The 57671-nt window shown below is 39.1% G+C and carries 47 protein-coding genes (1 of these 47 running past the window's edge); 26 read left to right on the top strand and 21 right to left on the bottom strand.

What is annotated here, in order from left to right; translation table 11 throughout:
* The 10 genes from EAX61_RS00230 to EAX61_RS16360 form a co-directional block, all read right to left on the bottom strand.
* Positions 1 to 3052, bottom strand: the 5' portion of a protein-coding gene (locus tag EAX61_RS00230) for a M14 family zinc carboxypeptidase (RefSeq protein ID WP_121915648.1). 1793 nt of this gene lie to the left of the window's left edge; only the first 3052 of its 4845 coding nucleotides appear in the window; it begins with the start codon at positions 3050 to 3052; its stop codon lies off the left edge, out of view.
* Positions 3053 to 3324: 272 nt separating this feature from the next.
* Positions 3325 to 3912: a Maf-like protein gene (locus EAX61_RS00225; RefSeq protein ID WP_121915647.1), complete on the bottom strand. Its 588-nt coding sequence runs from the start codon at positions 3910 to 3912 to the stop codon at positions 3325 to 3327.
* Positions 3899 to 4819, bottom strand: coding sequence for a geranylgeranylglycerol-phosphate geranylgeranyltransferase (locus tag EAX61_RS00220; RefSeq protein ID WP_147448310.1), 921 nt, complete (start codon positions 4817 to 4819; stop codon positions 3899 to 3901). Before EAX61_RS00220 ends, EAX61_RS00225 begins: the two co-directional genes overlap by 14 nt.
* A gap of 65 nt (positions 4820 to 4884) precedes the next feature.
* Positions 4885 to 6555: a hypothetical protein gene (locus EAX61_RS00215; protein WP_201739393.1), complete on the bottom strand. Its 1671-nt coding sequence runs from the start codon at positions 6553 to 6555 to the stop codon at positions 4885 to 4887.
* A 78-nt stretch (positions 6556 to 6633) separates the two neighbouring features.
* Positions 6634 to 7158: a hypothetical protein gene (locus EAX61_RS00210; RefSeq protein WP_121915645.1), complete on the bottom strand. Its 525-nt coding sequence runs from the start codon at positions 7156 to 7158 to the stop codon at positions 6634 to 6636.
* Between the two features lie 103 nt (positions 7159 to 7261).
* The gene (locus EAX61_RS00205) at positions 7262 to 8530 is read right to left on the bottom strand and encodes a DUF6638 family protein (protein ID WP_121915978.1); all 1269 of its coding nucleotides are present in this window, start codon (positions 8528 to 8530) and stop codon (positions 7262 to 7264) included.
* 190 nt (positions 8531 to 8720) lie between these two features.
* Positions 8721 to 10676 (bottom strand): AAA family ATPase, encoded by a 1956-nt coding sequence (locus tag EAX61_RS00200; RefSeq protein WP_121915644.1) that lies wholly within the window; start codon positions 10674 to 10676, stop codon positions 8721 to 8723.
* A 29-nt stretch (positions 10677 to 10705) separates the two neighbouring features.
* Positions 10706 to 11758 (bottom strand): hypothetical protein, encoded by a 1053-nt coding sequence (locus EAX61_RS00195; protein ID WP_121915643.1) that lies wholly within the window; start codon positions 11756 to 11758, stop codon positions 10706 to 10708.
* 117 nt (positions 11759 to 11875) lie between these two features.
* Positions 11876 to 13225 (bottom strand): coiled-coil domain-containing protein, encoded by a 1350-nt coding sequence (locus EAX61_RS00190; RefSeq protein ID WP_121915642.1) that lies wholly within the window; start codon positions 13223 to 13225, stop codon positions 11876 to 11878.
* A 125-nt stretch (positions 13226 to 13350) separates the two neighbouring features.
* Complete coding sequence (locus tag EAX61_RS16360; protein WP_161555135.1) at positions 13351 to 13518, bottom strand: hypothetical protein; 168 nt, start codon at positions 13516 to 13518, stop codon at positions 13351 to 13353.
* Positions 13519 to 13552: 34 nt separating this feature from the next.
* On the opposite strand from EAX61_RS16360, the gene EAX61_RS00185 reads away from it, so the two are divergent.
* Together EAX61_RS00185 and EAX61_RS00180 are read left to right on the top strand one after the other, a co-directional pair.
* Entirely contained in the window at positions 13553 to 14119 is a 567-nt protein-coding gene (locus tag EAX61_RS00185) for a DUF4126 domain-containing protein (protein ID WP_121915641.1), read from the top strand.
* A gap of 156 nt (positions 14120 to 14275) precedes the next feature.
* A complete protein-coding gene (locus EAX61_RS00180; protein ID WP_121915640.1) occupies positions 14276 to 14827 on the top strand; it encodes a 1-acyl-sn-glycerol-3-phosphate acyltransferase in 552 nt (183 codons plus the stop codon).
* 30 nt (positions 14828 to 14857) lie between these two features.
* On the opposite strand, the gene EAX61_RS00175 is transcribed toward EAX61_RS00180, so the two are convergent.
* The 3 genes from EAX61_RS00175 to EAX61_RS00165 are packed head-to-tail and all read right to left on the bottom strand — an operon-like array spanning position 14858 to position 16781.
* A complete protein-coding gene (locus tag EAX61_RS00175) occupies positions 14858 to 15361 on the bottom strand; it encodes a hypothetical protein (protein WP_121915639.1) in 504 nt (167 codons plus the stop codon).
* A gap of 53 nt (positions 15362 to 15414) precedes the next feature.
* Positions 15415 to 16290: a hypothetical protein gene (locus tag EAX61_RS00170; RefSeq protein ID WP_121915638.1), complete on the bottom strand. Its 876-nt coding sequence runs from the start codon at positions 16288 to 16290 to the stop codon at positions 15415 to 15417.
* The gene (locus EAX61_RS00165; RefSeq protein ID WP_121915637.1) at positions 16290 to 16781 is read right to left on the bottom strand and encodes a Dps family protein; all 492 of its coding nucleotides are present in this window, start codon (positions 16779 to 16781) and stop codon (positions 16290 to 16292) included. The genes EAX61_RS00170 and EAX61_RS00165 overlap by 1 nt, the downstream gene beginning before the upstream one ends.
* A 203-nt stretch (positions 16782 to 16984) precedes the next feature.
* Here EAX61_RS00165 and EAX61_RS00160 point away from each other — a divergent pair, with 203 nt between their 5' ends.
* The 16 genes from EAX61_RS00160 (at position 16985) to EAX61_RS00085 (ending at position 37016) form a co-directional block, all read left to right on the top strand.
* On the top strand, positions 16985 to 17983 hold the full coding sequence (locus EAX61_RS00160) for an SDR family oxidoreductase (protein WP_121915636.1): 999 nt from the start codon (positions 16985 to 16987) through the stop codon (positions 17981 to 17983).
* 55 nt (positions 17984 to 18038) lie between these two features.
* The gene (locus EAX61_RS00155) at positions 18039 to 19319 is read left to right on the top strand and encodes a nucleotide sugar dehydrogenase (RefSeq protein ID WP_121915635.1); all 1281 of its coding nucleotides are present in this window, start codon (positions 18039 to 18041) and stop codon (positions 19317 to 19319) included.
* A 2-nt stretch (positions 19320 to 19321) separates the two neighbouring features.
* Positions 19322 to 20158 (top strand): 3'(2'),5'-bisphosphate nucleotidase CysQ, encoded by an 837-nt coding sequence (gene cysQ / locus EAX61_RS00150; RefSeq protein WP_236641957.1) that lies wholly within the window; start codon positions 19322 to 19324, stop codon positions 20156 to 20158.
* A complete protein-coding gene (locus tag EAX61_RS00145; protein ID WP_121915634.1) occupies positions 20155 to 21495 on the top strand; it encodes an oligosaccharide flippase family protein in 1341 nt (446 codons plus the stop codon). The genes cysQ and EAX61_RS00145 overlap by 4 nt, the downstream gene beginning before the upstream one ends.
* 9 nt (positions 21496 to 21504) lie before the next feature.
* Positions 21505 to 23211, top strand: a complete 1707-nt coding sequence (locus tag EAX61_RS00140) for an asparagine synthase C-terminal domain-containing protein (RefSeq protein WP_121915633.1) — start codon at positions 21505 to 21507, stop codon at positions 23209 to 23211.
* Between the two features lie 5 nt (positions 23212 to 23216).
* Positions 23217 to 24335 (top strand): TDP-N-acetylfucosamine:lipid II N-acetylfucosaminyltransferase family protein, encoded by a 1119-nt coding sequence (locus EAX61_RS00135; RefSeq protein WP_161555132.1) that lies wholly within the window; start codon positions 23217 to 23219, stop codon positions 24333 to 24335.
* Positions 24336 to 24356: 21 nt separating this feature from the next.
* Positions 24357 to 25652 carry a glycosyltransferase family protein gene (locus tag EAX61_RS00130; protein ID WP_121915631.1) on the top strand — a complete coding sequence of 432 codons (1296 nt, stop codon included), beginning with the start codon at positions 24357 to 24359 and terminating at the stop codon, positions 25650 to 25652.
* A complete protein-coding gene (locus EAX61_RS00125) occupies positions 25627 to 26898 on the top strand; it encodes an O-antigen ligase family protein (RefSeq protein WP_147448309.1) in 1272 nt (423 codons plus the stop codon). Before EAX61_RS00130 ends, EAX61_RS00125 begins: the two co-directional genes overlap by 26 nt.
* Positions 26876 to 28255 carry a phenylacetate--CoA ligase family protein gene (locus tag EAX61_RS00120; RefSeq protein WP_121915629.1) on the top strand — a complete coding sequence of 460 codons (1380 nt, stop codon included), beginning with the start codon at positions 26876 to 26878 and terminating at the stop codon, positions 28253 to 28255. Before EAX61_RS00125 ends, EAX61_RS00120 begins: the two co-directional genes overlap by 23 nt.
* 1 nt (position 28256) lies before the next feature.
* Positions 28257 to 29417 carry a glycosyltransferase family 4 protein gene (locus EAX61_RS00115; RefSeq protein WP_121915628.1) on the top strand — a complete coding sequence of 387 codons (1161 nt, stop codon included), beginning with the start codon at positions 28257 to 28259 and terminating at the stop codon, positions 29415 to 29417.
* Between the two features lie 25 nt (positions 29418 to 29442).
* Positions 29443 to 30048 carry a sugar transferase gene (locus EAX61_RS00110; RefSeq protein WP_121915627.1) on the top strand — a complete coding sequence of 202 codons (606 nt, stop codon included), beginning with the start codon at positions 29443 to 29445 and terminating at the stop codon, positions 30046 to 30048.
* 3 nt (positions 30049 to 30051) lie between these two features.
* Positions 30052 to 30660, top strand: a complete 609-nt coding sequence (locus EAX61_RS00105; protein ID WP_121915626.1) for an acetyltransferase — start codon at positions 30052 to 30054, stop codon at positions 30658 to 30660.
* A complete protein-coding gene (locus EAX61_RS00100; RefSeq protein WP_121915625.1) occupies positions 30647 to 31789 on the top strand; it encodes a DegT/DnrJ/EryC1/StrS family aminotransferase in 1143 nt (380 codons plus the stop codon). The genes EAX61_RS00105 and EAX61_RS00100 overlap by 14 nt, the downstream gene beginning before the upstream one ends.
* 183 nt (positions 31790 to 31972) lie before the next feature.
* The gene (locus tag EAX61_RS00095) at positions 31973 to 33808 is read left to right on the top strand and encodes a polysaccharide biosynthesis protein (RefSeq protein WP_236641956.1); all 1836 of its coding nucleotides are present in this window, start codon (positions 31973 to 31975) and stop codon (positions 33806 to 33808) included.
* A gap of 50 nt (positions 33809 to 33858) precedes the next feature.
* On the top strand, positions 33859 to 34629 hold the full coding sequence (locus tag EAX61_RS00090; protein ID WP_121915624.1) for a polysaccharide biosynthesis/export family protein: 771 nt from the start codon (positions 33859 to 33861) through the stop codon (positions 34627 to 34629).
* A gap of 2 nt (positions 34630 to 34631) precedes the next feature.
* Positions 34632 to 37016 (top strand): GumC family protein, encoded by a 2385-nt coding sequence (locus EAX61_RS00085; protein WP_121915623.1) that lies wholly within the window; start codon positions 34632 to 34634, stop codon positions 37014 to 37016.
* Positions 37017 to 37019: 3 nt separating this feature from the next.
* Here the strand turns inward: EAX61_RS00085 and EAX61_RS00080 are convergent, their stop codons facing one another.
* Positions 37020 to 37745, bottom strand: coding sequence for a tyrosine-protein phosphatase (locus EAX61_RS00080; RefSeq protein WP_121915622.1), 726 nt, complete (start codon positions 37743 to 37745; stop codon positions 37020 to 37022).
* A 98-nt stretch (positions 37746 to 37843) separates the two neighbouring features.
* Between EAX61_RS00080 and EAX61_RS00075 the strand changes: the two genes are divergently transcribed.
* The gene (locus EAX61_RS00075; protein ID WP_121915621.1) at positions 37844 to 39169 is read left to right on the top strand and encodes a capsule assembly Wzi family protein; all 1326 of its coding nucleotides are present in this window, start codon (positions 37844 to 37846) and stop codon (positions 39167 to 39169) included.
* Positions 39170 to 39365: 196 nt separating this feature from the next.
* Complete coding sequence (locus tag EAX61_RS00070; RefSeq protein ID WP_121915620.1) at positions 39366 to 44156, top strand: T9SS type A sorting domain-containing protein; 4791 nt, start codon at positions 39366 to 39368, stop codon at positions 44154 to 44156.
* Positions 44157 to 44297: 141 nt separating this feature from the next.
* Here the strand turns inward: EAX61_RS00070 and mnmE are convergent, their stop codons facing one another.
* Positions 44298 to 45743, bottom strand: coding sequence for a tRNA uridine-5-carboxymethylaminomethyl(34) synthesis GTPase MnmE (gene mnmE / locus EAX61_RS00065; RefSeq protein WP_121915619.1), 1446 nt, complete (start codon positions 45741 to 45743; stop codon positions 44298 to 44300).
* Positions 45744 to 45821: 78 nt separating this feature from the next.
* On the opposite strand from mnmE, the gene EAX61_RS00060 reads away from it, so the two are divergent.
* Positions 45822 to 46187 (top strand): DUF4870 domain-containing protein, encoded by a 366-nt coding sequence (locus EAX61_RS00060; protein ID WP_121915618.1) that lies wholly within the window; start codon positions 45822 to 45824, stop codon positions 46185 to 46187.
* Positions 46188 to 46322: 135 nt separating this feature from the next.
* Here EAX61_RS00060 and EAX61_RS00055 read toward each other — a convergent pair whose 3' ends face one another.
* Together EAX61_RS00055 and EAX61_RS00050 are read right to left on the bottom strand one after the other, a co-directional pair.
* Positions 46323 to 46598 carry a DUF3817 domain-containing protein gene (locus EAX61_RS00055; protein ID WP_121915617.1) on the bottom strand — a complete coding sequence of 92 codons (276 nt, stop codon included), beginning with the start codon at positions 46596 to 46598 and terminating at the stop codon, positions 46323 to 46325.
* Positions 46599 to 46661: 63 nt separating this feature from the next.
* Positions 46662 to 47765 (bottom strand): esterase-like activity of phytase family protein, encoded by a 1104-nt coding sequence (locus EAX61_RS00050; RefSeq protein WP_161555130.1) that lies wholly within the window; start codon positions 47763 to 47765, stop codon positions 46662 to 46664.
* 188 nt (positions 47766 to 47953) lie between these two features.
* Between EAX61_RS00050 and EAX61_RS00045 the strand changes: the two genes are divergently transcribed.
* The 5 genes from EAX61_RS00045 to EAX61_RS00025 all read left to right on the top strand — a co-directional run bounded on the left by EAX61_RS00045 (position 47954) and on the right by EAX61_RS00025 (position 52647).
* Positions 47954 to 48667, top strand: coding sequence for an SDR family oxidoreductase (locus EAX61_RS00045; protein WP_121915615.1), 714 nt, complete (start codon positions 47954 to 47956; stop codon positions 48665 to 48667).
* 319 nt (positions 48668 to 48986) lie between these two features.
* Positions 48987 to 49637 carry a DUF4290 domain-containing protein gene (locus tag EAX61_RS00040; RefSeq protein ID WP_121915614.1) on the top strand — a complete coding sequence of 217 codons (651 nt, stop codon included), beginning with the start codon at positions 48987 to 48989 and terminating at the stop codon, positions 49635 to 49637.
* Between the two features lie 20 nt (positions 49638 to 49657).
* On the top strand, positions 49658 to 50971 hold the full coding sequence (gene murA / locus EAX61_RS00035; protein ID WP_121915613.1) for a UDP-N-acetylglucosamine 1-carboxyvinyltransferase: 1314 nt from the start codon (positions 49658 to 49660) through the stop codon (positions 50969 to 50971).
* A 67-nt stretch (positions 50972 to 51038) separates the two neighbouring features.
* On the top strand, positions 51039 to 51500 hold the full coding sequence (locus EAX61_RS00030; RefSeq protein ID WP_121915612.1) for a hypothetical protein: 462 nt from the start codon (positions 51039 to 51041) through the stop codon (positions 51498 to 51500).
* Between the two features lie 85 nt (positions 51501 to 51585).
* Positions 51586 to 52647: a glycerophosphodiester phosphodiesterase gene (locus EAX61_RS00025; RefSeq protein ID WP_236641955.1), complete on the top strand. Its 1062-nt coding sequence runs from the start codon at positions 51586 to 51588 to the stop codon at positions 52645 to 52647.
* 82 nt (positions 52648 to 52729) lie between these two features.
* On the opposite strand, the gene EAX61_RS00020 is transcribed toward EAX61_RS00025, so the two are convergent.
* The 4 genes from EAX61_RS00020 to EAX61_RS00005 form a co-directional block, all read right to left on the bottom strand.
* Positions 52730 to 54004, bottom strand: coding sequence for an adenylosuccinate synthase (locus tag EAX61_RS00020; protein ID WP_121915610.1), 1275 nt, complete (start codon positions 54002 to 54004; stop codon positions 52730 to 52732).
* An 18-nt stretch (positions 54005 to 54022) separates the two neighbouring features.
* Complete coding sequence (locus tag EAX61_RS00015) at positions 54023 to 54481, bottom strand: Fur family transcriptional regulator (RefSeq protein ID WP_121915609.1); 459 nt, start codon at positions 54479 to 54481, stop codon at positions 54023 to 54025.
* A 29-nt stretch (positions 54482 to 54510) separates the two neighbouring features.
* A complete protein-coding gene (locus EAX61_RS00010) occupies positions 54511 to 56721 on the bottom strand; it encodes a RelA/SpoT family protein (protein WP_430641057.1) in 2211 nt (736 codons plus the stop codon).
* 777 nt (positions 56722 to 57498) lie between these two features.
* Positions 57499 to 57671: T9SS type B sorting domain-containing protein (locus EAX61_RS00005; protein ID WP_147448308.1), on the bottom strand; the 173-nt coding region annotated here is incomplete at its 5' end.

Raw genomic sequence — 57671 nt, 5'->3', positions numbered from 1 at the left:
AATTGTATGTTCCACAAGAAGCAGGGGCTGCCGTATTATTAGTACCACCTTGAAATTTCATCACTACGCGCATTCTAGTATTCCCTATCAAAGCATCTGCTGGGACCGGATTACTAAAAGCAACATTGACGAGACTATTAGTAGAGGAGGGATCTTCTATAACTTGCTCTCCAGGATCATCAAAATCTCCGTCTTGGTTATAATCTATCCAAACGGATACTGCATCCGTAAATGGACCTCCCACAAATGATTTTTCAACAGAAATTGTTGGAGTACTATTTAGAGTTATATCTGCTGGCGTGATGGAGGTATAGTCTGTATAACCACTCGATGATTCATTTAAAGTTGAAGGATTATCAATTGTTCCTAGGGATACATTAGAAATATACTCTTCGCTCGAGTTATTACCATTTGAAGTGCAATACGCCCCTGGCGCCGGGGTTGTGAAGTTCACTAAAGTACTATAGTCAGATACATCTGTATCGCATTTTGTCCGTACTTGAACCTCATATTGTGTACTTTGGGAAAGTCCAGTAAGATCATAGGTTGGGGTGGTTATATCTACGATAGTTGTCCACGACGGTGTTCCACTTTCCCTATAACGTAAATCAAACGATGCAGAGGGAATTGCATCCCAAGAGATAGTAGCACTTACCGTTGCTAGATTAGAAACGGAAATGTTGGTAGGAACAGACAGAGCACAAGGTACTTGAGGCCCTATAATTTTAAAATCATCTATGGAAAATCCTTCATACGTCGTGCTGTAACTTTCTGGACGCTGATTAGCGTCTGATCTAAAGCGGAATCTAAAAAATGCTGTTGGGCTTCCTAATAAAAAACTATTTTTAGCAGCGGAGATTTCAATTTCTTCCATTACCCATTTATCCATCTGGTCGCCGTCATATACCAGACCACTACTCGCACCAGACTGAAATCCGTGAAGTCCAATTTTACCTCCGTGTGCATCATTAGTATTACTTTGAGCTTCTGGTTTATTGTATTTTCCTGTTAGAGGAGTCCAAGAAGTTCCATTTGTCGAACCTTGAATCTCAACAAAGTCAAAGTTACGCTCTAGATCCCATTTCGTATAAAACTGCACTACAGCTTCACTTACATCTGTAAGACTATAGGATGTGCTCGTTGTGAGTACACCATTTCCATTATTTACGTAAGGTATTGTAGCGGTGCTACGTATAGATGTATTGCCAGATGGCGAGCCTGCATAAGGTTTTTGATTTGTTGTAGACCAATCTCCAGTTACCGTCCAGTTACTCAATCCATTTGCATCCACATCATCTGCAAAGATTACCGAGGGCTGAAAATACTTTTTGATATTCACATCATAAATGACGACGTTATCTTCATTACGTAACTTAACATTATACTCAATAATATCGTTAGGTTGTATAGATGGGTCTAAAGTCACCGTTCCAGAGACGTTCTTTTGCTCCAGCATTGTAAGACTTTGTGTCGTAGGCGATGTCATAGACACGATATTACTCGAAACAGGCGAGAGTTCTATGGAAAAGTTACTTCCTGCTAAACCAACCCGCTCTATACCAAAATCAAGATCTGCCGTTATTGTTGCAATATCGCTTTGTGTTAAGTCGTGAAGGCGTGCATACTTTCCACCATAGTAAACTGCAGTAAGATAGATACGCATTCCTGTTTTAGCAATAGGTGTAATGTCAGTAGGGTTAGGCCAGAAACCTGTACCTCCGTGTTCTGGAGTTGTAGCAAGAATATTTTGTCCAGATCCAACTGAGCCATTACCATCTATGTTACCGCCTAACATCCAGTCATCTGCTATACCATTTGCAGCAGAAAAAATAGTAGCACCAGAAACATAACGGTTATATTTTGTCATATCCTCGTGCATCTTATGCATCTCATCTTCCCTGCCCGAGGTAAACGTAGGATTACCTCCGTAAGGATGAGGAATCCCATTTGCAAAGGAGTGGTTCATCAATCCAGTTTCAAAATTCCTAGACAAAACAAAATCTCTTAGTATTCTCGATTCTGGCTCAGAAAAAGCATTAGGACCTCTATATGAATCTGCACTTGGAACTCCTGAAGAACCAGAACCTGCACTTCCAAAAAAGTAATCAAAATTCCTATTTAAGTCAACACCCCGATCGTTGTTATTTATGTTTATTGTTCCACTATCACCAGAGTTTACACGTAGGTTCTTACGTTGAAACCCGCCGCCACTCGGTGCTATGGTTTCATTCCAAAGTAATCCGTCTGGATTTACAACAGGGATAAAGTAAATTTCATTATTATCGAGTAAATGCTTTATTGCAGGGTCTGTAGCATAGTTCTCTAGTAAATACCACATAAAAAACATATTACTCATAAGAGCACTGACCTCACGGGCGTGAATCATTGAGGTGATGAGAATTTGAGGTTTAGTGCCTTCATCAGAATCTTGATCACTAGTCATTCTGGAGTAATATACTGTCTGAGGTCCCCAAGTAGCAGTCCCTAGCGTGTTTCCATAGGTTTTTGTATTAGAAGGAGCTCCTGCATCCATCTTTGCCGAAATCAAATTAGGAAAAAAGGAGTGCATTAAATTCATTTCTGACTCTACCTCACTTATTGTAAGGCATCCCATCATAGATGCACCTAGTTTAAAGTTAGTAGGGGTGACCCAATCTACTTCTTGTGTCCCTTCTGTTTGAAGAAAGCTATCCAAAATAACACTACCTGTAGAGGTTTTAGTTGCCTTGGTGGCTCGTTTACTCAACTCTAGTTCTCGCTTTGCTATAGGTAAGTAGCGGTCAGTTTGCTCTTTATAGAAGTCAAAAAGATCTTCTATTTCAACCTTATAATCTACGTTTAAATCTTTAAGGGTGTTGAGCTCGTTAGGACCTAGTTCTAATATGAGGTTACCTTCATTAATTTGAGCTCCACATCGCAAGTCGATACCAGCATCTGTAAGTAACGTTGCTTTTGACTGGTCTATATTTGATATAGAAATACGTTGTGGACTATCTTGACTAAAAACAGAAAGGGCACAAATAAGTGCTGTCAATAATGTAATTTTCTTCATATTTAGGTAAGTTTTGAAAGCTCTCTTGAGGATGACTTTCAATAATTTGGGTAACCAAATGTAATAAAAAAAGAAAAGTACAAACAAGTAAAACACGATTATTTGTGTATAACATCGAAATAAAATAGCATTTAATCGATGTTTTTCGACATAAATGCAAATTTTCCAGTTAGAATGTAAACGTTTTTACTTGATGTTGTTCGCTTTCGCGAAAGCGGAATTGAAATAATCTTTAAATCATTAGTGACACAATAGCCCTGAGTAAGGTTGGTCTAATGCCCAGCAAGTTGATTTAAGATTTCATAAACTTTATGCAATGGCATTCCCATCACATTAAAATATGATCCATCAATATGCGTCACGGCTATGTAGCCAAACCATTCTTGAACGCCATAGCCACCGGCCTTGTCATAGGGCTGAAAATTATCGATATAATAATCTATTTCGGCAGGAGTGAGGGTTTTAAAAGTGACTTTTGTAGTGTCATTTATAGTAACCTGCTTTTTTGAAGTGGTAAAGGATACAGAGGTAATGACCTCGTGGGTATTTCCGGAGAGGCTGGAAATCATAGTCACGGCTTCTGCACGATCTTGTGGTTTATTAAGGGCTTTATCCATATGCCACACGATGGTGTCGCTGGTTACTAAAATGTCTGATTTGCCTAGTTCACTAAAAGCAGAAGCCTTGAGTTGTGATAGGTAATCTGTAATCTCACTTCCTTTTAAAAGCTCAGGGAAAATCTCGTCCACTGGTTTAAGATCAATAGTAAAATCCAACCCTAGTTCTTTAAAAAAGAGTTGTCGTCTGGGAGAACCAGAGGCGAGGATGATGTTTTTATGTTTGAGTTTATCCTTGAGCATGTGCAATATATTGAGCGATGAATGGTATAAGAAGTACACCTACAAGCATTACGATCTTAAGTATGGTGGACAATCGGCCAAATTGTTCTGGCTTCCTAGCCTCCCAAAGTTGTGACGCCACATATCCTAAAGGTGCAACGGTGCCCATAATAAGGGCTCCTTGTAGGATATGATTTGTAATTGCGGTAAAAGTAAACAAAGCGATGAGAAATAAACAAGCCATCCCAAACACCGATGCAAACCTTGCGGTTCTCTCAATGCCAAAAACAATGGGCAATGTTTTATGTCCAGATGCATAGTCACCTTTTATATCCTCAAGGTCCTTTACGACTTCCCGTAGGAATGTAAGTACCATCGCAAAGACGATAAAGTACCAGATCACGCGGGCAAAATCACTTTGCGATATAACTTTTGGCTCTAAGTGAGCAAATGGTATTGCAAAAAGCGCTATCGTGATTAGGGTAAGCGCAACGAGCCAACTCACCAGAAGATTACCTAAAACGGCAACACCCTTCAGGCTTTTTGAGTAAAAATTTAACATCGCGACAATCGCTACAAATAACAAGAATAGCACCCACTTTTGTGCTACTAGGCATAATAGAGCTCCTAAAAATAGTCCCAGCCCTGTGGTGATAAGATAGAGATGTAGAGTTCGCTTTCGCGAAAGCGTACTTCCCACAATAGCCCGTCCTGGTTTATTGACTAAATCGGTTCTTACATCGCAGTAATCATTTAGTATGTAACCGCCTGCTGCAATACAAACCGTCGCCAGAACGAGAAGCACAAATTCGGCTGAAGATAATTGCCTTGCCTCTGAAAAATAGGGAAGCACCCCAAACTGAACGACACCCTGTAAAAGAGCCATCATCACGAGATTGGGAAGTCGTATGATTTTTAGGAACAGCACAAGAATGATGAGTTGCTTTGGTCAAATATACCAATTCCAAAATCCCGAAAACATCAATCGCTCTTCTAGTTATTCAAAGAATCGAGCATAGATACGGGACGCTCCGTCATTATAGTATCTTGCGGAATAGACATTCCTTCAATAGCATCTTCAATATCAGGATTTTGTTTGGCAGGATATAACTGTTCATCGGTGAGACGCTCTGATGTTTTCCAGGTTTCGCCCAGTTGCTTCAGTATGGTAGTTTCCCATTGCGAGGGGTGTTTTGCATCTACCCAGATGACATCACGATACTCAGCATCTACAAGCGCAAGGTCTGGTGTGGCTGCGCCATCAAATTTCTTACTGTCATCGCGCTTTGCGGCAATGGTACTGATGACAAAGAGACGTTTCCTACCGGCAATCTTTTTAATAAATGGTCTAAACTCGACGGCCTTGTTTACAGACCAATCGTATTCTTTTCTCGACTCAATCACTTTTAGAGGCATAGCACTTACTCCAGCAAGACCTTCCTTTTTGCCCGCGTGATTGTAATAATATAACTTGTCTGTTCCGTCTCCTGGTATGAGTATCGAGAAAGCAAGACTCGTGCGCTCATCGCCTATGGGCTCTAACCCAAACCAGTGGTACAAACCACTGTAAGCATCTACAGCCATTCCATCAAAATCAAAATCGGTGACAAAGGGTTGTTGGTTTTGGTCATCTTCCAGATCTGGAATCTTAACTGCAGTCTCCATATTCCACGGTAGCGGATCTGTAAAGCCACCCAAAAACTGCAATGATTTAGCTTGTAGTCTTGAGACCTTTTCACTCAGCGTGTTTTGCCTAGTAAGGAATGGATAATTCTTAATTTCATCTGGCGCGACATACGTTCCCTTTCCTATGGTAATACGTTCAAGATAATCTCCTGCGTCGTGTTCTCCAGAGTCTATAATCATCACTCCACCGTAAGAGGGATATGGGAAGAAAAATCCTTTCCATTTTATCAGGTTTACAACCTGCACCCATTTTCCAGCATCGTTTTTCATATAATACACTTGGCTAGGCTCTAGTGTGAACAACTGAAAGAAATTGAAACGTTGCACCACCGCATTATAAGTGTTTCGACTAAAGGCCAGTGATTCGCCAATAGAAAAAGTCACCGGAATACGATTATCTGTGGAAAATCGCGGGAATGGTGAGGTGCTTTCTACCGTAAATAGTTCCTCTGTGTTGTCGTTCATACGTTGCCAAGAGTATTCTTTAGCAGGTTGTACGGCCATCGTCCATTGATTTACCGTGTCAATGCGCACCAGCTGTGGTGGCGATACTTCCTGCGTTTCCCCTACAGACTCGTAGGCCATCGTAACAATGTTGTTGTATGGTTGTATGCGCTCGTTACGTGTCAGTGGTAACTCCTGTAATTCTATCTTGTTGAGGTTATTGTAAACATTATAGGTTTGCATATATTGATACAGTCCCGTCTTCCAACCTAGAAACCAAATCGTAAAAAAGAATGCCCCAATTCCAGCAAGAATTAAAATGCGCCTTCCTGTCTGTGCGCTTGCGCGAAATTTTCTAAGCGTTAACCACAAGAAGAGCAAACTCACTAAAATTACAAACACATACTTCCTTAAAAACAGAAGCGCTGGCTGATAGTCATCACGTAAAAAGAAAAGCAGCAGTAAGAGAATAATACCGCTTATTATCACGATACGTTTCTGTTTCCCTCCTTTATTCCAGTATGTTTTTATCATTACTTATATCATTAAATTTCATCCAACTTCCAACTTCCAACTTCCAACTTCCAACTTCCAACTTCCGGCTCCCAACTTCTACTTTATCATCCCCTTATCCTTAAATCGATCCCGAGCACTTTTTTTATTTGTGGGAGCGTTAGGATCTGGCTTAAGTTCTGCTTCTGGTGCTTCCTCTTTTTCAAAACGGTCTTTGAGGTCTTCTGTAAAATCTTCAACAGCAGTTTTTCCTTTTTCAAAAGTTTTTTCAAGAGTTTCCTTGCTTGTGCTTTCCTTAGCAAAAAGTACCGCACTCGCGAGATACGTCCCAATCAAAGTCCCCACAATCGCCGAAGCAAAATACTGAACATAAAATGCGTTTATAGGTGTAACAAATTGCACGATGACACCAGCAATTACAAACAGTAACGTTACATAAACCAGTCGCATTAAAAAAGGTTGTTTGTGTACGAATCCCTTTCGGTTTCCAGCTTTCATCTGCAGCTCTTCGTTATGGGTAAGCCTATTGATAAACTTATAAATGCGGTTGCTTTTAGACTCACTCCAGTACAGAATAATCCCAAAGAGAATGGCGAGAATGAAAATGATAATTTCTAATGTCATATTTTTTGATTGAGGATTTTAATTATTTTTTTTCTAAACTCTAAACTCTAAACTCTAAACTCTAAACTCTAAACTCTAAACTCTAAACTCTAAACTCTAAACTCTAAACTCTGAACTCTAAACTCTTAACGCTCTTCCTATTCTCTTCAAGAATCTGAGCAATTACCCATTCTTTATAAGACTCATCCCAACCCTCGTATAGCTTGTAAAATGTCGTCTTGTCATACCAAAATAAGTGAACAGGGTCTACGGGAGCAATCTTTACGAGCAACTTCCAAACCAGCGATTTTAGCTCGTCCTCCATTGCGGAATGTGGTATATGTAATGCTTTGTAGTATAGGTCGTCTATAAAGTCTTTTTGTTTCAATTCTTTGTTAATAATGACTTTTTGGAAATACGTCTCAACACCATTCAGTTGTTTCTGAGCATTGATGTCTAATCCAGAAAGGTATTTTTTAAATAGAAAATGACTGTCTAGAATCTCGCTTAAAGGATGCTCTGTTTCTGTTACTGACTGCATAAAGCGATGTTTTTTTATTCTGTCATAGCGACTGCTTTTTGAGGCCTTCTTCATATCGTTTTCAAGAACGAGATGACTCACCAGCGTGCTCAACATTTCATCGTGCGAGATATGAAAAAGTAACACATCGTGCCCTGTATCTTGAATTGCTTTTTCAAAAACGGCTTTATCCTCAAAAATCAAAATATCTTTAATAAAATCGCGCAGGACAAACACACCGCCAAAGGCTCTCGTGTAAAACGATTTTACCTCTAAGGTCATCGGGTCTATGGATAACTTTCGGTTGCGCAAGTCGCCATAGTTTTTAGCGCTTTCCAGCAGTTGTCTGTGTATATCTCGATCTATAAAATTATTGCCTGTTGTAAGCGTGGTAATAAGATTATTCTGCTCTTGCTGTACAATATCCAACTTATTGAGTACTTCAAAACTGACTGTGATCTTGTCATATCGTAACAAGTCAAAAGGCTCAAAAAACGTATCAATTTTCTGATCTATGTGAACACAAAGGGCGCTGTCTTTTGTGATGTCTTTGATTGCTTTTGCGAAAGCGGTAAAAACCGCCTCCATCAGGTCACGGTCAAAACTATGACTGGGCATATGCACTGGCTTATCCCGCTGTGCTGGTGAGATAATGATGGCATTCGTATTTGCCTCACCACTGTTTAAGTAGAAATCTTCTTGTTTTTCGGCTGCAATTTCTGGACTCCAGCCCATCGCATCTATGGAAAAGCGCTCCAGTTTTGTAGGGGCAACACCCAGCATCGCAAGACACTCGTTATAGCGTCTCGCAAGTGCTCCCGTAAGTGTTACGAGCGCTCCTCCGTATAATCCTGCTGCTTTTAGTTTTTCCATATTCATTTTCCGCAAAGGCGGAATTCATTCATTTAATTTCTGCGAACCTGCCTGCCGGCAGGCAGGGGCGGAAATCTAATTTTATTCTAGTCACGCTTTCGCGAAAGCAAAAACAAACCCTTTTTTCCTTTAGTAATTTTGTACACCTCACACCTCACAGCTCACAACTCACAACTCACCACTCAAAACCCTATTTCTCAAAAAGTTTCCTTGCAGCCAGTTGCACTTCCATATCGTGCACGCGACCTTCAACTTGACGTTTGAAATCTGTGTCTGCTATTGTGGCAACATTATCTAGATATCGCACCACTTCCTGACGTCTAATGTCTGAGAAGTTCAGTCCTTTCATATTTTGTTTCATAAGGTCCTGAAGCATTGCGTACTTAGTGTCGTAGTCCTTTTTAAAATAGAGCGTAGGATCTTCAAACCATTGCTCAGGCAAATCAAAATCTGTGAGTCGTAGCGAAATCGCGCTCTGGATATTCCTTATATCTCTCGATGAGAAAAAAGGAAATGCCTTTTGAATCTCCTTATACAACTCTGCAAAAAACAAGTGCTCCGTCGTTTTGTGCTGGGATGCTACGCGGTCGTAAATTTCTAAAACTTTGGCCTCTGAGGGTTTTTCGGATTGATTTAGGATTTCGCCCATATTTTTGGCAAGTCCCTGTTCGCTCAGGAATTCATATTGCTCTGGCTTTGTCATATTTACAAAGTCGGGCATAGATTGCTCCAGCTTGTTCCACCAGATATAATCTTGATCTATAAAATCCGGAATAGTTCGCGCACCGTCTATTTTAAAACGTCCTTGTACACGTGAAATGACTGCTTTATCCAGCATCTCGGGAAGATTTGTAAATAATCCTATGGAACTATTCCCATAGTTGATCGCATAAGCACCTTCTGTATATCTTAAAAATACACCTATAACTTCTTTTACACCGGCCGATACGCCTTGTGCCGTACGCTCCTGAAGATTGTTTTCGGCATCATCGATTGGCGCAAAAATTAACTTTGTTGGGTCCTGCAAAGGTTTCATCCACTGTACCATTTTCTCCGCAGATCCTCCTTGAAATGTTGATATCAAGGTATCTGGCATCGGGTGAAAAAGAAAAGGAATATCAAGGTTGTCACAATGCTCCTTAAGACGTGTAGCGATGGCCGCAATGAGCATACTTTTACCCGTTCCTGGAATTCCATAACCCATAAAAACAGGCATAAAACCACCCAGTTCCTGAAATGGGTTTTTCTTAGCCGTGAAATCATAGCTGAGCATACGCTCTGTGAGTCGGCGCGCAAAATGTTTTGCATCACGATTTCCTACAATTTGCTCAAACTCAATCTTATTAAATTCTACACTCACGGCAGTTCCCTCCAGAATATTTTCCCATCCAGAAACCGCAAAGTCGCTTTTTTCAAGTTTGTAAGTTCTGTCCGTAATAACTTCAGTATACTCTAATGAACCGCGACGTTGTTGGATTTCACTCAGTATGGCTTCAAAATAAACAGCTGTAAAATCTATAACATCCTTGTCTAAATTTATGATATCAGGATGGCTCAGGTATTTGTCATAATAAAAAAGCATACAGGAAATCCCCTTGAGCGGACTCATAAAAGATAGCTCTGGAATGCCAGCAAATTTGTTCTTCATCACGCTCAGATCGTCTGACGCTCCATTCTTTATTTCAAATAAAATTCGATATGCAATCCCGTGCAACATAAAGGCTGTTGCCGTTTGCATTTTTGACTCAAACTCCATGCGTCCAGCACTGTCCAGTGTGGCCTTCCGTTCATTAAGGCTTGAAAATCCCGAAGCATCTGAGTAACTGTCACGCAACCAAATTCCTGTAGTAAGACCTTCTTGTAGCGCAAAAAGCGCCTCATTAAGATGTAAAGGAATCGCAACGGAGTCTGGTAATAAACGTTTTTTAAGCGCCAATATCGTTTTAGAAACCGAGGTCACATTATTTGTCGCATTGCCCGTCGCTTTAGATAAATAGAGAAGGATAGATTCATCCTTAGCACTTTTATCTCGGCTTTTGGCTTTACTTCCCTGTTCCCATTGTACACCTTTAAGATAGGAGGTTGCCTCATCACGAAGATTTGCAAGTTCACTAAGCGGTATGGGAAATGTACTGTTATGCTCCATAAATATTTGAGGATATAGGTGTTAAGGGATTATAATTTTAATGGTTCTATTTCGATGGGATCTTTTGAAAGTGCATAGACGTATTGAGGCAACTGGTCATATAGTAGTTGCATCACGCGATGGGACGAAAAAAGATATTGCTCAGGCCTCTCATTTTCCCATACTTGTAGGAACTGTTTTGAAAAGATATTTCCTTCGGCAAAATTACCTTTAGAGGAAGTTTCTTCTATACCTACGGTTATTGCGTACGAACCGATGTCTAAAGTCTTCTCTACGATACCCTTTAAAATGGCGTGTGTGATGAGTAATTCATCCTTTGCAAATACGTTATGAATAGGACCTAAATCTATTTTCTTAATACGTTTGGGCCAGAGGTTCGGTAATTTCTTATCAATGGCATAGCCCATTGTGTCCAGCGTCATTGATCTATCTGCCGTGCTTTCTAAAACTTTATAAAGCTCCCCCAGATAATCTTCCATCTTAGTTTTATGTAAGTCAAAGTACATAAAACAGATAAAGGGACGGTTGAGCGCAATGTCATAAAATGCCCAACTCACCATATATTCCGGCTCCTTAGGATCGTTTGTGCGTTGTACTTTTCCTTGCACAAATCGCTTAAACAAGAACTTGCTCTCCACCGATTTATAATACACTATGGAAGCGGCCTGGTGCATACGTTTATCCGAAATAGGCTCTTTGTGTCTCAAGAGCGTTTCAAGAAACTCCGCTTTTAGGTCTTCTATTTTTGGCAGTTTATTGATATGCTCCTGTTTGAGCTCCATATCATTGATGAGATATCGAAACTCGGAGTAATTTGGAAAACCAGACTCCGTAAGGTCCACCTTCATTTTCTCTTCATCGTCAAAAAGATATTTGACCCTAAAGGCCTCTAATGTATACGTAATCAAATCGCAATACTGTTTCACATACGTGATCTCGAGAGGAGAGCATATGGTTTCGGCTTCCATTTGCACCACCAGCTGCTCAAAAGCGTGGGTCACGATCTTGAAATATACTTCATACTGTTCTTTGGTTTCCAGAACAGCGCTGTCTAGTGCGGTAACGATTTGGTTTATGCCCATATTGAATTCCTGCGAGAGGTAATCTTGAGAGATTTCTTTCGCAAGGTTGTTTAATTAGATTTTTTTTGGAAATGTAAGAGTACGCTTTCGCGAAAGCGTACCCATCATTACTTTATTTTAGCTTAAAAGATCATCCTCTCCACCATCTGCCACTGGTTTCTCTGGAGTAGCATCTCCATCACCCGCTGGCGCCGAAGGATCTGAAGCATAATACTCTTCAAAAAGTTCTTTCATATCAATACCGTAACGGTTTGCAAAGTCTTTTTGAATCGTTGCATCCTTCTCACGAATTTCCTGTAAGGACTCGGCATAGCTGCCGTAAACGCCTTGCATTACCTTCTCGTGTACTGGAATATTCTCCATCATATCCTGACGTGCTTTACTGCTCGCAGTATGCATCGCAGCAAGTGTTACCCCGATGTGCTCATCTGTTTTTACACCCAGGTGTTCAAGGATGGCAGCAAACTCTTGGTCTGTTCTCGCCTTAAGAGCAACTACGTAACCGTCATAATATTTAAGACGCTCATCTGTATCACTCTTTAATTTAGCACGGTGCGTTTGCAAGTTGCTTCTTAATGAGGTCAACACTTTAATCGTAAGATTATGCTTGTGTACAAAACTGTCTTTACTGGCAGCAAGGGTCGTGTAGGCATTCTTGAGGCCTTCCAGTTCCTCCACCTTTTGCTCGACCTTTGTGATGTTTGCTAGTGCCTCAGAGTATGCGGTGCTCTGCTTGTCTGTTACTTCTTCCAGCGCTTGACGTGCTTGTTTAAGTAAAGCATATTGCTCTTCGAGCTGCTCCTCTGTTTCTTTTTTCTTTTCTAAAGCTTTGTTGTGGTTTTTACTCGCCTCAACAATCGCCACTTGAAGTTTATCTTCTACCTCTTTAATCTCTACCTCTCGGTTTTTAAGACGGGTTACCGCGGCTTGAGATTTATAGGAAAGCTCGTTGAGAAGCGTCTGCACATCTGCACTCTCGATACGCTCCTGGAACATAGACTTTGCTTTTAAGTCTGCTCCGTCGCGTGTTTTTTGAGCTTCGGCGAGTTCGGCTTCTTTCTTTTTGATTTTTGCCTTACGTCCCCAGAGGTTGTTCCACCAGTTGTCCGCTACTTTCTCTGCATCTTCAAGTTCAATTTTAGCGCGTTCCAGTGCTTTTTGAGCATCGTCTATGACCTTTTGCTCAGCTGGATTAAGGGTCGAGAATTTTTCAAAAATAATTCCTACTTCATCTTGATAGTCTGTAAGATCTTTAATGGCATCGAGTAGGGAGGTGCGGTCTTTTTCGGCCATCCCTACAACGTCGTCTAGGGTGGCGTTCAGAATCTTTTGACGTACTTCTGGGTCATCTTCCTGCGCAAGTTTGGACTTCATTGTATCTACGGCCTTGCCCCAGTTTACATCTACTTTTGCGCTCTTTTGCTGTGTTGCATCATTTGTTTCTAAAAGGTCAAAATCATCTGCCATTTTTATGTGGTGGTTTTAAGTGTTGAACGTGGTTTGCAATGAAGCATCAATTTCGGGAAAATTATTGAGTTATGAGAACTCTGGTGCATTCATTTGGTAGATTAGTCGCCTGTTTTTTTATTTTGTTACAGCTCGAGATGTGAGTAAAACAGTACGTTTGTCTTATATTGCTGGTTTACAGTTTGTTTGTCAATGATATTTAGTACTCCGCTTTCGCGAACCTGCCTGCCGTCAGGCAGGAGCGGACTCAATTTTAATCGCTTAGTAACAAATAAGAACAATTGTCTACTCATTGCTGATTGATAATTCAAAAAGCAAACTCATATTATGTCCATCGAACTCGTTATTAGTATCATATTAGGTTTCAGTCTTGCAGCAGCGGCTGGGTTTCGAGTGTTTGTGCCACTTTTGGCGTTAAGCCTCGCGGCATATTTTAACTGGTTTCCCATTTCCGAAAGTTGGGAATGGATGGGTAGCCTGACTGCTGTAATTTTACTTTCGGTGGCGACGGTTATTGAAATTTTAGCTTATTTCATCCCTTGGGTAGATAATCTGTTAGATAGTGTTGCCGTACCCCTTTCTGCAATAGCTGGGACACTTATTATGGTGGCGACTATGGGAGAAATGAATCCTGTATTTACTTGGGCACTCGCCATTATTGCAGGTGGTGGAGCTGCTGCTGCGATTTCAGGAACCACTAGCGCGAGTAGGTTGACGTCATCTGCAACCACTGGTGGACTAGGGAATCCAGTTATCGCCACCGCCGAAACTGGTGCGGCCGTGACCGTTGCAACGGCAAGTATATTTTCTCCTGTACTTGCGTTCATTCTAGTGCTTACTTTTCTTTATGCGATATACAAGCTGATTGCCAGAGTGCGTAGGGCTGGGAAATAACTTTATTCATTTTTGGGATACTTTAGACAAAAAAAATGTTTGCACTATCTAACAAAACGATAGTCGTATGCGGCAGATTTGGTATTTTTACCAAAATTTTTTGGATTAATAAGAGCACCTTTTTTGATTTTAACAAGGTGCTTTGAATCTCAATATATGGGCTTAGCCAAATTTATCTATAATAATATCCTCGGTTGGAGGGCAGTTGGTGACTTTTCAAAAGACACGGTAAAAAAAGCGGTTATTATCGCCGTGCCACATACGAGTTGGCACGATTTCTATATGGGAATTTTATTGCGTAATGTGCTCAAAACTAAAATAGGTTTTATAGGCAAAAAGTCGCTTTTTAAAGGAGCATTGGGTTGGTTTATGAGAGCTATGGGTGGTGCACCTATAGACCGTACTCCGGGTCAGGATAAGGTTAAAGCAATAGCACAGGTTTTTAAAACCAAAGAGGAGTTCAGGCTCACGCTCGCGCCCGAAGGAACGCGAAAAAAGGTGAGTACTTTAAAGACTGGATTTTACTGGATTGCCGTAGAGGCTGGTGTACCTATTATAATGGTCGCCTTTGATTTTGGTAAGAAAGAGCACCGTATTTCCGAACCGCTATATCCCTCTGGAAATTTTGAAGAGGATTTAAAAATCATAAACGCTTTTTTTAAAGGTGCCGTTGGGAAGATCCCTGAATATAGTTATGAGCCGCTTTAAAAGGGACTAGGAAAAAGATAATCTCCGATATCAAGTTTTTTTCAAAATAACCGTAGGAATATCTTCATCATTTACTGGTTTATCTTCAGTTTGGTTCCCGCCAAACAACAACGGTGTGCTTGAAAACGTCGTCCCAAAAGTAACTGCTGCGGCATATACCTGTTGGACCGCGCTTTGTACTTCTCCTTCAGTAAGCGGACTAAGTGGGTGAACAAATACGGACCACAATATATCATCAGATAAGGCATATTTTACATCCAGCGCGCTGTGGAAGTTTGCAGTGAGGCAATCCAGCAATAAACCTTTGTCTAGTGTACTCGCTTCGGTTATGGGAGCGATAATGCGCATTCTATCATTAGTCTCATCTGTAAGGACTATCATCGGTAAATCATTGTAAAGTAGTTGCCACCTTCCAGAAGTACCGCTTAGGGTGTCTACTTCTTTTTCAAGAATATTTTTGAGTGTTTCATTATTCATCTGAGCAGATGCAGCACAGCCGATGAAAAGTAGCAGGGGTAGCAATATGGCCTTCATAATACAAGATTTATACCTCTATGTCGCGAGCAGCAGGGATAACTTTCAGATTTTTAATCTATTTTGAGGCTGTAGATATTTCCTCCAGCGCCTTTTCTAGATTCTTCACCTATGATAAGCGTTTTTGCATTTTTGAAATAAACAGATTCTTTTTGTGAAGCATAATCCAACTTAATCTTATCTGATTTTCCATTAAAAAAGTCGTCCTCTTCAAAATCTGAAAAGAGAAAAACCTTATCGTAAGTGAGTAGCACCATTTTTCCCGATTTTGGATCATAATCTGCGCTGGTGACTTGACAGTCTGAGCTATCATCGCAGGTTTTAAAGCTTCCTATTTTTTTGGCAACTTGAGCGCCTTCGGCGATGGGGAGTTTGTAGCAATTTGTAGTGCCGTCAAAATCTGAAGAGCGATTTCTGGTAAAGAGATACAGATGGTCACCCTTTACAAAAAAGGCTTCGATGTCGTAGTTGCGATCTTTCTTTTTTGGCGGAAATTTCTTCTGATCTTCTAATGTGAATGGTATCGCTTTCGCGAAAGCGGAAACCTTTTCCTTATCCATTTCATCTACATTTGAGATCCAATAGATGACTAGATTCTTGCGCAGGTTCCCATTATTGCCAAAGTCCCCAATAAAAAGATCGTTGCCCCTGCTGGTTAGATCTTCCCAATCGCGGTTACCATAGTTCTTAATATCAATCTCTTGAACAATTTTACCCGTAGACGCACGAACTCCAAAGACGCTCGAGGCACCCTTGGAGTCGTTTATAATATACGTCAAGTCACTATTTTCTATAGTTTCCATCCCAGAGTTCTCCCGTAGGAGTTCTGGGAGCGTACTCACGTAGGTGAGCTTTCCATAGTTTGTCTCATCTTGACATTGAACCTGTAGCGCGACCAATAGGAAACTTAGAATGGGGATGTAGCGCATTATGCCTTATCATAAGATGCAGCGGTTTTCTTGCGCCACGCGTCTAGCATCCAACTCGTTTTTTCCAGTTCTCGTATGTAGGCTCCGGTAAGATCTATGGTGCCTTCATCATCTCCAGCATCTGCGGTCTCTACCACTTTGCGCATCTGGATGAGCAGTTTCCCGTGGTCTTCTAATATTGCATTTACCATCTCGCGGTCAGACTGGTCTGCACTTGCCTCTTTAAGATTAGAGACTTCGAGGTAATCGGAATAGTTACTTAAGGGTTGGTGTCTTAAAGTTAAAATACGTTCTGCAATTTCATCTACTTTAAGCTTTGCATCGTCGTATAGCTCTTCAAACTTCACGTGGAGGTCAAAGAAATTTTCTCCAGAAATGTTCCAGTGGAAGTTGCGTAGTTTTTGATAATATAAATGATAGTCGGCAAGGAGGACATTAAGAGTACCTACGGTGTCTTTTGTTTTAGCGCTATCTAAGTTTAAATAATTCATAATATGTATAATTTTGGTAATTGTTTAAAATTAGTGTGCAGTGGTCTAAAAGTAAAGGATATACTGGCGTTTATCATAACTTTAACTTGCCATTTTGAGTTCTTTCACAAGTAGCTTGACCTAGGATTGAACCATTTCTTTGTACACAGTTTCCCTCTAGAAAACCTATATTTGTGTCAGATAGAAAATTGCTTCAATTCTCAATGACAAATCACGTCTTATCTTCTTTAAAAAATACTCGGGTTCTTGTAACTGGTGCGGCTGGTTTTATAGGATCAAACCTGTGCGAATTTCTGATTGAACACGGGGCTATGGTTACGGGACTCGATAATTATGCTACTGGACATAAAAAAAATCTGGATGCAGTAATGTCTCACGAGCGCTTTACTTTTATAAACGGCGATATACGTGATATGGAAGTTTGTAAGCGTGCTGTCTCTCAAGTGGATTATGTATTACATCAAGCGGCCTTGGGAAGTGTACCACGTTCTATACAAGATCCTGTAACCTCTAATGAGGTAAATGTAGGAGGGTTTCTCAATATGCTTGTTGCGGCAAAAGACAATGGCATAAAGAGATTTGTATATGCGGCAAGTTCATCTACTTATGGGGATAATGCGTCCTTACCTAAAGAAGAAGATGTTATCGGGAAACCGCTCTCGCCGTATGCTATTACAAAATATGTGAATGAGCTATATGCAGATGTGTTTCATAAGACCTATGGGCTTGATAGTATTGGGTTGAGGTATTTTAATGTTTTTGGGCGTAAGCAAGATCCTAATGGTGCATATGCTGCTGTAATCCCAAAATTTGTGATGCAACTCCTGAAGCACGAGTCTCCTGTAATCAATGGCGATGGCTCATTTTCTAGAGATTTTACATACGTCGATAATGTCATACAGGCAAATATCCTTGCAATGCTCACAGAGGATACCGCGGCTATGAATACGGTGTATAATGTAGCCTTTGGAGAGCGCACAGATCTTAGTACATTAGTTGCATCATTAAAGGAGTTGCTTGCACGCTTTGATAGTAAGATAGCTTCTGTTCCGGTAAAGCACCGTGAGCAACGTTTAGGTGATGTTCCTCATTCTCTCGCCAGTATAGAAAAAGCGCGCAGGTTGCTAGGTTATGATCCAGCATATAGTTTTGAGGAAGGACTTTCTGAAGCTGTAGCTTGGTACTGGGAGCATTTAAAATAATAACGATTGATATGAGTCCGCTTTCGCGAAAGCGTAAACCCAAACACCCTTAACAATGAACACACCTAAAATTGCAGTCATAGGTTTAGGCTACGTCGGATTACCTCTGGCGAGACTGTTTGCAACTAAATATCCTGTTGTAGGTTTTGACATCAATCAAGAACGCATTACCGAACTCAATTCGGGAAGGGATAGCACTCTAGAGGTGGCAGATGAAGATCTGAAATTAGTGCTTAAAGCCGAGAATAATGCTGAGAATGGATTGTACAATTCGGCTCAGGTTGAAGATATTGCAGCCTGTACATATTATATCGTTACCGTTCCTACACCAGTAGATAAAAATAATAGGCCAGTACTAACGCCGTTGTACAAGAGTAGCGAGACAGTGGCAAAAGTGCTTAAGAAAGGAGATATTGTGATTTATGAAAGTACTGTTTACCCTGGTGTGACGGAGGAGGAATGCATTCCCGTCCTGGAACGTGTGAGCGGGCTTAAATTTAATGAAGATTTTTATGCTGGCTATTCGCCAGAGCGCATAAATCCTGGCGATAAGGAGCACACGGTAGATAAGATTTTAAAAGTTACCTCTGGAAGTACGCCAGAAATAGGTAAGAAAGTGGACGCTCTATATGCTTCTGTAATCACAGCGGGCACGCATCTTGCCCCTACGATCAAAGTTGCAGAGGCGGCAAAGGTCATTGAGAATTCACAACGTGACATTAATATTGCGTTTGTAAATGAGTTGGCCAAAATTTTCAACTTAATGGGAATAGATACCCACGATGTACTAGAAGCGGCGGGAACCAAATGGAATTTTCTCCCTTTTAAACCAGGGCTCGTAGGAGGGCACTGTATAGGTGTAGATCCGTACTACCTTGCTCAAAAGGCACAGGAATTAGGTTACCACCCAGAGATTATTCTGGCAGGACGCCGTCTAAACGACAGTATGGGCGCTTATGTAGCGGCAGAGGTCATAAAGTTGATGTTGCAACACGATATAAAAGTAAAAGGTGCAAACATCCTGTTACTGGGAATTACGTTTAAAGAAAACTGCCCAGATGTGCGCAATACAAAAGTGGTTGACGTAGTTTCAAACCTGAAAGATTATGGAGTAGACCTCACTATTTATGATCCCTGGGCAAACCCAGAGGAGGTGATGCATGAGTACGGACTAAAAACAACAGACGTATTACCCAAAGGCAGTTATGATGCGATTGTACACGCAGTTGCACATAAAGAGTTTAGAGATATTAATTTTGAGTCACTTAGAGCTACCGCTTGTGTGACGTATGATGTAAAGGGCGTTCTGGAAGGAAAGGTAGATGGCAAATTGTAATTTTGGCAAGTAATACCTCCTTCCATAAAGATGTAGTTTTTAAAGCGGCGGTCGAGGCTGGACGAGCGATAATGGAGGTGTACGGCACGTCTTTTAATGTTCAAACTAAGAAGGACGCTAGCCCAGTAACGATTGCAGATGTGAAGGCGCACGATATCATTGTCGCAGCGCTCAGCACAACTCAAATTCCCATCTTAAGTGAAGAAGGAGAAATTCCTCCTTATGAAGTAAGAAAGTCGTGGGAAAGGTGCTGGATTGTAGATCCGCTGGACGGGACAAAGGAGTTTGTAAACAGAAATGGAGAATTTACAGTGAATATTGCTCTGGTAGAAGATGGAAAGCCCATTTTTGGCGTTATCTATATTCCTGTGTTGAGAATGCTGTACGTGGGTAATGTGGTTGAAAATAAAATGGAGAAGGTTGCTGTGACAGAAAATGGAACATTACAATGGGATGAGGCTACCGTTTTTTCTGCTTTCGCAAAATTGTCTCGCGGGCAGACAGGAGCGGAAATCCCAACATCAGGTATACGCATCGCAGCCAGTAAGTCACATATGAATAGAACCACAGAGCGATACATCAACAAACTGAAAGAAAAATACACGACGGTTGAACTTGTAAGAAGAGGAAGCTCATTAAAATTTTGCCTTCTCGCCGAGGGTGAAATTGATGTATATCCGCGTTTCTCACCCACAATGGAGTGGGACACTGCCGCGGGACACGCGATATGCAATGCTGTGGGTATTGCTGTGATAGATGAAAGCACAGGAATGGAAATCGTATATAATCGTAAAGAAATGAAGAATGGGAGTTTTGTGGCTGAAAATAGGAGTATATGAGTAGATTGCTCAAAGATTCCTTTCTTGTTGTAGGAACAAAAATCATCGCACTTTTGTTAGGTTTTGTTTCTAGTATTTTTTTTATACGACTTTTAGGTCCAGATGGTAAGGGAGTATTAACCCTAATCGAGATAGCCGTAGGATTTTTCATGATATTGACTACTTTCAATATTAATTTGAGTCTTATCCATTTTATTGCAAAAGAGAAGTTACCTACGGAGAAGCTATTGGGAGTGGCTTTTATTGTAATTGGAATAAGCTTGCTGTCCTCTCTCACAGTCTTGACCGTCCTTTATTTTTTAGGTTATCTTGATCTATTATTACCTTTAGAAAACTTGAAGACAAATGTAATATTACTCGCAATTTTGTTAGTAATAAACGAAATCAAAGAGGTGTTGAGTGCCTTCTTGAGAGGATCCAAGAGTTTTGAAGATTTATATAAATCTACGCTATATTACTCTTTTTTAAGGCTCTTTCTTTTTGGTGGATTGTTTTTTTGGTCGCATTATTACGATAATTACATATCTGAGTTTGTTCTGTTTTGTCTTCATATAGTAACAATAATTTTTATCACACTTTCTATACTTCGATTTTTCAAGACTAAATATTCATGGCGTATTGATTTTAAAATTACGTGGTTAGAGTTGAGACCGTTGTTACTTTTTTCTGGAATAGGTTTCCTTACTGCAATTTTAAATTTCTTAAGTCTACGCATCGATATTTGGCTAGTGGATAATTTCTTGTCTATCGAGCAGGTGGGGTTTTATGCTATTGCCTTAGGACTGTCTGAAATGGTTGCTCAGATTCCAGGGGCTTTGCGTACGGTATTGTTGCCATATTTATCTAGTGCAAAAAATCGTGAAGAGCGCATGGAAATTTTACTTTTTTTCTCCCGTATCACAGTATCTGTAACTTTAATGATTTCAATAGCACTTTTTTTTATGGCAGATTGGCTGGTTCCATTTATTTACGGAGAGGCTTTTGTATCCGTTGTTACTCCTTTTAAAATCATCCTTTTTAGTATGGTTATTTTTTCTTTTAAAGGGATCTTTATCATGTATAATATCGCGAGGGATTTACAACGAGTATCATTTTGGTCTAATATAGTCGCTATTCTAATTTTGATACCTTTTGGTTTGTTTTTAATTCCGAATTATGGAATAGAGGGTGCTGCCTTAGCGGTATTAATTTCATTTACTGTTAGCACGCTTTTTATCTTTGTGTCAGTCATGATGATTGATAAATTGCCGTTGCGTAATTATTTTGTAATTACAAAAAAAGAATGGCGACCTGCAGTTAATTTTATTATGAGTATGCTTTCGCGAAAGCAGAATTAAGATGATTTCATGAAGAGTTTTGTTTGCATTATAAGAAAGTCTAAATTTTTTCAAAGCGATGCTAGGTTCTTTGTAAAAGAAGTGTGTGCCCAAGAAACCAAGATTAATTTCTCTGGTGGAAGTCTAAGATGTACTCTAGAAAACAAATGGAAAGGCGAGGAAGGTATCAGTATAAATGGGAATACGATTACCCTGTTAGAGGGACTTATATATGAGCATAAGAAAAAGTATATCTCTAAGAATACGCTAGAAATATTCTCCAAAGAATTAAACGCGGACCGTGCAAATATTGCTCATTTTAATGGTGACTTTAGGTGTAGTGCAATAAACTCATCTGAGGTTTTTTTTGCAACCAATAAGATCAAGTCAAAAGATATTTTCTATTTTGATAATGACGAGTATCTTGTATTTTCCTCTCACATATCTAGAATTGTTGAGGTACTCAAAAAAAACCAAGTTAAATTTACTCTAGATAATGATGGTGCGTATTTACTATTAAGTTATGGGTATATGCTAGGAAATATTACGCCTATTTCCGAGATAAAGCGATTAGAACCTGGATGTACCGCTACGCTTACAAATGAGGGACTAAAAATTTTAAATTATTTTAAGTTTACGAACAGGTCAGATATAGAGCTTTCAGAAAATGAGTGGATTGAGAAGCTTGATAGCGTCTTTAGCAAAGCTATACGTAATGAATTTCAGAAAGACTTAGATCACGGATTTAAGCATATTGTTACCTTAAGTGGAGGTATGGATTCCAGAATGGTACTTGCTTACGCGAAGAAATTGGGGTATGATGATATAACAACTTTTTGCTTTTCACAATCAGGGCATCTTGAACATAAAATTGCAGAGGAAGTCGCTCATTTTTTTAATACTGACTTCAAATTTGTAGGTCTAAATGGTGGAGAATATCTTAAGGAAATTGACAGGCCTGTGCAATTTAATAGTGGTACAGTAAACTATGATGGAGGAAGTCACGTGATGTATGCTCTTTCCCAAATCGATTTGAACCAATTTGGCGTGTTACATACGGGTCAATTAGGAGACGGTCTTTTGGGTACTTTGCTCTCGGGTAGCAACTATGTGGCCCCAAAACGACTGAAGAGACTTGAATTGAGGGAGATTGAAGAAAATGTACTCCCCTATGTACAAGATGAGCTTAAAAAATATGCTACACACGAATTATTTCAATTGTACAATCGTGGGTTCAATTTAGTTTTTAACGGTTATAGAATGATTGAACAAAATATCTCGTTTTCTTCAGCATTTATGGATGAAGATTTTATAGAACTTTGCCTAACGATACCACCTAGTCTTAGAAAAAACAGAGAACTTTACATTAAGTGGATCAATAGAAAATGCGCAAGTGCGGCTCATACTAGGATTGCTTCAAACGCAATGAGGCCCCTTGAAAAATATTTAACTTATCCATTTAAGGTTATTCCTCTTATCTTGAAATATTACAACCTTTTCTATTTTAAAATTGATCCAAGACGAGCTGTTTCTATGATTCCCACTAAAAAGTGGCTACATGAAAATAAGAGTTTGCGTAATTATCAAGATGATTATTTTAAGAACAACCTAAACTTGCTAGATGATTATCCAAAGCTTCTAGAATTGTGTAACTCAGAATATGATAGGAAATATTTACAACGCTTTAAAGTGTTAACACTCCTCGCAGTATTAAATAATTTTTTTAATAAGTCATGAGTAACATGAACACTATCTTATTTGTTTCTTCAATAGATAAAGATGCTCTTTTGGGTGAATTGATTTCTCGATTATCTATTAATGGAGGCCAATATTACCGATACTATGTTCTATCCGGAGAATTGAAGATGTATGAAAATGGTAATTGTAAAGTAGTGATTAAAGGCAGCAAATCTTCAGCCTCAAGACCGAAAGCAATATTAAGGGCAAGAAAATTAATACCTCTGCTTAAGGAAGTACAGATCGTCCATTATCATTTTATTGACACTTTAGTACCTCTAATTGACTTTTTTATCATAAGAAAAAAGCCATTGTTTAAAATTGCTACTGTGTGGGGGTCAGATTTCTACAAGGCCTCGGGAATAAAGGCTAGAATAAAAAGTATATTATACCGCAATGTTCAGACAATCACTTTTACTAACGATAATACCAGAAAGGTTTTTTTAGAGCACCATGTTAACTTGTCTGTCAATTTTAGAACAGTACGTTTTGGATTATCTATACTGTCTAATATTGATTCTCAACTTAATGATTATAATTCTTCCAAAAATAGAAAGAACTGGAATTATCGAGAAGAGGATGTTGTCATAGCCATTGGTACTAATGCATCGCCGAATCAAAATCACCTCAAAATCTTATCAGCTTTAAATTCTTTACCTGAAAATGCAAAATCAAATTGGCGTTTTATAATCCCTCTAGGATATCCCAATGTATCACAGACATATTTAAATGAAATTAAAGAACAAATAAAGGCATCCCATTTAGAGAACTGTAGATTAGATTTTGATTATTACAAAGGTGAGCAATTAGCTTCTTACAGATTATTGCCAGATGTTTTGATTCAATTACAAACTACGGATCAGTTTTCAGGAGCAATGCAGGAAACCCTTTTTGCAAAGAGACAAATAATAACTGGAAGTTGGTTACCTTATAATCTGCTAGTTCAGAAAGGAATATCATTCTCCTTATGTAATACTTTTTCTGAACTCCCCGAAATACTATTAAATATTATTCAGAAACCTATTTCAGAGTCGGACAGAATTAAGAATAAAAAGATTATAAGAGAATTATCTCATTGGGATGAAGTATTTCTGAGTTGGAATAAACTCTATACAATTGATTAAGAAGTAAATTGACATTCTGTTTTGAAAAAAAAAGTTCTCATCATATCCTACTCATTCCCTCCTTCTAATGCTCCTGCAGCTCAGAGGCCATATACAATTGCTAAGTATTTAGATAAAGATAAATACGAGGTTACGGTAATTACTTGCGGTAATCAGGATGCTTCTTTAGGGTTATCGACATTTGAAAGTAAGGGTTTGGATAAGGTTCAGGTGATAAAAATTAATGCTATTGATTTGTCAAAATTTCGAAAGATTAAAAAAAGCTCAATGGTTGACAAAACAATGAGCGAAAAAAAGGGGTCACTAAAAATGCGCCTTTTCAATGTGTTAGTTCCTTTTGTTTTTCCAGATAAAGGGGTTTTTTGGTATTGGAATATGTTAAAATATGCTAGGAGCAACAGGAATATACTTGCACCAGATATTGTATTTTCTACATCTCCTCTTTTTTCTAATCATTTGATAGCTAGATTATTTTTGAGAGCTACTTCTAGTCCTAAACATATTGTTGATTTTAGAGACTTCCATTGGACAGTAAATGATAGCAGACAGAAAGAGAAAACGTCACGCTTACATCATTTTTTAGAGCGACAAATTTTAAATAGAGCTAATTTTTTAACTTTTATTACAAATCGGATGAGAGATATCTACGTGTCTTCTTATCCTGATATAAGCAATAAATGTGCTGTAATCTATAATGGATTTGATCAGGCGGATTATGATCGTATTGATTCTATTTCAGAGAGTAAGAAACTAACATTTTTTTATGCAGGTTCTTTTTATGGAGGTAGAAGGGATCCAAAACATTTCTTGAGATCTTTAGACACGCTCTTATCAAGGAAATTAATTAAATCTGACGAATTTCAAATAGAAATTGCTGGTAATTTTGAGACTCAAAATATCGACGAATTGACTCAATTTAAATCATTTAAAAACATAAATTTTTTAGGTGCGCTTTCGCGAAAGCGGGTATTAGAACGTGCAGGCGCATCACATGTATTGTGGATGATAGAGGTAGATAGCAAAGAGTTCCAGAATAGTGTCCCACTAAAGTTTTTTGAATATTTAGGAGCTCGAAGACCCATCCTTAGTCACTCAAATTCATTAGCACATTCTAATGAGATAATTGATAAGATCAATTGCGGATGGTGGATTGATACGACAGATACTTCTGACGAAAAGAGTTGTCGCATTATTGAAAGTATTTTTAAGAAATATAGGGATCACGAGTTGAACGAACCATTAAATATTTCAGGGCTCGAGAAATATTCTAGAATTAGTCAAACCCATCAATTTGAAGAGTATTTTGATAAAGCGTAGCCTCATATCGTTGTTTATAGGGTTGTCTTTCATTACGAGAACCTTGGTTGGAGCTGACGGGAATGAGGTTTTATCGAGACTAACTCTATCTGATGTTTTTGGATTTTTAGCCATTTTATTCGGACTGTCTTCCATTATAATGGGATTTAAAAGGATAAAACAGTACAGTTTTCTTCCTGAGGCAACGTTGCTAACTATTCTTTTGTTTTTTATGCCCATCTTGTTTTCTTATAATAAGCTTGCTACTTTTTTAGAATCAGGGATTATTCTTTTTCTATTTTTAATTTCCATTTTGATATTTGAGACATATAAGGATCATTTCAAAGAAAAACTTGTCCCGTTATTAATTTATACATTTTTAGGGGCGTCTATCTTGGGCTACTATGACTTATTTGCTGGTCTTTTAGGATTCCCTAGGATATTTACTGGTAGAACAGCAGGAGAACCATTATCTGGCTTTAAGAATGCGGGTCAAGCGGGAGCTTACTTTCTTATATTTATTACTATGCTAGTTCCAGTGCGCTTTAGCAAGCTTTTTCAAAAATTATCAATGAGCAACAAAAGGGTTCTCAACATTTCTCTTTTTGCTGGGATTATTTTTTTACTATTAACAGCTAAAATTGCTGCATATGTAGGCTTAGTTTCAGGTTTTTTTCTATTCTTTTTATGGAATAGAAAGTTTAAAGTATTATTAGGGAGCGCGGTTTTTATAATTATTGGAATATTACTTTTTCCCTCATTAAAAGAGATTATGCCTCAAACATACGACAGAATCACTTATAAATATCAGAATAGAATTATTGATAACATTTACGAAGGTCCGGATGAATTTTTCGAAGACAATTATGGCGCAGCGATTCAGGCCTTCGAAGAAAGACCGTTGATAGGTTCTGGCATTGGTGCCTTTTTTCAAAGTTATCACGAGAACGAGGTACACAGTACCTATCTCAAAATGCTTGGTGAGACTGGATTGTTGGGTACTTTGGGTTATGTAATTTTCGTTGTATCATTCATTAAATTATTTCTTAAAGCAAATTTGAAAAGGAGTGATAATGAATATATGGATTACCTCAGGGTTGTGACCCCTTTTATCATAGGCTGTTTTGTTAGCTGGGCCTATACCTATCATTTTAGAAAAAGAGAATTTTGGATTCTTGTGGCTGTCGTGCTCATTGCTAATTATTGTGCTAGGCAACAGGTCTTAAATAAAAAACTAGAGGAAAATGAAGTTCCAGAAACTCTATAATAATGCTCCTGTTTTCATACAGAGTCTTATGATAAGCGGTTATAACTATCTGGCTTATAAAAAGAGATATGGAAAACATTATCCTAATTACTTGAGACAATACAAAGAGAATCGGAACCTAAGTATAGATCAGTTGGAAAAAGATCAATCTAGGCGGTACACAGAATTTGTGAACGCTACAATGAAGCATTCTCCATTCTATAGCACATTATTTAAAAATATTATAGATCCCACTCATTTAGATAACATTAGGGAATTGCCTATTGTAGATAAAGAAATACTGCGACAAAACTTAGCAGACGTTCATACTATTACTAAGGAAGAGGCAGTCGTGTCTAAAACAGGAGGAACAACGGGTAAATCCTTAGAGGTTTATTTTACTAAAAATGATATGCAAGAACGTTTTGGGATGCTGGATGCTTTTAGAGCTTCTCACGGCTATAAATTGGGAAAACGTACGGCGTGGTTTAGTGGCAAAACACTTTTAACAGCAAGAGATATAAGGAAAAAAAGATTTTGGAAGCAAGACTTTTTGTACAATGTAATGTACTATTCCACATTTCATATTCAATCCAGAACAAGCTTAGCGTATCTCAATAATCTTATAAAATTTGAGCCCGAATTTATAGTAGGATTCCCTTCCTCAATTCTCGATATTGCTAACTTTGGTTTACAAAATAACATTGACTTTCCGCCGAATACAGTAAGCGCAATATTCCCAACAGCTGAAAACGTTGATGATCATACAAGAGAAATATTAGAAAAATTTTTTAAAACCAAAGTTTACGATCAGTACGCCTCCTCAGAGGGTGCTCCATTTATAATGGAATGTGCAAATCAAAATTTACACCTAGAACTTCAAAGTGGCGTCTTTGAGGTATTAGATGATAATAATAAGCCTGCAAAAGAAGGAAGACTTATTGTAACCTCCTTTACAACACACGGCACACCATTAATACGTTATGATATAGGTGACCGCATAAAGCTTAGTGATGATCGTTGTTCTTGCGGTAATAATAATCCTCTGGTTGAGAAAATATTGGGACGTTCAAACGATTTTTTATACGTTCCAGAAATTGGTAAAATTAATTTGGGTAATCTTTCCAATACACTTAAAGATGTTAATGGGGTTGTCCGTTTTCAGGTCGTGCAGAACACTTTAGATACTCTAGAAATATACGTACAGCGAGATGAGGTGCAGTATACTAAAAAAGATGCTGTGACATTTGTAGAAAACTTACGAGAACGTGTGGGAAATTCTATGGAGTTGAACATAAACTATATAGATGAGATTCCTCGTGAGCATAGTGGTAAATACCGTATGATTAAGAATAACTGTGTACATCTCATAGCTTAAAATGAAACAAAAAAAACTCATACGCCTCACGACAGTCCCTATCTCTTTGGACAAACTTCTGGAAGGACAGTTACGGTTTATGAATGACCACTTCGAAGTGATTGCGATTTCTGGCGATGAGCAGTACTTGAAAAAAATAACTCAAAGGGAAGGCGTGCGCTATCGTACCCTAGAACTTACACGTAAGATCACTCCTTTAAATGACCTTATAGCTGTCTATAAATTGTACAGAATTTTAAGAGACGAACAACCAGAGATCATTCATACACACACTCCTAAGGCGGGAATCGTAGGAATGCTCGCAGGAAAAATGGCGAGAGTCCCATTACGGTTGCATACCGTTGCAGGTCTTCCATTATTAGAAACATCGGGATTAAAAAGGATCGTTTTAAATACGGTAGAAAGACTCACATATAAGTGTGCCACGGGCGTATACCCTAATGCTTTTGGCCTTTCAAAAATTATAAAAGATTTACAATTTGCACCTCACAATAAACTCAAAGTCATAGGCAACGGAAGCTCAAACGGAATAGACACAGCCTACTTTAATCCTGAGGATTTTAGTCTGGAAAAAAGTAACGAACTCAAGCAAAAATTAGGCATCCCGCAACAAGATTTTATATTCGTTTTTGTGGGTAGGCTGGTTTCAGATAAAGGGATAAACGAATTGATAACTGCCTTCATAAACCTTGCACAGAGTGAGAGCAAAGTCAGTCTAGTTCTCGTCGGGCCTCTGGAGACAGATTTGGACCCATTGGCACCTCAAACACTTTCGGCTATAGAAGATCACCCTAAAATTTTTAAACTAGGCTATCAGGATGATGTTCGTCCGTATTACGCTTTCGCGAAAGCGTTATGCTTCCCCTCCTACAGAGAAGGCTTCCCAAATGTTGTCCTCCAGGCGGGAGCAATGGGCTTGCCCAGCATTGTGACAGATATAAATGGTTGCAATGAGATTGTGGAGGATGGGTACAATGGTCTTATCATACCGCCTAAAAATGCAGAAGCCTTGCAGAAAGCAATGGAAAAATTGCTCCATAATGAATCGTTGCGCTCAAAAATGTCAAAAGTGTCTCGTAGTAAAATTACAGATAATTACGAGCGAAAAGTTGTCCATAACGCCATCCTTAGCGAATATCAAAGACTATTGCCTAACGAATAACGAGAAAACAATATCTTTGAAATTGATGTATAGCAGTTTTGTAAAACCATTTTTTGATTTTGTATTTGCTCTAGTCGCGCTTGTTATCGTAGCTCCGATTATGGTTGTGCTTTTTGTGCTCATCACATTATTAATGAAAAGCACACCTATTTTTAAGCAACAGCGTTCAGGAAAAAAAGACAGATTGTTCTACATTCTAAAGTTCAAATCGATGACCGAAGCACGGGATGAGAATGGAGAGCTTTTGCCAGATGAGGAGAGACTTACTGGTTTTGGAAAGTTTTTGCGCAAGTCATCATTAGATGAACTACCGCAACTTTTTAATATACTTAAGGGAGAAATGAGCTTTGTAGGGCCACGACCTTTGCCCCCACAATACTTAGCACTGTATAATGAGGTTCACGCTCGTCGTAGTAATGTTAAACCTGGCATATCGGGATGGGCACAAGTAAATGGGCGTAATAGTATTACGTGGAATAAAAAATTTGATTTAGACATTTGGTACTTGGATCATCAGAGCTTTTGGTTAGATATTAAGATTGTTTTAAAAACGGTATGGATTGTATGTTCATCCTCTGGAGTAAATACAGAGGGCGTTGCAACCACAATACCATACGACGGAAAGAACTAGACTATGATTGTAATAGGAGCAAGCGGACACGCAAAGGTCGTCTTGGGAATAATGGAAGCACTTGACATTGCAGTCACATTGGTGTACGATAAGGATGTTGCAAAGAAAAAAATTAAATCATACAGCATCACTCACGAGGAGGTTTTTAGTAACCATGAAACTGCTGTAATCGCCGTGGGGAATAATAAAGTAAGGTCACGACTGGCCAAACAGTACAAAGGAAAATTTACAGTTGCAATTATTCACCCATCTGCCATTGTAGACCCAAGTGCGACAATAGGAGAAGGTTCTGTTGTTATGCCCGGAGCCATAGTAAATGCAGATGCTCAAATAGGGAAACATTGCATCATAAATTCTGGTGCTGTTATTGAACACGATTGTGTGATTGGTGACTTTGCACACATTTCTCCTAAAGCCGTTTTAGCTGGGAATGTAACCATAGGTGCTGGTGTGCAGGTAGGTCTAAATGCTTCAGTAATACAGGGTAAAAGTATTGGTAAGGACGCAATCATTGGGGCAGGGGCAGTAGTAGTTCATAATATCCCATCACGATGCACCGCCATAGGAGTTCCAGCAAAACCCATAAAATTTCACGATAGTGCAACCATCTAAAATATATTTATCCTCACCCCACATCAGTCAAGCATCGCAGGACTATGTTCAAGAAGCCTTTGACCAAAACTGGGTGGCACCACTAGGGCCTAATGTTAATGAGTTTGAGAAAGCCATCGAGGACTATCTTGGGAATAAGCGCCACGTTGCATCCTTGAGCAGCGGTACGGCAGCCTTACATCTTGCGCTTGTGCAGTTGGGAGTAGAGCAGGGCGATACTGTAATTTGTCAAAGTTTTACATTTGCCGCATCTGCTAATCCCATCGTGTATCAAGGAGCAACGCCCGTTTTTATCGATAGTGAACCGCACACTTGGAATATGTGCCCTGTGCATCTGGAAACTGCTCTTGCGGATCTAGAAAGTAAGGACAGGAAACCTAAGGCCATTGTCGTAGTGCATCTGTACGGGATGCCTGCTCAAATGGATGAAATAACTTCAGTTGCTAGAAAGTATGGTATACCTATTATCGAAGACAGTGCGGAGGCTCTGGGAAGTAGTTATAAAGGCAATAAATGCGGGACCCTTGGGGATTTCAGTATGCTCTCTTTTAATGGCAACAAAATAATTACTACAAGTGGAGGAGGAGCATTGGTTTGTCCTTCAAGAGCGCTTAAAGCGAAAACGGTTTTCCTTGCCACCCAGGCTCGAGATAATGCACCTCATTATGAACATTCTCAGATAGGTTATAATTATAGACTCAGTAATATCAGTGCGGGTATAGGAAGAGGCCAAATGGAAGTGCTAGATGAAAGGGTTGCCGCTCGTAGAGCAATGAATTTATTTTATCAAGAGCAGTTCAAGGATGTCGAAGGAGTTTCAGTGTTCAAAGAACCTAACAGTAATTTTTACAGTAACCACTGGCTCAGTGCAATACTTATAGACGAAACCAAAACAAATGGTGTTTCTAGGGAAGATTTAAGAAATGCCTTTGAAACCGAAAATATAGAAAGTCGCCCACTCTGGAAGCCGATGCACTTGCAGCCTGTTTTCAAGGGTTCTCTGTTTTATGGGGAAACGGTGTGCGAGGGTTTATTTCAAAATGGACTTTGCCTTCCATCTGGTTCTAATCTTACAGACAAAGATAGAACGCGGATAGCTTCCGTAATAAAGCGTACATTTGTTGGATAGCCTAAATAGAAACTTCAAATAAAATGAATATTTTCATTTTTCCCTAAAGAATGAAACGTGCCATCAAGAATAAATAACATATTTACAAAGCTTTTTTCCTACACTAGCAATGAGCTCGATATCAGGAAGTTTAGATATTTACCTCGCTGGCTAGTTCTTGTTATAGATTTGACACTCGTTCTTGTGTCTATATTCATTACGTATGTGATCATAAAGGAGCTTACTTCAAGCTTCTATCCCTACTTTTCGGCGACACAGCGCATTAGTACGATTCTAGTAACACACCTTGTTTTCTTTTTAGTATTTAAAACCTATGCGGGTTTAATACGCCACTCTTCCACGGTAGATGCTTTTAAGCTTATGATGGCTACTGGTTTCACCTTTGGCTTTTTGATCATAGGGAACTATATGTTCAATGCAATCGTAGGGGAGAAAATTTTTCTAACCATTGGGCTGGTACTGAATACTTTTGTATCCTTTACGTTGTTATACGTTTTCAGGCTTTTTGTGAAGAGGGTTTATGAATATTTTAAAGCTGCGTCTTCTGGAGTAAAGAGTATGAAGGCATTCATACTTGGACTTAATGAGAATGCAATTTCAACAGCTTCGGCTATGGATTTGGAGCATCCTAAACGCTTTGAAGTTGTGGGGTTCCTTTCTAAAAAGACTGCAAATAAACGGTTACGGGTTCTGGACAAACCTGTGGTTCATTACAGTGATAAGTTTATCTCTAAAATTCAAAATGCAAACGCCGAGGCCGTCATTTTTACAGCCGATTATTTGTCCTTTGAAGAACAATACGCTATCGTTGAGGACTGTTTAAATCACGATATCAAGGTGTTTTCCATACCGCCACTTCAAGATTTGTCGGAAGGGGAATCTATTACAAAAAAAATTAAACGCTTTCAGATTGAAGATCTCCTTAATCGTAATCCTATAAGGCTGAATGATGCTAATAAAAGAAATGCACTTACAGGGAAAACAATACTTGTGACGGGTGGGGCAGGTTCCATAGGAAGTGAGATTGTACGACAAGTTGCTTCTTATGAGCCTAAACAGATCATCGTCCTAGACCAAGCCGAAACGCCATTACATAATTTGAGCTTGGAACTTTCGGTCAATTTCCTAGACGTTCCATTCGAATATTTTTTATGCGATGTACGGAATAAAGAGCGTCTCAAAATGCTTTTTGAAACGTTTGATATCGATTATATATATCACGCGGCCGCCTACAAGCACGTGCCCATAGTAGAAGATAATCCCCACGAAGCGATACTCACAAATATAATGGGAACACGCAACATTGCAGATCTTGCAGTGGCTCACAAGGTGCCTTATTTTGTAATGGTATCGACAGACAAGGCTGTAAATCCCACAAATGTTATGGGAGCCTCAAAACGCGTTGCCGAGTTGTACGTGCAATCGTTGTTTTTCGCGAAAGCGGACACCATTAAAACTAAATTTATAACGACAAGATTTGGTAATGTGCTTGGGTCTAATGGGTCTGTTGTACCGCTTTTCAAAAAACAGATTGAACAAGGTGGACCGATAACAATTACACATCCAGATATCATTAGATACTTTATGACTATCCCTGAAGCGTGTCAGCTCGTACTGGAAGCAGGAGTAATGGGCGCGGGAGGAGAGATTTTTGTATTTGATATGGGAGATCCTGTGAAAATTAAAGACCTCGCCACAAGAATGATACAGCTTGCAGGACATACTCCTGGGGTTGATATCAGGATAGAGTACACGGGCTTGCGACCTGGTGAGAAACTGTATGAAGAATTACTTAACGATGGTAGCCGCGTTATCCCTACGCATCATCATAAGATTATGATTTCTAAAGACGAGACCCAAGACTTTGAGATAGTTAGTGCATCTATTAATAGAATGATTGCCTGCTCTATATCTGAATCAAAGGAAACCGTAGTTTCTGAACTGAAAGAACTCGTTCCTAATTTTAAAAGTAATAACTCCATTTTTGAAGCATTAGATAAGAAATTATCAATCAACTAGATTGAGTATCTTTGCCCTTTAAATTTAAATGCTAACCTACTTCATTCTAAATGAATTTTTATAAAGTCATAATACTCCTCGCACTTATCTTAGGAGTGACATCTTGTGCCTCAAAAAAGAACGTCATCTATCTTCAGGACATACAGAAAATAGATAGTATCTCAAGCTCTACGGCATATACAACACGTATTGCGCCTAATGATCTTCTTGCTATAACCGTGACCGCAGAAAATATGGCAGCTGTACAGCCTTTTAATCTGCCTGTGTCTACTACGAGAGATGTAAATGATGGTGCTCAGATAAGTACTGTAAATCAACCATATCTTGTGCATAATGATGGGACTATTGACTTTCCTAAGTTGGGAGAGCTTAAAGTAGCAGGACTGGATAGGCAAGAGGTTACGACACTAGTTACGGAGAAACTCAAAAAATATATTAAGGATCCAAGAGTAGAAGTGAGGATACAGAATTTTAAGATTACCGTTTTGGGAGCAGTAAAAAACCCTGGAACTTTTGCCATAAAGGATGAGCGTGTTACTATACTTGAGGCACTAGGCTTAGCTGGTGATATGACTATTTACGGCGAGCGTAGCAATGTCCTTGTACTTCGTGAGGATGAAGGGGTAAAGAAATACGGACGTCTGGATGTTACTAAAAGTGATTTTCTAGACTCTCCATACTACTATTTAAGACAGAATGATGTCGTTATGGTAGAACAAAATAATGCTGAGGTTCAAAAATCCATCTCAAACCCTAATACGGGTATCTATTTTTCGGTGGCCTCTTTATTGCTATCTGTTTTCGTAATTTTTACCCGTTAATTATGGAACAGGGAAATAATGCATCAAGCTTTAACGAGATAGGTAACGATGACCATCTTGTAAACGATATCTTAAAACAATACACAAGACATTGGAAATGGTTTTTGATTGTTATTGTAATGGCCGTAGTGGCCGCACATATATACTTGCGCTACACAACGGCTATCTATAGTACCCAAGCAACAATCTTACTTAAAGACGAAAAGGGCAATAGCGGTTTTTCAGAACTTTCGGCCTTAGAGGATCTGGGCATTTTCTTCGGTGGTTCAGGGTCAAAGTTATCAGATCAGCTCGCTATCTTGAACTCGCGCAGGTTAATGGAGGGTGTCGTAAGTGAACTACATCTTAACATAAGCTACTTTGCTGAGGGTCAGGTAAAAACCGTAGAGACTTATAATGCTCCTGTAATTGTATCAGATATTGAAAATCAGAAGTTTGCAGATTTTGAAGGAGTTTATACGCTACGAATCATAAATAATGGCGCGGGCTCTTTTCGCTTAAAGCGAAATAATAATTCTGAAACTTCTACACATAAATACGGGGATATTATAGATTCAGATTTTGGAAAGTTTAATGTGTTACCGCGGTCAGGTGACGGCTCTGGAGATTGGGATGAGGTTGTTGTTCAAATAGTTTCAATAAAAAAAGCGGCATTGTTTTATGCTGGTCAGATAACGGCAACTCCAAAAGGAAAAAACACAAATGTTATCCAGCTCACGACGCAAAGTCCCGTAGGCATAAAGTCTAGGGATATCTTAAATAGTCTCGTTAGACAGTATAATCTGGACGCCAAAAATGATAAAAATCAAGTCGCTCTAAACACGGCAAATTTCATTGCAAACAGGTTAACAATCATTTCTGAAGAGTTAGACTCCGTGGAGACTACTAAGGAGACCTTTAAAAAAGATAACCGACTTACAGATATACCTGCAGAGGCGACTATCGCCGTAGAGAGTAGTAATGCCCTTAAAAGTAGAATCCTAGACGTATCGACTCAAATAGCACTTGCCCAAGATCTCGAAGATTATATTAATAGCAACACTACAGCACTACTTCCTTCTAACCTAGGGGTATTAGGAGGAGGTCTCAGTTCTCAGGTAGATGCATACAACGCTCTCATATTACAACGTAACGATCTACTAATCTCGTCTACCGAGGAAAATCCTGTGGTTCAAACCATAGATTCAGAACTGAGCCAGATTAGAAATACAATACAATCTGGATTGTCTAATGAACGTTCGGCGCTAGAGATCACAGAGCGAGAATTGAGAGGGCAGGAACGCGTCTATGCCTCAAAGATTGCAACGGTTCCTACATTAGAAAAAGCCGCAAGAGGCATTGTACGGCAGCAAGAAATAAAGGAAGAACTATATCTGTATCTACTTAAAAAGAGAGAGGAAACGGCAATTTCTCTTGCGATTAATACGCCTAATGCAAAGGTGATAGATGAGGCCATAACGTCACCATCTCCTGTTTCTCCTAAACGCGGATTAATTAAGCTCATTGCAGCCATTATAGGATTTCTTTTTGTGCTCATCATAATATATGTGCGTAGTTTACTTGATATCAAACTTCACAGTAGGTCTGATGTAGAGCGACTCACAAAGACGCCTATCCTGGGTGAATTACCATTTGTAGATGGAGAAGGAAACCACATCATTGAGCAGTACGACCGTTCTATACTTGCAGAATCCTTCCGTATTCTGAGAACTAATCTAGATTATTTCACACGTTCCAAAGAAGGGAAAAAACGTAATGTCGTATACGTGACTTCTACAATTAAAGGTGAGGGAAAAACTTTTGTGGCATTTAACCTGTCGCTTACACTTGCTTCTACTGGAAAGAAAGTATTGCTTATAGGTGGAGACATACGTAACCCACAAGTGCATCGCTACATGGATTTGAAAACGGCAAATATAGGATTGTCAGAATATATGTACGACGACTCTGTAGCCCCAGAAGATATTATTACAAATGAGTCTGTAAATGGTCAAAAATTTGATGTAGTACTTTCAGGTCGCATTCCACCCAATCCAGCAGAACTTTTTATGAATAGTCGCTACGACAAGCTCATAGAACGCGTATCAGAGTTGTATGACTACGTAGTTGTAGATACAGCTCCTACGATGCAAGTAACAGATACACTCCTCATCAGTCAGTATGCAGATGTAACGATATTTGTAACTCGCGCCGAGTTTACGCAAAAGCGACTGTTACAATATTCTCAGGACCTTTATAAGGAAGGAAAGCTCAAAAATATGACCTATGTGGTAAACGGGGTGAAGTCTAACAACTTTGGCTATGGCGCAAAATACGGTTATGGCTATGGCAATGAGGAAGTAGGACTGTGGAGAAAAATAAAAGATTTTTTATCCGGAAAAAGCTAGCGATTAACTAAAAACGCGATCGTTATTTAACGCAACATTCCGCAAGGTGGCTAAGTATTTGCTGCTTATTTTTATTTCGGCAATTTTTTCCAGATGTTCTAAGCGGTGCGTGTCCGTGCCTATGAAATCATAAGCACCAGAAGCTAAAAGTTTAAAGGCTTGTCTCTGGACGTGGCTCCCATAATGAGAACTAAGGGACAGCGCATTAAGTTGCAAGTGACAGCCCTTGCCTTTAAAGATTTCAAAAATACTCAAGTCTTTGTGATAATAGGCATACCGTTCTGGATGGGCTATAACAGGGATATACCCTTTTGAGGTAATGGAAAAAATCAACTCCATAAGATGTATGGGTGGCTGAAAATAGGAAAGCTCTACGAGGAGGTAATTATCCTTAAGACACAACAAGGAGTCCGATTCTAGTAGCTGTTCGAACTCGTAATCTAACATATATTCTGATGCATAAGATAATGAGACTTCTGGAACTAGTCCTTTAACCTCAGTATATGCCTTTGCTATAGATGCTCGAGTATTTGTATAGATTTCGCCCAGTGTGTGCGGGGTCGCAATGATTTTTTTAAATCCTAGGTCCCTATATTTATGGAGTAGATCGGTGCTGGACTGTACATCTTTTGCGCCGTCATCTATGCCTGGAAGCACGTGACAATGGATGTCTGGAATTCCTGCAATGATGTCCAGCAGGAAGGTTTTTTTGGAAAAGATGCTTAGCATAATTCAAAAATAATCTAAAAAAAGCGGTCATCTCCATTGAAATCTGCCTTACTTTCGCCAAAATTCATCGTAAGTTTCAATTAAATCCCCTTACAGTTTTGAAAAATATACTCTTACTTTTTTGCTGTTGCGTCGCTATCACCGCAAGTGCTCAAGAAGTCGAATTTTCTGGAAATGCAGGCTTTGACGGCGCCTACGCTAGTGAGCAACTTCCTTTCTGGTTTACGGCAAATACAAACGGACTTCGTGATGGGTTAACAAATGGGGATGTGTACGCTTTCGCGAAAGCGGAATACCCAACATCTTCCTCTTCACATCTAGAAATAGGCGTGGGAGCGATGTATCGTGATGGAGTGACAGACCGCCTGCAACGTGCCGAACTTTACGCCTCTTTTACTAACAAATGGCTTGTTGCCACGTTAGGAAGCCAGCAACAGAAAGAGCGCTACGATGGTCTCTCCACCACAAACGGAAACATATTATGGTCTGGAAATGCAAGAGCAATCCCGGGAATTGTAGTGGAGGCTCCCGAGCCCATTAAGCTTTCAAAAACGATTGCTGTAGACTACGGACTGGGCAATTATTTTCTCAATGATGATCGCTACGTCGGGAATACAATGGTGCACTATAAGCGCCTAGGCTTACATATTGCTGTAAATGAAAAGAGTACTTTCAAAGGTACATTACAACATTATGCACAATGGGGTGGCACTAGTCCGATTGCAGGAAAACTACCAGCTGGATTTTCAGATTTTATAAAGATTTTTCTAGCTCAAAATGCAGATGCAGATGCTCCGGAAGGGGACCAACAAAACGCCCTTGGTAATCACCTGGGCTCCTATAATTTTGAATACGAGTATAAAGGAGTAAGTGGCGCACTAGAAGCTTACCATCAGCACCTTTTTGAAGATGGATCAGGAACAGCATTTAAAAATTTTCCAGATGGGGTATGGGGCCTTACTTATGCTCCTAAAGTAGGAGTTTTAACAAGAATTCTCTACGAATTCGTACACACTACAGATCAAAGTAGCGCAGATCAACCTAGTGTAAGCGCGGGCGATAACTATTTTAGTAATAAAGTATACCGTAGCGGTTGGACGTATGATGGACGGACTATAGGTATTCCCTTTATATTGTTGAACCCGGAAACGGGTTTAGGTATCAGTAATAACAGGATTAAAGCTCACCATCTTGGAGGTTCCTTTACATTTGATACTATCACGGTCAATCTTAAGGGAAGTTATGTTCAAGATTTTGGTGCGCCAGGAAATCCGATTCCTGAAGGTATCAATAAAGTCTTCACTTATGCAAAGGGTCTTTACACCACAAACTTTGGAGTCTTTTCTGTAGCTGCTGGAGCCGATTTTAATAACAGTACAGAAAATACATTTGGTTTTATGGGGGGGTATAAATTTGTCTTCTAGCAATATTCCAATTCTCTCTTATTAGTAAGAATTTTAAAACTTTTTAAAGAACAGGTTCTCAGTGTTTAGGATAAAAGTCCTAAATTAGCTGCGCGATAAAATGTTATTTTTTACCGATGAAATACCATAGGTATAACTCCTGCTAAGTTCACTTGAATCGGGTGGCTTATGGTGTTTATTATAAAAATATTGATATATGATTAGATGTTTACTTTTTACCCTGATTTTGTTTTTTGCGATTGGAAATGGATTTGCTCAAGAGTATAAGCAGATGATGGATGACCCGTCTATAAACTTTTATGACGTTGTTGCTAGTGGTGAAGCTTATTTTAGGACGATTGATAAAGATGCAAAGGGTTCGGGGTACAAACAGTTTGCGAGGTGGAAAAATAATAATGAGTATAAATTCTACCCTTCTGGAAAACGTGATCTTGTAGACCCTAACTTTGCAAAAAATGCTCTAGAATCGTATCAGTCGCGATATCCAGAACAGTTTGCTACAACAAAAATGATGACGGGCTGGAGAGAGCTTGGCCCGAATTCTGTTGACTTGATCACAGGTCATTATGCGGCAGGAATAGGGCGGATAGAAGATGTTTATGCAGATCCAGCAAATGAACAAAAGTTATATATCGGGTCACGTAGTGGAGGATTGTGGCGTAGTGTAGATGGTGGTCAAAATTGGGTAGGCGGTAGTACGGACTTCCTTCCTGCTAGCGGTGTAAACACTCTCGCGGTAAATCCTTATAATACGGACCATCTCTTAGTCAATGTGCGTAACTCGCGCAACGGTACTACTTACGGAATATATGAAAGCACAGATGGTGGAGCCACGTTAAATGAAACAGCATTCAATCCATCAAACCTTAATAAAGGTGGACTGGGTTCTAATTTTTCAATTCAGAGAATCATATATCACCCTACGATAGCAAATACCGTTTTTGTAGGAACATCTGATGGTTTGTATAAATCTACGGATGGTCTTGCCACTTGGACTGAAGTTTATGATGGCGGGCAGTTTTATACCATAGGTTTTCACCCTACAAATGATCAAATTGTCTACACATACAACTATTATTTCTTTAATAATCACAGGGATTATCTTTTAAAATCTACTGACGGTGGTGACACTTTTACACGTACAAGTGAAATTCCTGGAAATAATAATGCTTTTGGAGAATTTGATATAAGTCCTGCGGCTCCTCAAAATGTATATTATGCGTCGAGCAGTGGTATTTATAAATCTTCAAATGAAGGAGAAACGTTTACATTAATAACAAATCCGGGTGTGGGTGTAGGAGCATTTGGAGTAAACGATCAAGATGAGACTAATATGATCACTGGGGGTATTGATGTCTTTTCATCAGATGATGAAGGCGCATCATTTAACCAAAGAAGCTGGTGGTCTCTAGGTAGTGCAGAGCACGGCGCTGGAGGATTTCAAGAACGCTATGACAATAGTGACGTATATGTACACGCTGATTTGAGAAGAGTTGTTTCTGTAAATGGGACATTATATTTAGGTACCGATGGTACAGTTGCCAAAAGTCAAGACAATGGTCTTACTTGGGAGAATATCATGGTTGATGGAGTAGGAGTAAGAGAAAATTACAAATTAGGATTAAGTCAGTCTAATAATGGCGTTGCCATTTTAGGCTCACAAGATAATGGTACCAGTATTTACAAAGAATCTGGATGGATTGAATTTTATGGAGCAGATGGAATGGAGGCGCTTATACACCCACTCAATCCAGACTGGATGATCTCCAGTATACAGAATGGAGGGCGTCGCCGAACCAAAGATGGAGGTTTTTCGCAAGATGGGGTGACACCTTCTGGATCGGCAAGTGGCTACTGGGAAGCACCTATCGCTTATGATCCTAATCATCATCTAACAATTTATGATTTTCGAGACGGAGTGCGTAAAAGTGAAGACTTTGGATCAAGTTATACATTACAAGGAAGTCCATCATTCTCAGGAAGTATGCAACTAGCTGAAATCGCACAGAACAATAGTGATATCATAATCGTTTCCAATGGTAGCAACATTGAAAAATCAACAGATCAAGGGGTTACATTCATTGATATAAGTAGTGGACTCCCTAGTCACAGTATTCAGGATATAGCATTTGACTACGAGGATGATGATAGGATTTTTGTTGTTAACGCAAGCTATCAGGATAATGGTGAGAAAGTCTATATGTCTGAAGATGGTGGTGCGAGTTGGCAAAACATCACGTATAACATAGGGGACATTCCAGTACATACGATAGTGATAGATAATGATCCACAAAAATATATTTATCTGGGAACAGAAATAGGAGTATATGCTAAACCATTAAATGGCAATACCTGGACATTATATAATACTGGTATGCCAAATACTACAATAGAAGAGTTAGAAATAAATTTTGGAGCAAACACGCTTAAAGCTGCGACCTGGGGACGCGGTTTGTGGGAGTATGATCTTGTAGGGAGATCTGCCTACCCATCTATAGAAATTACTACTATAACAAATCAACCTACAGATGACCTGCCTAAAACAAGTGTGCCTCAATTTATCACTTCAGAAATTGAGTACAGTGGTACGCTTACGGATATCTATGCCAGATGGTCTATAGACAACCCAGATTTTAGTGTTGAGGCAAATACGTTGCCGATGACCAATACAAGTGGAAATATTTGGGTTACAGATGTTCCAATACCAGATTTCCCAGAAGGAACTGATGTATACTTCAAGGTTTTCGCCGAAGGCGATTCTGGCGATAAGAGTGAGACATACAAATTTATGTATACGGTAAAACCTTTTGAATACTGTACGCCTAGTGTTCAGAATGGAACCTCGGATTTCATAAATCTTGTTGAAATTGATGATGCTGCAACAACACTATATTCTAATCCTTCCGGCAATGATGGATATACTGTTTACAACAACACGCCTATCGAATTCATCGCTGGTGAGTCGTATGATTTATCTGTGAGTTTACAATTTGCCTTTACAGGTGATCAAGCGGGTGCGTGGATCGATTTTAATAGAGATGCGTCCTTTGACGATATAGAAACTATTACAATGGCTCCGTATGCTTCTAATGTATCCACTGGGAATTTTACAATACCCCTGGACGCCGTAACAGATGAAGTAACACGGTTAAGAGTACGGAATTCATTTTTTAATGATCCTCAAGCTTGTAATTTTGATGCGGGAGAAGTAGAGGATTATATGGTCATTATTAGACCGTCTCCAGCATGTTCGTTAACCTCAACGTATAATGGAGCCTGGAGCCTGGGCGCTCCTACAGAGAATGAAAAAGCAATTTTTACGGCTAACTATAATACGAGTATTGGAAATATAGAGGCTTGTGAGATTGAAATTGCCGTAGGAGCAACGGTGATAGTAAGTCCGGAGACTTATCTCAAGGCTGCGGGAAATATAACCGTGAACGGAACGCTCATTATAGAACACGAAGGAAGCGTATTGCAGGTGGACGATGCCGCTGTGGTGACTAAGGGAGCTGGAGCAGTTATCGAAGTACGTAAGACTACGCTGGATATGGCACCACGCGATTTTATGTTTGCGAGCTCACCGATGACCGCCGAAACGCGCGATGGAGTCTACGGAAACGTAGTAGATGCCGCGACGTCAACTATCGATCAAGCATTTCGTGTCATTTATCTAATACCAGAAAACTTTGAAGCAGATCCATTGGTGCAAAATTATGCGCCTTACATGGGTGCGGAAACTTTTTTGAGTGTAGATAATACGTTTTTAGGAAATCATAACGCGTCTGAGGATATTGTTCCTGGAGAGGGATTGATCATCTATCCTCAAGATTCATATATAGCTAATGGTGTTACAACCTCTTACGACTTTGTATACACTAAGGGAACGTTAAACAACGGTATAGTTACCTATCCCATACAATACAATGGAACGACTGAGAATAATTTCAATTTACTAGGAAATCCATATCCATCTGCAATAGACGTAAGATCCTTGATTGCATCTAATCCTATGATTAATGAGGTATATTTTTGGGAGCATGCGACAACTCCTAGCACTACTTATCCAGGATATCTTGGAGCTAATCCCTCAATGCAGGATTTCTCAATGCTTAATCTTACTACTGGTATGGCCGCTCCTAATAAACCAGGAAGCGTTCCATCGCGATACATTGCTTCTGGTCAGGGATTTGCTATAAAGGCAGATCAAGCTGCAATGGCGACCACCGAAGTTACTTTTAACAATGAAATGAGAGTTTCTGGTAACAATAACCAATACAGAACACAAAGTGAAAGAAACCTCATCTGGCTTAAATTATCTAATGAGCAACACGACTTGCAGAGCAAAACGGCTATAGGTTTTCTTGCAGAAGCATCTGAAGGAATGGATAGAGGCTATGATAGTAAACGTATGGCCACTCCTATTTCCATTTATACAACAATAAAAAGTGGTGAGCAATTGGGTATTCAAGGGAGAGAATCCTTTGATCAGGAAATGATTATTGAAGTAGGAGTAGCAACAGCAATTGAGGAAATTACTCCGTACATAATTTCCTTAGATGATATTGAAGGAGTGCAAATAGACAGTACCCCTATTTATCTCATTGATTTTGCGACCCAAACTTATGTAAACCTTAAAGAGAAATCGTACTCCTTTACAACAAATGCCATCAACAGTAGTGAGCGATTTGCTCTAGCCTTTAAATCGCCAGAGAATTTAGGCGTTTCTGAGCAAGTACTATTTGAAAAAAGGATACAGCTCTTCCCTAATCCCGCAACAGATAGTGTTACCATAAAAACTTCTAACGATGACGTTATCCAGCATCTTGAGATCTATGATACAAATGGGAAACATGTGAAACAAGTAGGTTTTACAGGCTCTAATGCTCAAGAAACAGTAGATGTTTCCGGTTTAGCTAAAGGGGTGTATATGGTCAAAATCTCAAATGGAAAAACAAGTACAATAAAGAAGCTTGTTGTTTATTAATGTCGAGTTATAGAAATGGAAAAACCGTCTCATTCATTTGAGACGGTTTTTCCATTTTGAGGTTTTTCTATTCTAATTGAGCGCTGTATTCATTCAAATATTTGAGCTGTTAATTTTACGCTTTCGCGAAAGCGTAACAACCTATTTTCCAATACAAAACTGAGAAAATATATTCCCAAGTAGTTCATCGTTAGTTACTTGTCCCGTGATTTCACCAAAATGATACAAAGCCTCTCGAATATCAATAGCCATTAAATCCCCCGTAAGTCCAGTCTCAAGACCATATTGCACTTTTTCTATCTCTTCAAGTGCTTTTAGTAAAGCATCGTAGTGACGCGAATTTGTAACAATAGTTTCGTCATTGCGCAGGGCTCCCGTATTTACGAAGTCTAGTAATTTTGATTTCAGCTCGTCCACTCCCATATTCTCTTTGGCAGAGAGCAAATGAATATTAGGGATTTGAGATTTAAGATTTAAGATTTCAGCAGAGTCTAGTTGATCCACTTTATTTGCAATAACCACAAGTGGCTTTAATGGAAATTGATTCTTAATCTTCTCAATCTCAAATAAAACTGACGAATAATTCTCTCCCCCTGGGAGAGATGCCGCAGGCAGAGAGGGTTTCTGAATTCTGAATTCTGAATTCTGAATTAAAGAAGCATCAAACAAGTATACCACCACTTGTGCCTGCTTAATCTTCTCAAAAGTCTTTTTAATTCCGAGTCCCTCAATAGTATCGGTCGTCTCTCGTATTCCTGCGGTGTCAATAAATCGGAAGCCTATTCCACCTATAGAAAGCTCATCCTCAATCGTATCTCTAGTGGTGCCTGCAATATCAGATACAATCGCCCGATCCTCATTGAGAAGCGCGTTAAGAAGGGTAGATTTTCCTACGTTAGGTTCTCCCACGATGGCTACGGGAATCCCGTTTTTAATCACATTTCCTGTGGCAAAAGAATCTATTAGGCGTTTTAACACCTTCATAATGCGCGCCACGAGTTCTTTAAACTGTGTCCTATCTGCAAATTCTACATCCTCTTCTGCAAAGTCCAGCTCTAGTTCTATGAGCGAGGCAAAATCCAGTAGCTCCTTGCGTAAAGCAGCAATCTCGTTTGAGAAGCCGCCGCGCATTTGTTGCATTGCAATCTGGTGGCTCGCTTCGTTGTCGCTAGCAATGAGGTCTGCAACCGCTTCGGCTTGACTTAGGTCCATCTTGCCGTTTATAAACGAGCGTAGCGTAAATTCTCCAGGCTGCGCTGCACGACACCCAGAGCGCAATAGTAATTGAATGATCTCTTGCTGAATGTAACTAGAGCCGTGGCAAGAAATCTCAACCGTAGGTTCACCTGTATAAGAATTACTCCCTCTAAAAAGCGAAACTAAAACCTGGTCGATCACTCGCTCTCCGTCTATTATATGACCCAAGTGTATGGTATGTGTTTTCTGTTTTGCCAGATTTTTATCGTGTATCGATTTAAATAAAGGGGTGCAAATATTGATTGCATCTGTACCAGAAACTCGAATTACAGCAATGGCTCCAGCCCCAGCGGGACTTGCAAGCGCAACAATAGTATCTTGTATATTCATTACTGCAAAATTACGGAAAGGTGTAACATTTTTACGATTAACACTACTTATAAGTATCAATCAGAAAAAATCAAAACTATGGAAATCATTCACGACGGCGTTCCCGTACGCGAGGACCGCAATCTTTTAGTACTCACTCACCTTTCTCAATTACTGGATTATGTAACCGGTTTTGGAGGGTTTATCGTACCGCTTATACTTTGGATTGTAAATAAAGACAAAATCCACGGGATGGACGCCCACGGAAAAGCAATTTTGAACTTTCAAATCAGTATGTTTATCTATGCGCTTATCTGTATTCCTGCCATACTCTTATTAGGGCTTGGTCTCTTAGGTTTATTAGCAATATGCATTCTCGCATTTATTTTGCCTATTATAAACGCAATAAAAGTAAGTAATGGCGAGAAGCCCAATTACTATATAAGCTTGCCATTATTCACGTAGGTAATTCCGCTCCTGCCTGCCGTCAGGCAGGTTCGCGAAATTTATTCTAAATTTATTTCAGAAGCAAACATCTAAACTATTCTAGCCGATTCGTAAGAGTCGGCTTTATTTATCATATTTACTTTCAAGTTCACTTCAATTTCTAAGATATCTCCTGTCCATCCAGAAAGTTCCAAAAGGTATTATGGAGCACAGTAAAACGATTCCCAGTGTTTTATTATTCCATTTAAGCTCTGGCTTCATCATAAAGGCCATTACAACATAAGCCAAAAAAAGTACGCCGTGCGCCATCCCGATGACCTTATTTGGATCGCCATTATCCCAGATATATTTGAGAGGCATTGTTACAAAAAGGATGAGAAGAAAAGAAATTCCCTCCAGAATACTGATGAGGCGGAAGCTTTTAAGCATAGCGATAATTTTATACAAAAATAAGTGCCAAAGCTTAATTACAACCCGTCTGCTACTGATATTTTACTCCACTTCAAAAAGGATAAGTTGTGTCACTTGCTCGCCAAAGTTATTAAAGTTATTATCTGAGATAACAACTAGGGATTTCTTCCCATTTTCAAGTAATGGCCCAAAGGTCATTCCCTCAATATTATCTACTCTTCCAGAAGGTAATTGTGCTCTTATCGTGTTAAAATCAAAGAGGAGTGTCTTCTCAACAGGAGTAAAATCTGTATTACTTAAGTTGTTTATTTTACTTACATCTGTAGCCCCAGAAATGTCTACTTTATAAATTTTTACATTGTTCCCTCCATCGCTATGTCCCGAAGCGTAGGAACGTTCTAGAATAAGGAGCCTGTTTTTGGAATAAGATAAGATTTCGGTTATACCATTTACCTCCATTTTTCCTGGGCGTGCTACTTTATCAAGCATATAAACGTATTCGCTTTCAAAAGTATTTTTGGCGACATTAATGTTTGCAATTCTTACTGGTGACGTTGCGCTTTTACTCGTAGGGATCTCACCATCTTGAACAAGAGGTAGTTCTGTCGTAACCCATAAATTATTACTATTGTAATCTAACGATAGCGCCTCAAACACTCCATTATTTCTAGGACCATTTTTTGCATCTTGACCCGCGAGATAGCGATTAGGTAATTTAATTTCTGCAATATAAGTGCCATCTCTGGACGCCCGATATATAAAAGGATGAATTCCGGTACTTATATTTCCCTCACTGCTCCAGTATAGCTCATTAGCACCAGAAACGCGCAACGATTCTGGGTCTGCCAGCCCTGATTTAAAAGGGAGATTGTTTTTGCTTTTAAGCGCAGCGACGCCTAAAATTTTAGGATTTTCAAATCCATTGGTATTGTAATTGAGACCAAGACTGTAATACCGCGGACTTTTACGATCATCACTCAGGACATACCAACTGCCATTTGCATAGTCAATAGCCGATAAACCACCTACTTCTTCACCTTCAAAAATGAATCCTTGAGGGATGATTATTTCAGCAATATAATTGAGCGCAGTGATGTCACTTGATTGTTTGGTCGTTGACATTCTTGAACCACAAGAAACACATACGAATCCTGCGGTCATTAGTATTGAGTAGATCTTTTTCATAAATTTTTCACTTTTCCCGCCGTAAACAATCAGCATCTAAGCCGTATTAATTCTAACTCAAAGGTCTTAAAATTATTCAGAGCAAAGTATAAACTTGGATTTGAAGTATATTTTAGGAATAGTTTAAAATAATTAGTTGTCCGCTTTCGCGAAAGCGTACCTATCTTTAAGCATACAAAAAAGAATATATGGATCATAAAGGTAAAGTAGCCCTAATCACGGGTGGGACAAAGGGAATAGGATACGGAATTGCTCAGGCGCTCATAAAATTAGGAATAAATGTTGCTATCACAAGCCGTGACAAAGCATCTGCCGAAGAGGCTGCAAAACAATTGTCTCAGAACGATAATAGAGCCTTAGGTTTAGAAGCAGACGTCCGAGACTATGAAAGTCAAGAGCGCGCCGTCAATGAGACGATAAAGACCTTCGGTAAACTGGATATATTAATCGCAAATGCTGGACTGGGGCATTTTAAGTCCATCGAAGATATGACTGTTGAGCAATGGAACGAGGTTATTGAAACCAATCTGACTGGCGTCTTTTATTCTGTAAAAGCAAGTGTTACGGCACTTAAAAGGTCAAAGGGGTATATTATGACCATTTCCAGTCTTGCGGGTACAAACTTTTTTGCGGGAGGAACGGCCTATAATGCAAGTAAATTTGGTGTTACAGGATTTACACAAGCATTAATGCTGGACCTTAGACAGGACGATGTAAAGGTCACTACAATAATGCCTGGATCGGTGAGTAGTCATTTTGGCGGTCGATCTCCAGAGGAAGGTACGGACTGGCGTATACAACCAGAGGACATTGGGCAGATGGTTGTAGATTTATTAAATATGAACCCACGCACATTGCCTAGCAAGGTTGAGGTGAGGCCTAGTAAACCGCCAGTGAAGTAGTTTTTAGTGGCAGTTTTCAGTAGCAGTAGCAGTTGTAAAGTGGAAGGTGGAAGTTGCCGTTTCTTCAATCGTTTTATTTTTTTTAATTGTATTGCTATCTGTCGCGAAACCGGCACGAATCCATTTTTTTAGATTTTGAAATCGAATTCAAGTTCAAATTCGATTTCAAGTTCAAGTCCGAAGTCTCCCTTTCGCAAAAGCGAAAACCAGCCCTTTTCCCAATCTTTTGTCAAATCTCAATATTTACTCCACAGTTACACAATTTTTAGTATTTTGCAACTGTTTACTAAGGTAGACGACTTCACTTAATTATTTACAATTGATAGACCAGTTAGAATACAATACAGAGCGCGATCATCTGATCATACCTGAGTATGGACGCCATATTCAAAAAATGATAGATCAGACAAGAGAAATAGAAGATTCGGAGGAGCGCAATAAGCAGGCAAAAGGAATTATTGCCGTAATGGGAAATTTACAGCCGCACTTGCGTGATGTGCCAGATTTCCAGCACAAGCTGTGGGACCAGCTTTTTATAATGGCAGATTTTGATCTTGACGTAGAGTCTCCTTTTGGGAAACCGTCTAGAGAAGAACTTGCAGAACGCCCAGAACCACTGGAATACCCACAGAATTTTCCTAAATATCGTTTTTACGGAAACAATATTAAAAGAATGATTGATGTGGCAAAGAGCTGGGAAAAAGGAGAGTTGAGAGATGCACTTGTAATTACAATTGCAAACCACATGAAAAAATGTTTTCTCAATTGGAATAAAGATACGGTAGAGGATGATGTGATTTTTAATCATCTTTTTGAACTCAGTAATGGCGAAATTAATCTTAAGGATAAGGATGAAGACTTGCGCGATAGTGATCGTTTGATACGCGCATCTAAGAAGGCAAAAGCCTCCGACCACCCAGTAAAAAAATCAAAAGGAAAAGGTAACTACACTCGCAAGAAGCGATACTAAAAAACACTCTTATATAATTTATGGCAACATTTCAGATCGAGGGAGGTCACCCACTTAAAGGTGACATCCAACCACAAGGCGCAAAAAACGAAGCACTTCAAATCTTATGTGCGGTATTGCTAACCCCTGAAAAAGTTACCATAAGTAACATCCCAGATATTAGGGATGTAAATAAGCTTATTCAGATTTTAAGTAATCTGGGAGTTAAGATTCAAAAAATAAAGAAAGGAGAATTTACTTTTCAAAGTGATGACCTACAACTAGATTATCTGGAAAGTGAGCAGTTTAAAACGGACGGTGCAGGATTACGTGGTTCTATTATGATTGTGGGGCCGTTGCTAGCACGTTTTGGTAAAGGATATATTCCGCGTCCTGGAGGTGATAAAATAGGTCGCCGCCGTCTGGATACCCACTTTCAAGGTTTTATAAACTTAGGAGCAAACTTCCGCTATAATCGTGAGGAACGTTTTTATGGAGTAGAAGCACCTAAGGGTCTTACGGGTACATATATGCTTTTAGACGAAGCATCGGTAACAGGAACAGCAAATATTGTAATGGCTGCTGTGCTTGCCAAAGGGAAAACCACTATATACAATGCAGCCTGTGAGCCCTATTTACAGCAGCTCTGTAAAATGCTCAACAGTATGGGTGCAAAAATTACAGGCGTAGGTTCTAACATGCTTCACATAGAAGGGGTAAAGACATTGGGCGGTTGCAAACACCGCGTACTTCCAGATATGATCGAGATAGGATCGTGGATAGGACTTGCCGCAATGACCAAGAGTGAAATTACAATAAAAGACGTTTCTTGGGACGACCTTGGGATTATCCCTAACACCTTTAGAAAACTGGGAATCACATTAGAGCGCAGGGGCGACGATATCTATATTCCCGCTCATAAAGATGGCTACACCATCGAGAGTTACATTGATGGTTCTTTTATGACAATTGCAGATGCGCCGTGGCCAGGGTTTACTCCAGACCTTTTGAGTATTATGCTCGTCACTGCGACCCAAGCCAAGGGCGAGGTAATGATCCACCAAAAAATGTTCGAGAGTAGACTCTTCTTTACAGACAAGCTTATCGATATGGGAGCAAAGATTATACTATGTGATCCTCACCGTGCGACTGTCATCGGTCACAACTTTAAGTCGCAGCTTAAGGCAACAACGATGACCTCTCCTGACATACGCGCTGGAATATCGTTGCTTATTGCTGCTCTAAGTGCAAAGGGAACATCGACCATTCATAATATCGAGCAAATAGATCGTGGTTATGAAAATATAGATGATAGATTGCGTGCGATAGGAGCAAAGATTGTAAGGATAGATTAAGTTTTTACGCTTTCGCGAAAGCGTATACATAAAACGCATTATTGTGGCTCTAACATACCTCTAAATTGTGCTAGGTAAATTTATCAATAAAATTATACTGAGTGACGAAATTGTATATTCGGGAAGTATTGATGAGTTAAATGAGAAGATTCGATTAAATAATAACAAGCGTGTACAGATTGAATGGCAGGACTACCACCATTTTTTGTTCTTCTCAAAATGGTCTCTCGGTACTTTACAAATTAGAGGATTCTATAGAAGTGATTTGGGAATATCGGGCTATGCGACTTTAATATCACAAGAAGATGGTACATCCAAAATCATTTTAAGAACCAGAGTCCGAATAGAGTTATATCTTTTAGCTGGATTTACGATTTTAGCAAACCTTATAGGTCTTATAACTCAGGATGATACTTCGTATGTAACTCTTTTATACATACCGCTTATACTTATTTGGTTTTGGCTCATATATCGCTTCCAAGAGAAAATTCTCTTTAAGAGGTTGAAATCAGTATTGAACTCACAATAGTAATATGCTCAATATGTGGAGTAAATTTCATTTTGCTTTTCTATTAGTATTCATTGCTTGTAACGATTCAAAAGTTCCAATAGTTATGACCTCAAATAAAATCCCAATCGTCATTGCCCACAGAGGAGCACAATCCATCTTTCCTGAACATACCTTAGAGGGCTATAAAAAAGCCATAGAGCTAGGCGCAGATTATATTGAGCCTGATTTGGTAATGACTAAAGATGGAGTTCTAGTAGCACGTCACGAACCTTATATTTCAAAAACGACGGACGTAGCTGACAGAAAGGAGTTTAAAAATCGGAAAACCACAAAAGTAGTAGATGGCATTAAAATCACAGATTGGTTTGTATCAAATTTTACGCTAAAAGAGCTCAAAACCTTAAGGGCGCGACAGCCGTGGCCCAAACGTCCTCAAGAACATAATGACATTTTTGAGATACCGACTTTTGAAGAAATCGTTATGCTCGCTAAACAATCAAAAACTAAATCAGGAAAACCAGTAGGCATTTATCCAGAATTAAAACATCCTACTTTCCATAAAGATTTAGGATTACCAATGGAAGATAAATTTCTAGATCATTTAAAAGTTGCAGGATGGACAACAAAGGATGCTCCTGTATATGTGCAATGTTTTGAAGTGGCATCATTACAGTATTTGAACAAGTACACCGATGTAAAACTGATTCAACTTATAGGTGCGACTTGCATTCAGGATGATGGGACGCTTCTGTTTACTGATAGAGATGGTAGTTATAACCCAGAAGGACAACCCTATGATTTCTATATTGCTCACGATACTCGCACTTACCAATTTTATACTACAGAAGAGGGAATGAAATTTACCGCAACCTATGCTGATGGATTAGGGCCTTGGAAACCATTCATCATATCGCACAAAACAAATAATGAAGGTAAGATGGAGTTGTTACCTCCATCAGATTTTGTTTATCTCGCTCATAAATACAATCTCAAAGTTCACCCATACACTTTCAGAAATGAAGATGATAAGTGGCGTACAGATGAGCGACCGGAAAGTGAATACGAGTTGTTTTTTCAAGCAGGTGTAGATGGTGTGTTTTCAGATTACACTGATATTGCCGTAAAGGCCAGATATAATCACAATAAAAAAACCGCTCAGCAATAATTCTGAACGGTTTTGAATTTTGATTTTTGGCAAAGCCTAAATAGACAATCTAATCTCTACTTTCGTTTTTCTACTTTCCCCCTTACCTCAATATCGTCTGTGTACGATCTGGTCCTACAGAAACAATCTTGATCGGTGTTTGAAGCTCTTTTTCAAGAAACTCGATATATTCCATCAATGCTGATGGAAGTTGTGATGCTTCTGTCATTCCAGTAAGATCTGCTTGCCATCCTTTCATTTCTTTATAGACTACATCTACATTCTCTGGTTCTATATTGTAAGGTAAATGCTCTATAGTTTCTCCCTTGTATTTGTATGCCGTACACACTTTAAGTGTATCAAAACCTGAAAGTACATCGCCTTTCATCATCATAAGTTGTGTAACACCATTTACTTGTACAGCATATTTTAAAGCAACAAGATCTAACCAGCCACAACGACGTGGTCTTCCTGTAGTAGCACCAAATTCATTTCCTACACGTCCCATCGTTTCTCCATCTTCGTCAAAAAGTTCTGTCGGAAATGGTCCGGAACCTACACGTGTAGTATACGCCTTAAAGATTCCAAAAACTTCACCGATCTGATTAGGAGCAACACCTAACCCAGTACAAGCACCTGCGGCAGTTGTATTAGATGAGGTTACAAATGGATACGTCCCAAAATCAATATCAAGTAAAGATCCTTGAGCACCCTCAGCTAGAATAGATTTTCCTGCTTTTTGTGCTTGATATAAATACTCTTCAGAATCAATAAATTTTAGGGACTTAAGAACTTTAATTGCCTTAAAAAATTCAGTTTCTAGCTCCTCAAGATTGTAATCGATTTTTGCGTCATAAAAATCGATCATTGCAATATGCTTGTCGCGCAAGGCGCTATATCGATCTTTCCAATCTGCAAGCTCAAGATCTCCTACTCTAATACCATTACGGCCCGTTTTATCCATATAGGTGGGTCCTATTCCTTTTAAAGTAGAGCCTATTTTTGCTTTTCCTTTTGACGCCTCAGAAGCTGCATCTAGCAATCGGTGCGTAGGCAGGATGAGGTGAGCCTTGCGAGAGATAAGAAGCTTTGCTTTATAATCTAATCCTTCAAATTGATCTAAATTCTCAAGCTCTTTCTTAAAAATAACAGGGTCAATAACAACTCCGTTACCAATGACATTAAGCGCATTATCGTGAAAAATTCCAGAAGGAATTGTATGCAATACGTGCTTGATACCGTCAAACTCTAAAGTGTGTCCAGCATTGGGTCCACCTTGAAAGCGTGCGATGATATCGTAGTCCTTTGTAAGAACGTCAACGATTTTTCCTTTTCCTTCGTCTCCCCATTGGAGTCCTAGTAGCAAGTCTACTGCCATTGCGTTATAATTGTATGGTTAGTTTGAAGCCTCATTTTTCTTACCATAGAAATAAAGCGAATGCTTATCTATCGTAATATCAAATACCTCTTCGATGGTTTTCTTTATAGATTGAATGCGCGGATCACAAAATTCTATGACCTCTCCCGTATCTGTCAGAATTACATGGTCATGCTGTTTGTCAAAATATGATTTCTCGTACTGCGCTTGGTTGTTCCCAAACTGATGTTTACGCACGAGTCCACATTCCAACAACAGTTCTATCGTATTGTACAGCGTAGCTCTACTTACGCGATAGTTTTTATTCTTCATATTAATATATAAAGACTCAATATCAAAATGTTCATCGTTATTATAGATTTCCTGAAGTATAGCAAATCGCTCAGGGGTTTTACGATGCCCTTTTTCCTCTAGATACATCGTAAAAACATTTTTTACGACTTCTTGATCTTTATTGATGTTGCCGCTGGCTGACATAGGTGGTATTAAGATGCGAATTTACGGAATTACAGTCGAGTGACTTTATCTATTCCGTTGATTTTTTTGAGGTTTTCTATAAGAGTTTTCAACACTCCTTGATTCTGTACCACGACTGTTATTTGCCCTTTAAAAACTCCGTGATTTGTAGAAAAGTTGATATTACGCATATCCACGTGCATGTGTCCAGATATTTCGGCAGTTACTTGACTCACAAGCCCTAAATTGTCTATCCCCGTAAGAGCAATGTCCACTTTATATCCCTCGGCACTAGAGTCTATCCATTTTGCGGTTAATATCCGGTAAGCGTATTTACTACGCATGTCTATAGCATTAGGACAATTGTGTTTGTGCACTTTAATCCCCTCCTTTATAGTAGTAAATCCGAAAACAGAGTCTCCAGGAATTGGATTACAGCATTTTGCTAAAGTATAATCAAGCTTTTGTTCTTCCTTACCAAAAACAAGAGAGTCATATTTTGCCGTAATTTCATCCCTATCTATATTTTCTTGAATGGTTGGCTTACGAATCTTACTCTTAATAAAAGACATAAGCGCATTGCTACGTTGAGCAGCAAACTCTTTAATCATTTTATTATCTATTACGCCGGTACCAACTCGATAAAAAAGATCTAAACTAGTTCCCAATTTAAAGTATGAAACGAGTTCATTAATTGTCTTTTCGTTGAGTGCTATTTTCTGAGATTTAAGCTTTCGCGAAAGCACAACTTTACCCTCGGCCGCAATATCTTTCTTTTCATCTTTAAGAGAAGATTTTATCTTAGAACGTGCACGCGCTGTGGTTGCATAATCGAGCCAGTTACTTGTAGGTTTTGCTTGGTCTGATGTGATAATATCTACCTGATCCCCACTTTTTAATTCGTTGCTTAGCGGAACCAGCTTACCGTTTACTCGTGCACCTCTTGTGTGCATGCCAACCTCTGTATGTACACTAAAAGCAAAGTCTAGAGGCGTAGCACCTTTAGGTAAAGACTTGAGCTCACCCTGAGGTGTAAATACAAATATCTCTTTGTTATAAAGGTTAAGTTTAAAATTCTCAACAAAGTCCACAGCGCTTTGATCTGAACTTTCGAGAGCTTCTTGCAGTCTATTGATCCATTCGTCTAGACCTTTATCCTTATCGTCTCCCTGTTTATATTTAAAGTGAGCAGCATAGCCCTTTTCGGCAATTTCATTCATTCTATCAGAGCGTATTTGAACTTCTACCCATCTGCCCTTCAATCCCATTACTGTAATGTGAAGCGCCTCATAGCCTGTAGTCTTGGGAGAAGATATCCAGTCACGCAAACGAGTAGGGTTTGGTCTAAAGTGATCCGTTACTATAGAATATATTTTCCAAGCAAGAAATTTTTCATTTGCTCGGTCACTTTTATAAATAATCCTTATGGCAAACTTGTCATAAACCTCCTCAAAGGTGACGCCTTGAGTCATAATCTTTTTACGAATACTGTAAATAGACTTAGGGCGTCCTTTAATTTCATAGTTTAACCCTTCAGTATCCAGAGAATCTTCTATAACTTTTTTAAAGTCAATAATGTACTGATCTTGCTCAGCTTTAGACTCCTTTATTTTTCCTCTTATATCATTGTAAACCTCGGGTTCCGTATATTTTAGACTTAGATCTTCGAGCTCTGTTTTAATATTATAAAGACCCATTCTATGGGCAAGTGGAGCATAAATGTATAAGGTCTCACTAGATATTTTGGCTTGTTTGTCTGGACGCATCGCATCCATGGTTTGCATATTATGAAGACGGTCTGCAATTTTGATAATAATAACACGGGGGTCGTCATTAATGGTAAGCAGCATCTTCCTAAAGTTTTCCGCTTGAAGCGAAACGTCACGATCCTTCTTTAAATTAGATATTTTTGTCAGTCCATCAACAATACGCGCAACTGTCTCGCCAAACATTTGCTCGATATCATTAAGCGTATACTCTGTATCCTCTACAACATCGTGTAAAAGTGCCGCAGCTATAGAGGTAGCATCTAGACCTATCTCTGAAGCTACGATTTGTGCCACCGCGAGAGGATGAAAGATATAGGCTTCGCCAGATTTTCTTCTCTGCTCTTTATGGGCATCTACAGCAATATCAAACGCTTTCCTAATGAGAACCTTGTCATCTTTAGTAAGCGCCTGGTAACTTATGCGCAACAGTTTTTTATACTGCCTCGTAAGTTCTTTATTCTCTGCCTCTATAAATTCTTGTGTCAACTCCATTTGTAGAAACTAAAGTACGATTAATAGCCCAAGTGACAATGCTAAAAAAAATTGAAATATCCATATTCTTAATTCAAGTTCAACATTCCATTAAGAACTAAAAGGTCTCTATTTCAATTAATTTGAAACATTTTTAACGATATATTTTGTTTAATTATTTTAATGATATCCTAAACAAATGTATCTTTATATTAATCAATAGAAGATAATATCAAATAATATATAAAGTAATAATTGAGTTGCGCAACTGCGTAATGATTTATTGGTTAGGTTGTTTTTAAAAGTGCACTTTTAGTCGGGTGCACTTTTTTATTGCATTAAATTTAGAAAATATAGCTTTTACGCCATCTTAGCACAATAAAATATTTTTCGCTTTCGCGAAAGTTTTCTCACCTGTCCTAAAAATTTTTATCCGGTTAATAAATGCACTCAACCGAGATCCCGTAAACCTTCTTTAATGCTCATTTTATTCATTCCTTGCTGAATTTTAAAGTCAAACAGCCACGGCTATTAATAATTTAATTACATAACCAAATATGTCCTTTAAAACTTCAAAATTTACAAGTCCTTAGTTTCCTTCTATTTTGATATAGTTTCATTTTCGATTTTTCTTTCATTAAATAATATTTTTTAAGTTATATCAGGTGTAGGGAAGAACTTCAAGCTATTCTATTTTGCTTAAACCAAAAACTCTCCCAGATTACAAACCTGAGAGAGTTTTTTTTAGTTCTAGATTATAAATAATCCAGGAGATTTAGATTTTTTAGCTTCCAACGTCTACCTTTTTAGCGCAAAGTGCCCCGAGAACTCTTTCTTTATCAATTCTCCGTTCTCATCTGCTTCATTGTATTCCACTCTGAACCAGTAATCGTTAGATGGCATTGGCTGTCCGTTAAAGGTACCGTTCCATCCCGGGCTTGTCGGGCTTAGCTGCTTTAGCAGTTTCCCGT

Source organism: Dokdonia sinensis, assembly GCF_003688895.1.
Lineage (GTDB): Bacteria > Bacteroidota > Bacteroidia > Flavobacteriales > Flavobacteriaceae > Dokdonia > Dokdonia sinensis.
Note: the sequence above shows the minus strand (reverse complement) of the source record. Positions and strands in the feature narration are given on the sequence as shown.

Coding starts and splice junctions, on each gene's coding strand:
- EAX61_RS00180 (WP_121915640.1), top strand. CDS start 14,276: ATGGGCTTAGCCAAATTTATCTATAATAATATCCTCGGTTGGAGGGCA.
- EAX61_RS00185 (WP_121915641.1), top strand. CDS start 13,553: ATGTCCATCGAACTCGTTATTAGTATCATATTAGGTTTCAGTCTTGCA.
- EAX61_RS00205 (WP_121915978.1), bottom strand. CDS start 8,530: ATGGAAAAACTAAAAGCAGCAGGATTATACGGAGGAGCGCTCGTAACA.
- EAX61_RS00200 (WP_121915644.1), bottom strand. CDS start 10,676: ATGGAGCATAACAGTACATTTCCCATACCGCTTAGTGAACTTGCAAAT.
- EAX61_RS00225 (WP_121915647.1), bottom strand. CDS start 3,912: ATGCTCAAGGATAAACTCAAACATAAAAACATCATCCTCGCCTCTGGT.
- EAX61_RS00070 (WP_121915620.1), top strand. CDS start 39,366: ATGATTAGATGTTTACTTTTTACCCTGATTTTGTTTTTTGCGATTGGA.
- EAX61_RS00135 (WP_161555132.1), top strand. CDS start 23,217: ATGAACACTATCTTATTTGTTTCTTCAATAGATAAAGATGCTCTTTTG.
- murA (WP_121915613.1), top strand. CDS start 49,658: ATGGCAACATTTCAGATCGAGGGAGGTCACCCACTTAAAGGTGACATC.
- EAX61_RS00170 (WP_121915638.1), bottom strand. CDS start 16,290: ATGCGCTACATCCCCATTCTAAGTTTCCTATTGGTCGCGCTACAGGTT.
- EAX61_RS00155 (WP_121915635.1), top strand. CDS start 18,039: ATGAACACACCTAAAATTGCAGTCATAGGTTTAGGCTACGTCGGATTA.
- EAX61_RS00210 (WP_121915645.1), bottom strand. CDS start 7,158: ATGACATTAGAAATTATCATTTTCATTCTCGCCATTCTCTTTGGGATT.
- EAX61_RS00085 (WP_121915623.1), top strand. CDS start 34,632: ATGGAACAGGGAAATAATGCATCAAGCTTTAACGAGATAGGTAACGAT.
- EAX61_RS16360 (WP_161555135.1), bottom strand. CDS start 13,518: ATGAGTAGACAATTGTTCTTATTTGTTACTAAGCGATTAAAATTGAGT.
- EAX61_RS00115 (WP_121915628.1), top strand. CDS start 28,257: ATGAAACAAAAAAAACTCATACGCCTCACGACAGTCCCTATCTCTTTG.
- EAX61_RS00105 (WP_121915626.1), top strand. CDS start 30,052: ATGATTGTAATAGGAGCAAGCGGACACGCAAAGGTCGTCTTGGGAATA.
- EAX61_RS00055 (WP_121915617.1), bottom strand. CDS start 46,598: ATGCTTAAAAGCTTCCGCCTCATCAGTATTCTGGAGGGAATTTCTTTT.
- EAX61_RS00110 (WP_121915627.1), top strand. CDS start 29,443: ATGTATAGCAGTTTTGTAAAACCATTTTTTGATTTTGTATTTGCTCTA.
- EAX61_RS00090 (WP_121915624.1), top strand. CDS start 33,859: ATGAATTTTTATAAAGTCATAATACTCCTCGCACTTATCTTAGGAGTG.
- EAX61_RS00060 (WP_121915618.1), top strand. CDS start 45,822: ATGGAAATCATTCACGACGGCGTTCCCGTACGCGAGGACCGCAATCTT.
- EAX61_RS00145 (WP_121915634.1), top strand. CDS start 20,155: ATGAGTAGATTGCTCAAAGATTCCTTTCTTGTTGTAGGAACAAAAATC.
- mnmE (WP_121915619.1), bottom strand. CDS start 45,743: ATGAATATACAAGATACTATTGTTGCGCTTGCAAGTCCCGCTGGGGCT.
- EAX61_RS00140 (WP_121915633.1), top strand. CDS start 21,505: ATGAAGAGTTTTGTTTGCATTATAAGAAAGTCTAAATTTTTTCAAAGC.
- EAX61_RS00080 (WP_121915622.1), bottom strand. CDS start 37,745: ATGCTAAGCATCTTTTCCAAAAAAACCTTCCTGCTGGACATCATTGCA.
- EAX61_RS00025 (WP_236641955.1), top strand. CDS start 51,586: ATGACCTCAAATAAAATCCCAATCGTCATTGCCCACAGAGGAGCACAA.
- EAX61_RS00215 (WP_201739393.1), bottom strand. CDS start 6,555: ATGATAAAAACATACTGGAATAAAGGAGGGAAACAGAAACGTATCGTG.
- EAX61_RS00010 (WP_430641057.1), bottom strand. CDS start 56,721: ATGGAGTTGACACAAGAATTTATAGAGGCAGAGAATAAAGAACTTACG.
- EAX61_RS00020 (WP_121915610.1), bottom strand. CDS start 54,004: ATGGCAGTAGACTTGCTACTAGGACTCCAATGGGGAGACGAAGGAAAA.
- EAX61_RS00015 (WP_121915609.1), bottom strand. CDS start 54,481: ATGTCAGCCAGCGGCAACATCAATAAAGATCAAGAAGTCGTAAAAAAT.
- EAX61_RS00195 (WP_121915643.1), bottom strand. CDS start 11,758: ATGGGCATAAACCAAATCGTTACCGCACTAGACAGCGCTGTTCTGGAA.
- EAX61_RS00165 (WP_121915637.1), bottom strand. CDS start 16,781: ATGAATTATTTAAACTTAGATAGCGCTAAAACAAAAGACACCGTAGGT.
- EAX61_RS00175 (WP_121915639.1), bottom strand. CDS start 15,361: ATGAAGGCCATATTGCTACCCCTGCTACTTTTCATCGGCTGTGCTGCA.
- EAX61_RS00050 (WP_161555130.1), bottom strand. CDS start 47,765: ATGAAAAAGATCTACTCAATACTAATGACCGCAGGATTCGTATGTGTT.
- EAX61_RS00160 (WP_121915636.1), top strand. CDS start 16,985: ATGACAAATCACGTCTTATCTTCTTTAAAAAATACTCGGGTTCTTGTA.
- EAX61_RS00045 (WP_121915615.1), top strand. CDS start 47,954: ATGGATCATAAAGGTAAAGTAGCCCTAATCACGGGTGGGACAAAGGGA.
- EAX61_RS00120 (WP_121915629.1), top strand. CDS start 26,876: ATGAAGTTCCAGAAACTCTATAATAATGCTCCTGTTTTCATACAGAGT.
- EAX61_RS00190 (WP_121915642.1), bottom strand. CDS start 13,225: ATGGCAGATGATTTTGACCTTTTAGAAACAAATGATGCAACACAGCAA.